The following is a 55169-nucleotide window of genomic DNA, read 5'->3' as shown; positions in this document are numbered from 1 at the left end:
CGTAGTTGGTTAATTTGGATTTCGAGCATCTTGCCTGTATTTGCCTGTTCTGCAATGAAGGTTACGCTCACGCCTTGCGTGTTCCTGACCATCTGCACCTCGATCTCACCCAATTCTTTTGGATTGAGCAACAGGCGCATCGAAGTGGCGCCGCCTTTCATCCTTACCTTCATCTGACTCATGATCTGTTGGATCACTTCAGAGGTCTGAACATTGACATCGGTAATGGAAAAGCTGCCTGCCTCTTTTACCACAGGAGCTTCCGTACCCGTAGCAGCAATCGTCAAGCCTTCAAGCTTAAGAACTGGTTCCTGCTCTTTTGCGGACGGGATTGGATCTTCACCTTCGGATTTTATTTGAACTGGTAACAGGTCATCTTGATCTGGCTGTATTTTCTGTGTTCCGACTGCCTGGATAGCTGGAAGATCAGGGAAAGCCGCTTCGGATGTATTTGCAGAATCCGGCTTAACATCCTTCAAACTCTTGTTCGTCTCTTCCAAAATCGCCCCTTGATCAGAGTCTGGATCCAGATTCGCCAGGGCCGCAGGAAAAACTTCCACTGATCCAACAGGATTGATGTTAGACTGCGGAACTTCCGGGGTGGATAGATCATCGGCAAACATTTGATTTGCCTGCGTTTGAGCGGCATCTGTTTGGTTGACCGCTGTAGGCGCTAGATTCTCAACCAGACTTGACGCGATGCCTGCCTGGGATGAAAGGCCGCTCACAGACTGCTGAGCAGTGATCGGCTGGAGAGTTGAAGCGCGCATGCCGTCAGAGTTAACGCTCTCCCCCTCCCCGTCTGTCACTTGGACAGACGCAGCTGTGACTGATACGGGGTGGGGTTGCAGCGCCGACAAAACAGCGGCAACTGAAGACGCGCTGACTTCCTGTTCCTGCTGAAGTTTTTTTTCTTCATCCTTCAAAAACTCATCAAATGGAACTGGCGCGGTGGTTTCAAGATCCCTGGGTTGGGATTTCACAGACAGCCCATCAGTTGAGGGAGTTTTAAATATCATTGGAAAGTTAATTGTCATGGTTACCTTGCCAGGGTCTTGAGAAGCATTAGCTTTTTAGAGATCGCCTGGCTGACTGCCTGATACTGGACACCAGCCTCAGACATATCTGTCATTTCAACATCGATATCCACATTATTCTCATCAGCGCTGAAACTGCCGCCCTGACGCAGTTTCAGAGCGAAGCCGGTCTCGGCAGCGGCTGTCTTGAGATGATCTTCATCAGTTATTTTTAGAGGCAGCAAATCGCCTTTATCGATCATGCGGTCCAGTGTCTCTTGAAAATTGACCGTCTCAGCTTTGTAGCCCGGCGTATCCACATTGGCAAGGTTACGGCTGATGGCCTGCTGGCGCAGGCTGAGTCCGTCCAATGCAACTTTAGCCGTCAGCGATGAAATGTCAGAAAAAAGGGAATCGCTCATGATTACGCCTGCCATTCATTGTTCGAATTGAAATAGCCCAATACCCGATTGACATACGTTTGAGTCTCCTGATACGGGGGGATCCCGTTGTATCGATCGACCGCGCCGGGTCCGGCGTTATAAGCCGCGACAGCCAGGCGGATATCGCCGTTGTAATGGTTAAGCAATTGACGGATATAGCGCACGCCCCCATCAATATTCTGGGCCGGGTCAAGCGGATTATCGACACCCAAACCATTGGCGGTGGCCGGCATAAGCTGCATCAGCCCAAGCGCGCCCGCCGATGAAACAGCATTCGGATTGAAATTTGATTCAGCCTTGACCACAGCCTGCACCAATGCGGGATTGACGTTATATTTTTGAGCAGCCTGATTGATCAGGCTGGAAAAATCTCCACTTACAGGCTGACTGGACGAGCCAGCCGACCCTGTCAATAACGACTGCGTGCCCGTTGTCGATCCAGTCGCGTCCATCTTTTTCATCAATTTGTCAAGCAGGCTTAGCATAAGGTTTTGCATGACAGATTGAATCTGACTCGTAAAAATTGAGTTATCCATATTTATTTAGGCTCCCTGTTGTTGATTGCGAAACGCCCGCGCGATATAAATATCATCCAGCGTCTGGGCTTCGATCTGGAGCTGTTCCGCCAGATAAATTTCATGACGGTTCCTTTTCAAGGTTTCCAGGGTTTCTTCAGCCTGCTTGGCTTTGACAGTTTCAGCGCGCTTGGCTTCAATTTCCCTGGTTTGTTTTTTCAGCTCAAGCAGAACCATGTCAATATGTTTACCAACCTGTAAAACATTCAGACGCAGCAGGCTCATTTTTACCAGGTCGATCTCGCCTGATAAAGCCGCGCTTAATTGATCCAGCAGGTTTGCCTGATGCCCCTGCAAGGAGGCCAGCAAAGCCTGGGTTTGCTGATGATTGGAAAGCAATTTGCCCAATTCAATTTCCAGCAATTCAACTTTTCCGTGACGAAGGTCCAGAACATTTTGTAGCGAGAATTTGGGTGACATGCGATTACCTCAATTTAAGCGGCGGAAGAATTCCGACTGATCTCAGCCATGGATTGCACAGTGGTTTCAAACGGACTTATATCAGAACGGTCTTGCTGGAGGAAACGAGTTAATTCAGGAGTTACACGCAGCGCCGTATCCACCTCGGGATCGGAACCTTTCACATACGCTCCAATGTTTACCAGGTCACGTACTTTTTCGAAGACAGCCAGGTTCTTGCGCGCAAATGACGCCAACTGCAAATGTTCTTTGGTTGTCAGCGCAGGCATGACGCGGCTGACACTGTTCAATACATCGATGGCTGGATAATGATTGCGCGCCGCCAATGCCCTGCTCAGGATGATATGTCCATCCAAAATACCGCGCACTGCATCGCAGATCGGCTCATTGAAATCATCTCCTTCAACCAGGACGGTAAAGAATCCGGTGATCGAACCGACTTCACCCCGCCCGGCGCGTTCGAGCAGGCGGGGCAGCATGGCAAACACGGAAGGGGTATAGCCTTTGCTGGCCGGCGGCTCGCCGATCGACAAACCGATCTCGCGTTGGGCCATGGCATAACGGGTGACTGAATCCATCATAAACATGACGTCCATGCCGCTGTCACGGAAATACTCGGCGATGGTCATTGCGACCGAGGCAGCTTTCAAGCGCATCAGCGCCGGTTGATCGGATGTGGAAACAATAATGACCGAGCGCGCCAATCCCTCGGGACCCAGGTCGCGTTCCAGGAATTCGCGTACTTCACGGCCGCGCTCGCCAATCAGAGCAATCACTGATATATCACTTTCCGAGTTGCGCGCGATCGAACCGAGCAGCGTGCTTTTTCCAACGCCACTGCCCGCAAAGATGCCCATACGCTGGCCTTTGCCGCAAGTCAGCATCCCATCAATGACCCGCACACCGGTCACAAGCGGCTCTTCAATTGCGGAACGCTGTAAAGGATGCGGAGGAGACTGGTTGGTGGATGTCAGGTTTATCCCTTTCAAGGGACCTTTACTGTCAATCGGTTCGCCCAATCCATTGAGTACACGCCCGATCAGCGGCATGCCAACTGGAGCCTTAAAGGAAGGTGATACTGACCGCACGGTACTGTCCGGCTGAATACCATCCATGCTGCCGAGCGGCATGAGCAACATGCGATTGTTTCGAAAACCAATGGCCTCCGCCATCAGAGGAGTCTTGTTGCGGGTTTGGATCTCGCAAATCTCGCCAACCTGACAATTCAGTCCCATGATCTCAACCGTCAATCCAACGACTTGCACAACCTTGCCTGTTACAGACAACGGGTTAAGATTGGCGATCGCTTTACTAAAACGGGTCAGGTCGGGGCTATGTGTTTCCATAATTTACTCGGCCAGGATGCTCGCTTCGTCAAACGCCTTCAACAAAGCTTCAAGTTGTGTTTCCACACGCCCATCCACGGTTCCCATGTTTCCTTTTACGTAACAACCACCGCGGGTGATATTCGCAGACGGGATGATTTTTGCCTGACCGCCTGAGATCAAAAGCTGCTGGTCAACCCATGCTGAATCCAGCATGCGCGCATCCTTGGGATTCAGGAAAATATTCAAGCCGCCCAATCCATGCGCGCTATCCATAATGCGGTTCAGGTTTGCCTGAAGAGCATGCGGATCCAATTCCATACCATCACCGAACAATTTTCTGGAAAGTTCCTTCAACATGGCGACCAATATCGGTTCACTCTGTGACATAAGGGTATTTTTCCATTGGTCCACTTCTGTGACCAAAGCGCGGACTGCTTTTATGGCATCATCCATCTCAAGGCGGGCATCCTTCAAACCCTGCTCGTATCCCTGTTTCTTTTGATCCTCAATTTCAGATTGCGCTTGCAGAATCACATTATCAGCCTCTGCTTGAGCGGAAAGAAGAATTTCCTCCGCTTGAAGACGCGCGCGCTCCAGAATGGCCGAGACCTCATGTTCTGTATTCGAGAGCCGCGGTTGGGAATTTTCTTCCGAAAGAACTTCAGGGATCTGCTGACTTACCTGTACTTCTTGTATTTCTTCGACCTCATCAGAATCGTCAGAGACAGATTCCTCAAAGTCCATAATATTCCAGACAGCGCTGCGCGCTACTTCAGGTTCAGATTGCCACTGGGTAATCCCAGGCTCCCAGACCGTGAATTTTTGATCCATCCCGACCGGCTGCAGTGCTGACCGCACTCCTTTTCCTTTATTGCCGGCGGAACTCTCTTCTTCATTTTGGAAAAGAGCAATCACCTTTTCCTTTTGAACTTCATTTGCAGGAGTCACCAGATCGGTGCTGAATTCAGGCGGATCCCAAGCCAGCGGTTTTTCATTCGATGAATTGAGGCGGGATCTATTGAATGACTTCATATTCATCTCCGCCGCCGCCCGCGATCACAATTTCGCCGGCTTCCTCCAATGAACGCACCGCATCCACGATCTTGCGTTGGGATGTGTAAACATTCTTGGCCAACTGGGGTCCGAGAATGTCGATCTCTTCCTTTAGGTTTTCGCGCGCTCTTTCTGATAGATTGGCATAGACTCTTTCTTTTAGATGTTCCGGCGCGCCCTTGAGAGCCAGTGCAAGATCTGATTTATTGACATCCCGCAGAATACGCTGCATGGCGCGATCATCCAGCTTGATGACATCATCAAAGGTGAACATATTGGCGCGAATTTCATCCACAAGTTTTGCGTTGGTTGTTTCAAGCGCTTCAAAGATGGATTTCTGCGCGCCGCGATCGACCTGATTGAGCATTTTCACCAAAAACGCCACGCCGCCGGTGGCCCGAAAATCAGCTTCATTGATCACGCTGGATAGTTTATTTTTAAGGCTTTTTTCAACCTGCTGAACGACCTGTGGAGAAACTCTGTCCATGGCGGCCAAACGCAGGGTCACCTCGATCTGATTCTCCTTGGTCATGCTGGTCAGAATATCAGCTGCAACTTTGGCTTCCAAATACGAAAGCACCAATGCAATCGTTTGCGGCATTTCCTCCTGGAGCAGGTTCGCCACTTCGATCGAATTCGCGTTCTTGAGCATCTCAAAAGAGGAGAGCTGCTGATGGATCGAAATGCGTTCGAGGATCTCCGTACCGCGGCGAGGCCCTACAGCGCGCGCCAACAATTGACGGCTGTATTCAACGCCGCCGCGCAGTTCAGAGCTGTCGGTATTGCTTAATTCAACCGCCTCTCTTAGTGCCTGGCGTCGAACTTCCGGAGCAACCGTGCCGGACTTCCCCAGTACCATAAGGACCTGTTCGATCTCGCCTTCGGTCAGGTATTGAAGTACCTTGGATGAAAGATCAACTCCCAGTCCAAGCAAGAGCGCAGAAGCTTTATCGAGCCCTGAGACCATTACTTTTTACCCTCATTCAGCCAGATCTGGATAATATCTGCCACAGTGGCGGGGTTCTCTTCGGTCAGCCTGGCAATGATGCGGGCATTTTGTTCATCTTCAGATGCCGAGGCCTTTTCTCTTCGGGAAGACACTTGCACAACCACATCTTCGATCTGCGCATCAGCGGCTTCTGCTTGAGCTTTCATGGCCGCGGCTTGCGCGCTGATGGCGGCAAGAGCTGAGGGTAAAGCACCGCTGGGCGGTGTGGATTGCAACAAGGGGTTAGCAGGCTGCTGCTCCAATGCAGGAGACGACTGCTGGGAATCCGCCAGCGCGGCCATTTGGGATACCGGCAGCATGACCGTCTTCCATGATTCCTTGGATGCGTTACGCAGATTGTTGATGTAGCGCAGCGCGATGAACAGCATGCCCAGCATCGCAAGTGATGCAGCCACTGCATACGCGATCTGGAGGTACAGTTCCTGCTGGGTTTGTTTTGCCAATTCCGCATTCAACGCGTCAATCGCGGTGCGGTCAAAGGCAAAAGATTCAACCACGATCTGATCACCACGGTCTATATCAATACCCGCAGCTACTTCAACTGCAGATTTGATGGAAGCCAGTTGATCCGCGTCTGTAATGCTGTCAACCGATACGGAGACTGAAAGGCGGCTGATCTTGCCGGGGGCGATGACTTCATGTGACTGGGTCTGGCTGACCTCATAGTTTAAAGTCTCTTCATTGCGTGAATATGAAGAAGCATCTGAACCGGTTGTGGTCGCCACCGGGGTGGGCAGGTTTGACGCGGCGCCTGGAACTCCGCCCGTTGTACCGCCGCTGGTCGAACTTTCACTGATGATCTGTGAACTGCGCAGGGCGATCTCGGTTGGCGCATATGAATTGGATGTCACTTCGCGCTGCGTCCAATCCATTTCAACGGTGGCCTGCACGATTGCGCGGTTGGGTCCGAGGATCTTATCCAGGATGGACTGCACCCGTGTTTTTACTTCATCTGCATATGCCAATTCAGCGGCGCGCTGGTCATCCTTGGGAGACATGCTTGTTTCGCCATCAGGGCTGATGCCATCCGCCAGCATATTGCCTTCGCTGTCCACCACGACCACATTTTCTGACTTAAGTCCTTCAACGCTGCTGGCGACTAGATGAGTAATTGCCCGCACTTGAGAGGCATCCAGTGTATAACCAAGATTAACCTGAATGGTAACTGAGGCAGTGCTCAGTGCCTGGGTGGAGGAAAGCAGAGCTTTCTCCGGGGTCACCAAATGGACCCGTACCGATTGAACCGCTTCGAGGCTGCCGATGGTGCGCTCCAGCTCGCCTTCAATGGCGCGCTGATAATTGATCTTTTGCGAAAACTCGGTCATGCCCAGCATGGATGTCCCGCTGAATAATTCATAGCCGACTGTGCTGGATTTTGGCAATCCTTCACGCGCCATGAGCAGGCGGGTTGTGTAGACCTGGTCACTGGGCACCTGGATCGTGCCGCTGTCTTTGAGTTGATAGGGAATGCTGTTCTCATCCAACTTCTGAACGATCTGAGCGGCGTCTGTTTCACTTAGCCCGGTATAGGCCGAGGAATAGCTGGGAGTGTTCGCCCAGTTAACCAATACCGGCGATAGGATCAATACCGCCAGAATTAATGTTACATAGGTGATCTGCCTTGACAGGCTTTGTTTTTTCCAAAAATCAAGGAATTGTTGTTGTAGAGTTGAAAACATGATTCAGGTCCCAAAAAAAGTTAGACTTGCATTCTCATGACTTCGCGATAGGCTTCCACCAGCTTGTCACGGATGCCGAGCGCCACATTGAAGTTCACATTGTTCTCTTCCATCCCGATCATGACGGCATGCAGGTCAACACTTTCGCCGCGCGCCATTTGTTCAACCAGGGCATCAGACTTTAGTTGAGAATCGTTCAGGGAAGTAAGCATATTCTCAAAGGATTTGGTGATCTCGCTGGTATTCGAACTCGCAGATGACTTCTGCGCGGGATTAATATCCGGGATTGACGGGATCGGGCTGGGAGTAATGGAGGATATCGCCATGATTACCTCCCGATCTCAAGCGCTTTGAGCGCCATGCGTTTCACCGCCTCGATCGAAGCCAGGTTGGCTTCATAGGAACGGGTCGCCGAAAGCATGTTGGTCATCTCAACCACAATGTCCACGTTCGGATATGTGACAAAGCCCTGCGCGTCCGCATCCGGGTGCGTGGGATCATAGACCCGCGGACCTGTCTGTGTATCGGTGGTTATTTCAGCCACCTTGACACCGCCCTGCAGGTTGCTCAACTGATTGCGGCGGGCGGCGACAAGCTTGGGCAGAAAAGCGTTCTTCTCCTCAGGCATGAAAACAGCATCCTGACGCTGATAGGCCCCGCCCGCCTCAGTGCGCGTGGTCTGCGCGTTTGCGATATTGTTCGAGATCAGGTCCAGACGCAAGCGCTGGGCTGTCAACCCGGATGAACCAATACGGAGTGCTTCCCAAAAACTCATAATATGCTCCTTGTCGCCTAGATAGTATCAAATTCGGCGGCATAAAGGAGTAAAGGCTGTGTGAAGTTAAAATAAATTTTATGTTAAAAAAACAAAGCGCCATTTCCCTTACGGGAAGGCACTTGTGCTTTATTTTGCAAGATCAGGCATTTTGTCAAAGCCGTTCGACATTCTCCTGAAAACTTATTTATGTTTTCTACTGAGCGGAAGCATGAGACGCTCCGCTCAGCATGACCAACGAATGTTAAGCCAGGATGTTCCCAAAAGAAGTGAAAGCGGGAACAGAACTGACTGTACTGTTGCGGGCAGCAATGCTCTGTTCAGTTGCAGCCCAAGCGCCACGAAGTTCAGCCAGAATGTGAGAGGCCGATGCGTAATCGCCTTTGCGGATGCAATCCATGCACCATTGGTATAGACTGTACAATCCATTGGATACTTCCGGATAGTCCAGATCAAGGCAGTCGCGCAGGGCACTGATCGTTGTAATGGCTTTATTGAAATCCTTGCGTTCGCAGGAGCGGATCGCCAGGTCGTACGCCATGATCACCAGATGAAGCGGACTGGCGCTGATCACTTCTTGCTGTTTGTATGAATTGGTATAAGCTGCTTGATACATGGTTTCTGATCCTCGTATTTTTTTCTTGCGTTTTGTTCTATGCAATTATTTTCGGCTGACTTTTCTCAATCTTGAATATTGCAACGTTAATTCAACATAAATTTTTTAGCCGGGATTTTTATTGGGACTGGAGTCGAGAAGCTCCGTACGATTTAAAAACAAAGGTAACGCAATACCTTCCTGCAGCCTGAAAGAGTGGTGAAGGGCAAGATGTTATTACGAATTAATTCAAAGACCTAGGCAGTCAGCTGCAATATATCGCCGGCATTCAATTTGGAGAATTCACTGGCCGGAATGGTCCTCAAGACTTTTTTGTTTTCGCGATCGACTACGAACACGGTCAGTTCATTCGTATCATCATTGACGCGGAAATGGACCGAAACATTGGAAGAACTGATCGATGTTGACTGTTCAGACTCATTTTCCAGCTGCTTTGGTGACACATCATGATCGGCAGAAGATTCCAGCGGAGCCTTGACCGGGGCTTTCGCCTGCGTCTTGACCTGCGCTTTGGGAAGCGTGCCAGACACGGCGGTTAAACTTACATTACTGATTGGGCTGATCGAATTTTCACTCATCACACACACTCCTTGCATCCTTGCATGGAACTACTACATATCGTTCCTTGGCGGGCAAACCTCATGCTTGCCGGCGCTTTATTTTATAGAAGCAACGCCTTATCCAGAGCTATCTGTTGTTGTGCCTGTAAACATACCAAGCCATTCTGCTGTTCTACCATAATCCGCGATCTGGGTCTGGAAACCCAGGTACTGGTTGTACAAAGTCTGTTTGCGGACCGTTAAATTTTCGTTGTACTTTGCAATCCGTTTGTCATAATTCTTACGCTGATCATCAATCGAGGTCAATGTATTGGCCAGTGAACCGCTGGAGCCCGCGAAACGAGAGACCAAAGTGTTGAGATCACCCATACCGGTATCTAATAACGCGGTTACATCAGACTTATGATTCTTGAGCGCGTCACTGAATTTGGTGCTGTCAAGAGTCAGTTTCATATCCTTATCGAAGGTGATGCCGATCTCAGATAAATTCTTAAAACTGCCGCTGTTGGTGATGTTGCGGTTTAATCGGTTGAGCATGTCAAATCTCAAACTACTGAAGCCAAGATCTCCGCTGAGCGGACCGCGCGTATAAGCGGTCTTGCCGTCAGCAGTTGTTGTTGGAGTGGACGTGAGTTTATCCTTTAGGTGAGTCAAGGCCGCGTTAAATTTATCCACCATCGACTTCATCAAACCAGCGGCTTTGTCAGATGTGGCGGAAATACTTAACCGCGCGCTCTTGCCCTCCGCATCTGATGACAGGGTAATGGTTGTTCCATCGATGACATCAGTTAGGCTACTGTTGGTCGCACGTGAAACGCTCATGCCATTGACAGTGAACAGGGCATTTTGGGCGGACTGCAGATCTGCGCCAAAGCCAAGTCCGGCGCCGTCGGTATAGAGCATGGTGTGGTTTTCACCGCTTTTCGAACCGGTCAAAACCAGTTTATTGGCCACGATCGAAGCTTTGAAATCACGTCCTTCAGGCTGGCTGGCGGCGTTAATGGCAGTCGTGATGGTGCGTAAAGTATCTGACGAGTTGATCGTGATCGAAGTACCAGCGGCGGTATAAGTTAGCGCTGTGCTGGCGGTTGTTCCTAAAGCGTTTAATGTCAGGTTCAGACCACGACCAGTATCATAACTGCCGGTAGACATGTTTTGCCAGTCACTGGTGTAGTTCGTGCCAGACTGGTTGCGGATCGAGACCGCTTTCCCATCCGCATCAACCAAACGGAATTGACGAACTCCGTTTGAATCGCGAGATTCTACGGTATAGCTGCCTGTACCCAACTCACGCTGGCCGCTGGCCGATGAAGTGTTGATCAAACCCGTGACTGAGTCATTCGCAGTAAAACCAACCGCACTTGTGCCAGTGCCTCCCAGCCAAAAGGTACCGCTCTTCCCCAAAGCGACATCCGGGCTGAACGCCGCAGCTGTGGATTTGGATTGGGCTTTTGCCAATTGAGTAACCGCGACATCGTAATCTGCGGCTGCGGCACTCTCAGATGAAGTGGCGCTAAGGACTGTTGTACCAGCCGTGCCAGGTGTAATGGAAACTTTGCTGACCGTGGTCAGTCCATAGGTTGCCTGAGTACTGATGAGCGCATGGATCGCAGATTGCAGCGCATCAAAATTTGTCTTTATATCCTTATAGACCCCACGGCGCACATCGATCTGGTCTTTCTGAGTCTGCACCCTGTTGAGCGGAGCACTCTCAGATTCAATAATCGTCTTGATCGCCGTCTGGAAGGAAGGCGCCAAGCTCTTTATTGAACTATCAATGGATGAGATCGTGTTAGCCATGTTTCACCTTGTTATCCTGCAAATTTATATGTTCTGAGAGCCATATCGGGGAGGCACCCAAGGCGCCTCCCCGAAACATACTTATCTGCGTGTTCGAGCCATTACCTCTTATCGGAAGAGGGCCAGCAGGCTTTGCGGGGCCGCATTCGCCTGAGCTAACATGGCTGTGGCCGTTTGCTGCAAGATCGTGTACTTGCTGGCATTGACCTGTTCTTCCGCCATGTTGGCGTTCATAATGCGGTTGTAAGCGCCTTCAACATTGACCTGAGCTGTGGAGATCGCTTCTTCCTTGAAGCTCAAGCGAGCCATCAATGAGCCGAGACCGGAAAGGGCGCTGGTCACTTTGTCGAGAGCATAGTTGGCTGTGGTCATGTACGCGCCAGCTTTGATGGTAGTGGAGACGTCCACTGAGAAATTGTTAGCCTGTTGGTACGTGAAGCGTTCTGTTTCACCAGCCGCCATGTTTGCAAAAGCGCCCATGGTGATGCTGACGCCGCGACCAGTTTGGAACGTGCCAGCCGCTGCTTTGTAGGAATACAAGCCAGAGATGGAACCCGCAGCATTGCGAGCGATTTGAGTAGCCGAGCCAGCAGCATCGTTCAACTCAAACTTGGCTTCGTTTTTCGCGATGTATTCAAAGTTCATGGATTGACCAGCTACCAAACCTGAGGGGTCAGTACCAAAGGTCAATGAAACACCGAGCGCTGCGGCAGCGCCGTTCACGAGGTTACCACCGGAGATATTGGCAGCTGTAACTGTCATGGAACCAGTTGTATTCCAGCTTGAGTCATCCAGATTGGTAACAATATAGCTTGTGGAAGTGGTGGATGTGGCAGCGGTGATCTTGACGTTGTAGCGTCCAGATGTGAGTTCCGCAGCGGCACCGACACTTGTGCCCAAGGCGTTGACGCCAGAGAGCAGGCTGCTCGTTGTATCCAATGTGGCTTTGCCTTGCGTGGTCGAAACAGCCTTGTCCAGGATCTCAAAGGAATAGTCACCGGTAGTCAATTCGGACATGCTGCCCAGTTGGCTGGATGTCGTTCCACCGCTAAATGAGTCGCTTACGTCTACAAAGGTAGCTGTATCAGCTGAGACGACATCAGAAAGATTTAAGGTAGTCGGGTCAAGTTTGTTCGGGAGAGACCAGGTTGTGGTTTCGCCTTCATCCACACCAGTTTGGAAAACTTTGTTACCGCTGGTGTTATCGAGCAGTTTGACGCCGTTCCACTTGGTCTGATCGACCAGGTCCTGGATCTGCTGGGCATAAGCGGAGAGCTGATCCTGGATCGCGGCGCGTTCTGAAGTGCCGAGGGTATCGGAAGCAGCTTGTTCAGCCTTGCTGCGCATCGACACGATGATGTCTGTCATCTTGCTCAAGCCGCCTTCGGCGACGGAGAGCATGTTCTTGGCATCGCTGATATTGTCGAGGGAGACCTTCAGGCCTTCCGAGCGGGCGAGCATTTTGGTGGCGATGGTCAGACCAGCGGGGTCATCCTGGGCGCTGTTGATGCGCTTGCCGGTGGAAAGGCGGGTCTGGTGCAATGCCAATTTCGCATTGATATTTTGAAGAGAATTAAGGGCGTTAAGAGCGCCGATATTACTTGCAATTCGAGTTACATCTACGTTAGCCATGTCAAACCTCCATGTTTGAATGATAGTTTAAGGGGATCCTTCCCCTTATTGAATTTGATCCAATTACGATTGAGTTCCTGAGAACTTTCTTGCGGACATTTTTGTTCGAGGAAAATATTGGGTTGCTTTTTCGATATTTGACCTCCAGCGGACTTGATTTGGATATTCAGTTTTTATTCTTACATATAGTTTCGGCAGGAGCCCCTTTTACTTGAGCCAACTGGGGATGAATCGGCATAAAAATCACATTAATTGCATAATTGAAAGAAGTGTGTTTTTTTGCCTGAAGGGCGTACATTTTCGACAAAACAATCAGAAAACAGCCTTCCATCCAGCCATCTGAGGGTTTATTTTTTATGCTTGTGTGTTTTAGCGCCGTAAGGCAGGCGTGCAACCTGTTTGAGTAATGCCTTCACTCTTTCATCCTGCGGGGCCAGTGCTTGAGCCTGCGCCAATCGTTGACGCGCAGCGACCTGATCTCCCTTTTGCACCAGTACCTGGACAAGTTCAAGAAGTACATTTAAATTTCCCGGCTCACACCTCACGCCCGCCTCCCATAAAAGTACAGCTTTTTCGAAATCTTTCTTTTCCAGCAGATGATCCGCCATTTTCTTAATCAGGAAGACCCCCATCCGGTCGGGCAATTCTCCACCCAGAGTACCGGCAAGCTGCACTACTGGAAGACCTATCTTAAGCGCTTCTTCCCAACGCTCCTGTCCGATCATCGCTTCCGTCATAAATCCAAGGAATGTTAAATCGTGAGGCGCCATCTCCAATAACAAGCGGCAGGTCTTCTCCGCCATTGCAAAATTCTTTATCCGTAAGAAGTAAAAAGTCATGCCGAACAGGCTGGTATAGCTGTTGGGGGCGATCTGCCAGGCTTGTCCCAGAACCTGCCAGGCATTTGATGGATCATTTAAATTTAAATAACAAACTGCCAGATCTATATAAAGGGTAAGCCTTTGAGGAAGTATTTGAATCTTCTTTTGGATCCATATTTTAATTTCCTCCTGATCGCCCCGTTCTTCTATCGCTTTAAACTGAGCTTCAATATCCAAAAAATTGGCGATCTCAACCCTGAACATCACGTCATGCGGGGGGGAAAACTCTAAAGGAGATGGACGTCGAGCACAAGCCATGGCGGCCATTTTTTCCAGTAAGCTTGCTGATACTGGCAATTCCATTTGGATATCGCGGTTAATCTCAGACTCATTAATAAGTGTCGCGAGGTTTTTTAGAATGGTTGTATCCTGGAAAGTTGCCAGATGATTTATTACATCAAAACGAGTTCGCGGCCAGGTACCGCCAGTGTCGCCCCGCCTGCGGCGAAATTTCAGTTCAATCTCATTTTCAGATCGGCAAAAATAATGGTTCAGCTGAATTTTTTCAATATGGTTTGGAAAATCCTGGTTATCAACCCGTAGAAAGCCCTCATTTACACACCAGAAATTATCTTTATAGGTAAAGTCGTGCGGCGAATATGGCATCCAGGTCCGGTCTGGTCGGATAATACATTTAGTCAAGGTATTTCCATGAAAAGTTTCATGGGTTCGTAGTGTGTAACCAGATATCTGGCCGGCAGCGGGACGTTCACGGTGACCACTGGACCCAAAAAAAAGGGAACTGACGGCCAGCCCGCCATACTGTTCATATTCTCTCAGCAGCTCTTTCAAATCCAAGCAGTTTTTCGGAACCAGAAATTCATCCGTATCGATGAAGCCCATCCAGCGGGTATACATTCCAAAGGTCTGCAGGCAGTGATCGTAGGCATATAACTGCACTCCCCTGCCAGGTATATCCATCACCACGACCCACTCACGTTCAATATATTCCTTGAGCGTCTCACGCAAACTAACCTGACTTTCATTATCATAGATGTAAAAACGATCGACTCCCATAAGAATATGGTAATCCAGCCATTCCGACAGGTAATCATTCTCATCTTTGCAGATCAGGCATAAACTTAGATAATCCATTTTTAAACCTTGATTTCGCTTATTTAATTAATGATCGATAACATTTGCCTGCCTGGACAGGTTCATTACAATCTCGTTCCGCGGAGCAAGTTCCTGGGCACGGGTCAGGTACTTGAGAGTGCCTGACCTATCGCCGGCAAGCAGCATGGCTTGAATAAGTTCAAGCAACGCGTTCAGGTCATCAGGCTGGCATTTCACCCCGCTTTCCCAGAGGCTTACGGCTCCTTGATAATCCTTCTTTTCCAAAAGATAATCTGCCATTTTCTTGACCAGAAACACACCCATCCGATCCGGCAATTCCCCCACTTGTGCAGAAAGTTCCACAACCGGCGTGCCGATCCGAATGGCTTCCTCAAATCGTTCCTGCCCAAGCAGGCTGTGTGTCAGCATTCCCAATGCAACCATATCGTGAGGCGCTAATTCCAACAAAAGACGGCAGGTGCTCTCGGCCATAGTAAAATTTTTTACTCTGAGAAAATAAAAAGCCATGCCGCCTAAAATAACATAATTATTTGGGGAGATTTGCCATGCCCGGCTTAACATCTGCCAGGCAGCAGCAGGCTCGCCTAGATCAAGCAGGCAACTTGACAGATCGGAATAAAGAATAATGATCTGCGGTACCATTTGCAGACGAAGCATCATGAGGCGTTTTGCCTCATGCAAATCCTTTTTGTCGAGGGCTGTTTGAATTTGATCCCTTAGAACCGCCATATTGGAGAATTCGGCCCGAAAATTCTCTGCTGTAACCGGCAGCGCTATTTCCAGCTCGGATGCATAACGGAATCGAGTCAGTGCAGACATATTTTCGAGCAGGCGAGCGCGCCTGGGGTCAGTTAAAAGAACAGAAGAGTCGAGATTTGCTTTCTGAAAGTGCTGATCTAATTTTTGGAGGATGCTAAGTTCTTCGTAAGTGGCTAGAAAATTTATCACATCAAACCGTCTGCGCGGCCAGGCGGCGTTCATTGCCCCGCGCCCGCGCCGTACTTTTAGATCAATTTCATCTTCAGAGCGGCAATAATAGTGATTAAGTTGAATCTTTTCTGTCTTGATCGGAAAACGCTGTCCATCAACACGCAGAAAACCTTCATTCACACAATATGCGTCTTTCTTATAAATAAAATCATGCGGGGAATTCGGCATCAATGTTTGCGCCGGCTGGACAATGCTTTTTACGAACTCATATTCTTTGAAGGCCTCATGAACACAGCTTGTATAAGAAGCGATCTGCCCGGCGGCAGGGCGGGATTGATTCCCATTGGACCCAAAAAATACAGAGCTTACTGCCAACCCGCCAAATCCCTCATACTCCTTGAGCAATTCCTTCAGGTCGAATGTGGTTTTTGGTACGAGAAATTCATCCGTGTCGATGAATCCCATCCAAAAAGTATTCCCCCCAAAATTCTGCAGGCAATGATCGTAGGCGGACAACTGCATCGCTCTTCCAGTAATGTCCACCACTACGACCCAACTGCGATCGATATAATCCTTAAGACTCTCACGCAGGCTCACCCGGCTTTCGTTATCATAAATATAAAAACGATCAACACCCATCAGAATGTGATAATCCAGCCATTCTGGCAGGTAATCGTTCTCATCCTTGCAGATCAGACATAAACTTAGATAGTCCATACAGCACCACAGATTAAATAAACGAGCTTCCCAGACAAAGACACGCTTCAGTTAATTCCCAAACAAATCTCGAGTAGACAATGTAATTACACATGTCAATATCCACCGTATCTTATCAGAGACGAAAGATAACAATCGTAAAACACAAGTAAAAAATAATAGGCGTTATCTTTACGATCTTTTTATTACATATGAATGCATTGGTTGTTATGATGTGCCAGCATATCGAATTTGCAGAGAGCGCATTATGAGCAAAAGAAGCTTAAAGTTAAAGCATGACAAAAAAACACCCCTTCGAATACAGAACACAGTCGGTCACCGATCCGCGCCTCAAATCAAACCGCGCCTGGTACAAGGGGGGTACGCGGCCATAAAAGAGTGCCGCATCGGTATGATGATGTATAACGTCAATGACCTGATCGGCGGACGGGGACTGGATCTATACGGAGAAGCAAAATGGTCTGATGTTGAATTATTAGGGCAGGTACTGCATGCCGGTGATGTAGTAGTGGATGCAGGCGCCAATATCGGCAATCACACCGTGTTTTACGCAAAAAAAGTATCGCCAGGCGGAATAGTTTATGCATTGGAGCCTCAAAGGTTTACCTTTGAGATTTTATGTGCAAATCTGGCGCTAAACGGTTTAGTGAACGTGATTCCCATGCAGGTGGGAGCTGGTGAAACAAATGGAAATCTTTCAGTCCCATTGCTCAATCCAACTGTAGTTCAAAACTTTGGAGCTGTCAGTCTAGAGAATCACTCAAGCGGCGATATTATAAAAATAATAACATTGGACTCTTTGGAATTAAAGCGCTGCAATTTAATAAAGATCGATGTTGAGGGTATGGAGTTAAAAGTGTTACAGGGGGCAGAAAATACGATCAAAACTCACAGGCCTTTCCTTTTTGTCGAGAACAACAACATAAAAGGATCACCTGAAACTGTCCAAAAACTATACGATTTGGGTTACAACTGTTGGTGGAAAATAGCACACCATTACAATCAGAATAACCACTTTCACAACCCAGATAATATATGGGCTAATCTTGTTCCAGATTCCAATATGGTCTGTGTGCCGCAAGAAAATAGTATAAAAGTTAATGGACTTGAACCCGTTGTAAAATCCGGCGATACCTGGGTTGAAGCGCTAAGGCGCCAGGGCTTGATCGCCTGATCTTTTTAACTTTCCATCCCTCTCCACAAAAGCAGCACAAGCTCAACACAGTGAACTTTTCGATCCATTTTATCCGGGCTTTGGGGCGTTCGCGATACCTGAACTGATTTTATGTCATTGTGTGCCATTACGACTTAAGTAGCCCAGCCTGTTTACTACCTGTACCCAGGTGTCAGAGACACTGACCACAGGCTCAAAACCATTAACATTTAGTGCAGATTCTTTTGGAACACAAATCATATTCGCCTCAGGAACAATATTTTCCCAGACATTTTCTGCATTATGAAAGAAATTATTTGGATTGTAATAGGGAGCAATATGCCACCAACAATTGTAGCCAAGATCAAACAAGGCTTGCACCAACTCCGGGTCGCCATTACGATCATTATTTTCAACAAACAGCAACGGGCGGCAATCCCTGATGGTTTTCTCAGCTCCTTTTAAAACCTTGAGCTCCATTCCTTCCACATCGATCTTGATCAAGTTACAGCGTTTTAATCCCAGTGTGTCCAGCGGCTGCACTTTTACAAAATCTCCAGCAGCGTGGCCTTCAATTTTTAGAGCCGCAAAATTTTGTGCTATAGCAGGATTTAATACTGGTACTACTATTTCGCCAGACAGGTCGCTCGCGCCGTTCTGCAGAGGAACAACATTAAGAAGACCATTCAAGGCAAGGTTGGCGCACAGGAATTCAAAAGTGATCCGCTGCGGCTCAAAGGCATAAACCAACCCGCCTGGGGAAACTTTTTGGGAAAAGAAAACCGTATGCGTACCGATATTCGCGCCAACATCTACGACCACATCACCGCTTTTTAATATTTGTCCCAAACAATCAAGTTCCGCCTCGCACCATTCACCGTAAATATCCATCCCGCGCCCTACAAACAAGTCATTTAAGTTGTACATGAAAAGCCCATGGCGGCATTGCTTTATTGCAACATAATTATTTACCAACAGTCGTGAGTGGAGTGTTTTTTGTGGCTGGATGATTGGTTTTATGTTGTGTTTGAAATTACGTTTGCTCATCGGTTTCTCTTTGATTTCAATCTGATCATTCAGGACATTACTTCGCAGTATAACAACGTATGAATAATTAATTGATAAAAATGATGTAAAAAGGAGACGCTTCTCATGAAATTTATGCCGCGTTTATGCTTTTCCGAAATACTGACATGAATTATCGGTTTGTCGAATCTTTATTGATATAATCCTTTTTCAAGAAGGAGTCAGCCCATGTTAAACAACCTGTCAAACAGTCAGAAAAATGCGCTTCAAATTATTTTTGTGTTTGCATTATTGGCAGGCGCTTTTATCCTGTTGAACTATTTGGGCGCAACAAAGACCAGCAAGACCAGCAGCATGGTTCGATTTGAAGTCGAAGCGTCCGGCGGTTTTGCGCTGATCACCTTGAAGAGCGGGGATGAATATATTTTCAAATCGACCACCGTGACAGCGCCCTGGTCGAAAAGCATAAAGATCAAAAGCGGCGTGACAGTCTATCTCACGGCGTCAAACCCGACCGCGACCGGGGAAATCACCTGCAATATTATCCTGGACGGGACTCCCTGGAAAACAGAATCGATCAGCACGCCCAAGGACGGAGTGGCTTGTGCCGGGATCGTTCCATTTTTTTTTTTGGGCGCGGGGGGGCCCTTTTTTTTTTCCCCTGGTGTTTTCCCGGGGTTCCCTTTTGTTTTCTCTCCCCTGAAGCCTTAATCCATACTGAACCTGATAAATTCCGCGCTCATTCCTGGCGTTATTTTGGAATATTAAGAGACCTTTCCTGCCGACGAACCATGTCAGCAGAAAAGGTCTCTTTTTTATTTTCAGTTAAGCGGTCTACTTCTTCAAGATATCCACTTTCGGGGTCTGAAGTTGGGGCGTCTTTAAACTGGATTGAACGCCTTCGTGCAGGGCAAGGTGGATCGTCAATGGACCGATGGTAGTAACCAGCGGCACGATCAAGCGCGGAAACTCAAGCGTGGATATGGTTGCGCCCTTGCCGATGATCAGGGAAGGCGTGGAAATATTCGATTCATAGCCCGCCGCAGCCAGTTTCATGCTGGCCTGCCCGGTAATGACATTGCCAAGTTCCGCGATCCCGCTCTGGGCGAGGCGGTCCAAAGAGTCGAATTTACTACCCATCAAGACCGAAGCCAGTCCCACGGCCACGTCTTTTGACATGCTATAAAAAACGGTACCATCTACAGCGCCGATCAGCGAAATGATCACGGTCACATCATCCGTTTGATATGATCCAGCGTCAAGGCGCAGGTCCCCGCGCTGAACGGATTGATGCGTCTCAAAGCTCAAGATATCATGGGCTGCATCAACAAAGGGATTTAAAAATTTAACATTCATGATTTTCTCCAGTTCACCGTACTGACGAATGACATCAGGAACCCTTTTGGGAATTTGGGTCGTTGATCAGTGATATTAATGCGTCCGGGATGGCCGGCTCGCCCGGGTTCTTCTCCCTTAATGCGATGTGAACCGTTAATGTGCCGTATTGAGTGACCAAAGGCACCACAATACGCGGGAAGCCTAGCGTGGAGATCTCGATGCCATTCCCATTCACAACCGTTGGGGTGGAAATATTCGACACATACCCGGCCTCTGAAAATCTGATCGTCGCACGTCCGCTGATCACGTTTCCCAGTTCGGCTACACCGCTCTGTGCAAGAGAGGAAAGTTCAGTGATCTCCTGCCCCAGCATCTTTGAAACCAGGTTCAGACAGGTGGGAGTGTGCATCCCGTACATCACAACACCATAGACATCCCCCACCAGATTGATCAACACGGTAATATCATCGGAAGTGAGCGAGGATTTTTGCAGAGAGATCTCTCCGCGGGAAACATTCGCTTCCACTTCCGCCTTCAACACATCCACCGCAGCTTGAATAAACGGGTTTAACAGTTTTGCATCCACTTATTTTCTACCTCCAGGAGTCAGCATAAAGCCTGACCGAATTTCAACCAAGATTGATTAATTCCTTTGCCTTGGTTAATTGCTCAGCTACTTGCTCAACGTGATGGAACAGATCTTCCCAGGTCATGCCCAGGCGCTTCAGGGCGCTTTCCTCAAGGGGGTAGCGCAGCCCATCGACCCCGATTCCAACTCCCAGGATCATCATGGACACATCCGCAACGTGTATGGTGGCCGCCAGAAGTTGATGGTTCTGCGCCATTTGTGGTTCGTGATGATGGGCGATCGCTGTCACCAGGCTTTCGGGAAGCTGCCAGCGGCGGGCGATCTCCGCTCCCAGCATGGCATGATCAACTCCAAAGTTATCACGTTCCATTTCCAAAAAGGAATGCTGCCCCCATTCTATTCGATTAACATCGGTCTCGCGCAAAAGTTTTTCAAACACCAGCTTGCCGACATCACATAGCAGACCGGCAAAATACGCCTCATCATCGATCTTCAGCCGGAATCGTTTCGAGATCAGCTTCGCGCCGATGGCAGTGCCAAGCGCATGACGCCAGAGTTCGCCGCCCGGCAGGATATACCCGGGCAGGGGTTTGTTCAGGTGGTCGGACAGGGAATAGTTCATAATCAATTCCTGCACGATATCCAGTCCCAGAACAACGATGGCCTGCTGCACGGTCGCGATGCGGCTTTCCATTCCATAAAACGCGGAATTGGCCCAGCGCAGCACATGCGTGGTTAGAACCTGATCCGTCCCAATGACACTTGCCAGATTGGCAGCGCTTGAGTCCGGCGAGCGGATAAGCGCAAGCGCCTTCAGGGCCGCCTGGGGCATGGGAGGCAGCTTGCCAGCCTCTGCAATAAGCTGATCAACTGAATATTTCATCATTCATCCATCATAGTTTCTTATAGAAAGAAATGCCAAAATTTTGCAGGCCGAATTTCGCGGCTCCTGAGAGGATCTCCGTGCCGCCCACGAACAAGACACCACCGGGACGCAGCGCCGCGCTGAATTTTGCATAAAGAACATCTTTTGTTTCGGTCGTAAAATAAATGACAACATTCCGGCAAACGATCAGATCAAAACCAGCGTCAAAGCGGTCCGTGATTAAATTCTGTTCCTGAAAGCGGATGTTCTTTTGTAAACTTTCGCTGGCATGATACGGAGCGGCGGCGCTGATGTATTTCTTGCGCTGGGCCGGGGTCAGATTGCGGATGTCCTCTTGTGTGTACGGTCCGCGCGCCCTGGCTTTGACCAGCGCACCGCGATCAAGGTCCGTAGCCAGGATCGAATATTTTTGATTTGGAAATGCCTCTTCCATCAGGATCGCCAGAGTGTAGGGTTCTGTCCCGATCGAGCAGCCGGCACTCCATATTTTCAATTCCCTGGAGAGAGGGTTTTCCCTGGCGTTTTTAATCAGATGAGGAATAATGTCCTGACGCACCAGGTCCCAGCGGGCGGGGTCGCGGAAAAATTCAGTAACATTGATCGTCAGATAATTTCGAAAACGTTCAAGCTCAGTTGTGTCAGTTGTCAGTAACTGAAAATAATCCTTCCAGGTATCCGCATGAACGCGCACCAGCCATGAATCCAGGCGACGTTTCATCTGCTCGTCTTTATAATGATCGAGATCTATATTAAACGAGCGTTTGATCGAAGCTTTGACCTGAGTATAATCACTTGCATCCATATTTTTTAATCCTGCTTAGTATAAAAGTTAATTAATGACCATGTCTCGGATCGCAGCCTCAATGGCTTTGGCGATCTGCGGACGCGGCAAAATTTCACTGGCCGCGCCAGCCTCGACCACACTGCGCGGCATCCCCCAAACCACACAAGTGCTCTCATGTTCGGCAATGACATGTCCGCCGGCGCTATGCAGAATTTTCGCGCCAAGAGTGCCGTCACTGCCCATTCCCGTCAGGATCACAGCGACCACATTCTTTCCGAAGCGCTGGATGACAGAGTTTAATGTCACATCCACGGAAGGACGTACCCCGTGCACAGTTGGTTTTTGATTCAACACGACCTGTTCGTTGTCATCCAGGATCATGTGAAAACCGCCGGGCGCGAGCAATATCTGCCCGACCATAAGTTGATCGCCCGGCTCGGCTTCCTTGACCTTGAGCGGGGAAATCGAATTAAGACGTTCAGCCAGCGAGCGTGTAAATCCGCTTGGCATATGCTGTACAATCATAACTGGTGAAGATAAATTTGCGGGTAAAGCGGGGATAATTTCATTTAAAGCACCCGGTCCGCCTGTGGATGACCCGATCAGGATCACGGGTGTGTTCTTGCGATAAGGGCGTACAGGCTTTTCTGGTTTACTGGATTTGGGTGAATCTGAAGGTAGTTTTCGTGATGCGATCGCGGTCGTTGATTTGACCTTCGCTTTGGCAGCCTGCTTTATTTTGACGGCAATATCGCCCATCTCAGAGCGAATATCGAGACGGTTGTCCGGCTTGGCAATGAAATCGACTGCGCCAAGCATAAGCGCCTGGATCGTTTCAGCAGCACCTTCCTTGGTTAAACTACTGAACATGATGACCGGGCGCGGAAAATTCTTCATGATCTCGCGCAGAGTCGACAATCCGTCCAGATGCGGCATTTCCACATCCAGTGTGATCACATCCGGCTTCATTTGCGGAATGAGCAGGAGAGCTTCCTTGCCATTACTTGCCGTGCCGACAACCTGTAGATCAGGATCCGCGTTGAGCTGCTGGGTAATGGCAAAGCGCATAAACGCGGAATCATCCACCACCATCACCCGCACCGGGTTTGGCGATTTTGTAATTTCCTGAGACACTACCTTGTCTGCCATAATTTGATTATGCCAGAAGTTTTGTAATTGCTTTCATCACACGTTCATGTTCGAAGGGTTTTACAATGAAATCGCGCGCGCCTGATTTGACGGCTTCCAGCACAACCGATTCCTGACCCAGCGCAGTCAGCATGATCACACGCGCCTTGGCATCAAAACCGATAATTTCTTTAAGCGCCGCCAACCCGTCCATTTCCGGCATGGTCACATCCATCAAGACAACATCCGGACGGGTCTCTTTATAAGTGTTCACGGCGACCAGACCGTTCTCAGCCTGCAAGACTTCATAACCGTCTGATACGAGCATCTTGGTCAACCGTACTCGCAGAAATTCAGCATCATCCACAACCAAAATCTTTGCCATAATTTACTCCTCTTGGGGTTCTAGATATCTCGTTCTTTTTCGCCGATGACCCTGACAGTCACGCGGCTATCGGCAACATAAACATGAACAGTGCGCCCGGTATGTCCGCCCACTTCCTCAGCAGTGATCTTTAAATTCAAGCGTTGTAAAGTCTTACGGGCAGTTTCCATGTTGCGTGTCCCGATATCAAAAGCATTTGCCATCCCTGGCGCGATTAACATATTGGCTCCTCCAACGATACGAATGATCAGCCTGTTCTTGTTCGCGCCTTCCTTAACCACAGCCTCAAGCAATCCTACAATTCCAGTGTCAACATATTTTTGAGAGACGGGATCATTCGATGAGACTCCATTCGCCGCCCCAGGAAGTACGGCATGAAGTAGTCCGGAAACCCGCGTACTCGGATCAACCATTGAAATTCCCAGGCATGAGCCCAGTCCATAGGCTACCAGCACATCATCCGGGTTCCGGCTGATGGCGCGTTCACCTAATCCCAGGCTTATCGGATCTTTCTTCATATTTAAGAATTCTTCTTAAGCAAATTTTGGAGCGCGTTCATGTCCGGGATGACCCAGAAATTCGCCTCAACACTGCGGACACCATCCATAAAATTGGCCTGCATCAACAAGATCTGGTCGCTGATGCCGCCGGATGTCGCGACAACGATATCGAGGATCGCCCCAACCATATCAACCATCACAGCCGGGGGGGTGGGTTTGATGCTGGCTCCCACCAGCTTCGCAAGGGAATTCAGGAAGAATGTACCGCACATGTTCCCCAATTCACCGAGCGCGGACCTTTCGATCGAGCCTAGATGCTGCGTGGTTCCCTGGGGAATATCCATTAATAGGTCCACCAATTCCATGGCTTTTTGATAAGGCATGATCATCATGATCTGCCCAACCATATCGCCTTCAAAGCGCAAATAGATGCCGACCGCATCGTCTTCCGGCCCGCCGACAAGTTCCGGTATTGTCAACAAGGGCACAAGCCGCAGTGCCGGGTTACTGACCTCGATCTTACGACCGATCATGCCCGAAAATCCGTGCGCCGCATTCTTAATGCCTTCACTGGCGATGGTTTTCAGTATTTCCAACAAGTCCTGATCAAACGGGGCGATATCGTTCATAGTCGAGCACCTTTCCTTTTTAAATTCCAGCCAGCTTGAATAAACCAAAAACATCAACGATCAAAGCGACCTGGCCCTCGCTAAGAATGGCCGCGCTTGAGATTCCAGGAATGTCGCCAATGAATCCGCCCAGGGGTTTCACAACAACGTCCTCTTCCCCGACCAGAGAGTCGACGATCAAGCCAACCCGTTGTTTGCCCGATTGCACGACCACGGCAAAAATATTCCTGCCCTGGTCGTCACCCTGTTGGGAGTGGAAAATATCCGAAAGGTTGATCAGGGAGAGCACACTCTGCCGCAACACTGTGACGGGTTTTTGGGATATATATTTTATTTCACGTTGCTCAAGGCGCAGGGTTTCCGTGATCATCACCAGGGGAATCGCAAATGTGGCATCAGCGACCTTGACCAGCAAAGCGGGCACAATGGCAAGTGTGAGCGGCAGAACGATCTTGAACTGCGTACCACGGCCGATCTGGGTCTCCACTTGAATGGAACCATTTACGCGCTGAATATTCGTGCTGACAATATCAAGACCGACGCCGCGTCCGGAAATATCAGTGACTTTTTGGGCGGTCGAAAGACCCGCCATAAACATCAGGTCAATGGACTGGTCCTCGGTTAAAGCGGCCGCTTCCTCGGCAGTGATCAGGCCTTTTTGCACGGCGCTCTTGCGGAGCTTTTCTCCATCAATGCCGCCGCCGTCATCTTCAACGGTCAGGATGATGCGCCCCTGTTCGTGGCGGGCGGTCAAGGTGATTGTGCCCCGCTCCGGTTTTCCGGCAGCGCGGCGCTCTTCTGGAGATTCGATACCGTGGTCAACAGAGTTACGGACAAGGTGGATCAACGGGTCGTTGATCTCTTCGATCATCGAACGATCCATTTCAGTCTCTTCGCCGTGGATGACCACATCAATGGGCTTGCCGATCTTCTGCGACATATCGCGCACCATGCGCGGGAACTTTCCGAAGGAACTCGAGATCGGCAGCATGCGGATGTGCATGACCTCTTCCTGAAGCTGGTCGGTGATGCGCCCCAAATGCGTGATCGTCTCAGCGATCTGATCGTCATTGCTGTTATTGCGCGCAACACGGCTGTGGATTTTCTTTAAATGGTTCCGATCGGTGATCAATTCGCCGACCAGGTTCATCAGGTTATCCAGACGCTCCACGTTCGCGCGAATGGTCATATCAGCGCTGCGCCTGCCAAAGGGCGTGGAAGCGCGCCTATCATTCGATGAAACGGCGGGCACAGCAGCGGTCGGGGTCTTAACAGGCAGGGCGGGGGTATTTTCCACTTTCTCTGGAACCTTTGGCGGTTCTGGCTGGTCGGGCAGGGCCTGCTGGGGAGGCTCTATCACAACGGATCCATTCGCGATAACGATCACGCCGTCAATGGAAGCCTCATCCACATCAGAGATCCTGGCCAAGGCAGATCTGACCATTTCAACAGACCAGGATGTATTGACAACAGCTGTAAAGACACTGACAGAGGCGGATGTCTCAATCTGCGCCTGACTTGGCTCCATCGACTGAATGTCCCCCATATCCTGCAGCGCCATCATTAATTGAAAAGCGCGCGCCGCAGAAGAGATGCTGCTCGGATCGATTCTGGCATGGATCTGAAGCGGCCTGCACTCCAAATCCGGCGCGCTGGTAATGAGCGCGTCGATCTTATCTTGAACGTTATGGGGGCTACTCTGCGAATCAGAAATTCCAGCACCGGCAATGATCGCATCGATCTGGGTTTCGATCTTTTGCCTTGCAAGAACATTCTCCTCCAACAAAGCATCTGAAATGGTATTTTCTTGAGCTTTCTGCAGGTTTTCGTTTTTTACGTTTTCTATAAAATCTTTAAGCGCCGTCACCATTTCATCAATATTCACATCGCAAGTTTGCGATGTGACCACTTCATCCCGAAGCAGGCGCAAATGATCAACAGCTTCCAGACAAAGATCAAATAATTGTTTCGATATCGGGATGCTGTTTTTGCGGACCCCATCCAGTATATTTTCAAGCGTATGGGTGAGATTTGTCATGCGCTTGTGTCCGATCATGCCGGACATACCTTTGATGGTATGGGCGGATCGAAACACAGTTTGAATAAGTTCGGAATCAGGTTCTTCCCGCTCCAGGCGGATCAGAATATCATCCAAAACTTGCAAATGTTCATCCACCTCAGCTAGAAAAACCGGCAACTCTTCTTCACTGATGTCAAAAATGATTTCCATAGACTATTCCGATATCCTCAATTTTCCTGCTGACAAAAGATAGCACACAACCCCGTCTTATGCAGTAAATCATCCGTAAAGAGAAACCAAAAAACGGGTAAATTTATTTATGGCTAAAGTACATATCCACGAACCACCAACACCCCCCTCCAAAAAATGTCATTTTTTATCCCTCCGCATGACCCAGTCTTGTTCCACCACTGTCGATATAAATTGAGCGCATTCCTTAAAATAAAAAACCAAGTGCCCCTTTATATAAGGGCGCACCTGGTTTTATCGTTTTATTCTATTCGAAAGTTCAGGGAGTATCTTCACTTTTTTCCTGTTTTTCATTTTCTTTTTCAGTTTCAGACAACAGCAGTTTTCGCAGCTGTTCAAATGTCTCAGATTCAGTTTCTTTTGCCATCAATTCTTGAATCTTGACTTGATCCTGGACTGCCTGGTAAATTTCCTGTCTTAATATGATGGTTTCGCGCGGAGCGTTAATCCCGATCTTAACCCGGTCGCCCTCGATCGCAAGCACGGTTACAACGATCGTATCCCCAATCAATAGACTCTCATCCACTTTGCGTGATATTACCAGCATGTTCACACACTCCACGTACCAGGATATTCAGGATATTTGGCGCTGGAAGGTGTTTCGCTGGGACGGGAGTTATTGCATGTAATCAAAAAGTGTGAGCGCTGAAATAGCCCGCTGGCTGACCTCTAAAACGGCTTGGAAGGTGGTTTGCTGGTTTGTCAGCAGGGCGATCCCTTCCGCCATATTGGTGTCTTCTTTTTGAGAAAGCAAATTTTTGGTTTCGATCTTGACCGTTTCCAGGAAATTCGACGCCGAATCGACCTGACGCATTCGCGCACCATTCGATGTGCGATATTGATTCACAATGTCCGATGAAGATTTTACCCTAGTCAATGCTTCCTGCAAAGTAGGCATGGCGGGAGGAAGAACGGCAGGAGGAGTTGGCACCGCAGGTACGGGGGCGGGAAGATGGATATTGTTCTGGGTCAAGGCATTGCTGGCTACAATCAGATCTTCGATGAACTGCTGAATAGCCTGATCACCGCGAACATTCATGGGAACAGTTTGATCTGGCCCCAAGGTGCGCTGCATGATGCCTGTATCTCCACGATAGTTCAGGACTTTGGGAATAAATGTGTTTCCCTGATAATCTGTATAAGGCAACTCATTCACCGGGTCTGCAGCTACATAGTCTGTCAAGTCAAATGGTTTCTGATCAATTTGATATCCAGAAAAAATGAATTGACCGTTCACAGAAGAATTGCCGAGTTCAACCGCCTTATCGATCAGTCCCAGCATTTCAGTTCTTAATGCAGTATATCTCTCGCTTCCAGACAGAGAATCATTAAGCCCGCGCAAGATAATGTTCGACGCCTGCACTCCGATCTCTTCCAATTGATTTAGGGCGTAATCGGTGGTGTTCATCCAGTTATTTGTGCTTGCGGCTGTATCAGCGTAGGCTTCAAGCGTCCGCAAATTGGAACGCAGACTGAGGCTGGCTGAAGCATGAACTGGATCTTCAGAAGCGGTCTGAAACTGCTTCTGGGTTGCAACCCTTTCTCTCAGTTTGCTTATCTTTTCCTGACCGTCCGCCATATTTTGGATGGCGTTGTTCATCATCATCAGATTAGTAATTCTCATGCCTGCTCCTCATCATCCTAACGACCGGTCAATCCCATTCGATTAATGACCAGGTCCAGCAGTTCATCCATCGTGGTCAACATGCGGGCGGCCGCCTGATATGCCTTCTGAGTTTTCGCCATGTTCGCAGCTTCTTCATCCAGATTTACGCCTGCAACCGATTCGCGCTGGTCGCTCAAGGCTTTGGCCACCAATCCATGCTGGTAGGTATTATCAATGGCGCGCTGGGTGCTCACTGCCAGGCTTGTTATCTGAGTGTTGTAATATTCATTCAAAGTGACATCTCCATTAAAAGGAGATGCTGCTATTTTGGAATTTTTTAATGCGACCATTTCCAAAGCGACCGTATTATTTCCAGGTTCAAACTGGTTTTTGGATGTAACGACCCCGGCGGCATCCAGCAAAGTGTTAACTGCGATGGTGCCCGCCTCGGAACCTGCTGTAACTGTAAAAAAATCCTTGCCGGCGACATCGTTCATATCGAAGCCGGATCGGTGAATAGTATTTACCTGTGATGTCAACTCACTTGCCAGGGAATTTAGTCCGGTTAATTGACCCACCAAAATTTTATCGCGGGCTTCCAGCGTCCCCTTTAGTGAGCCGCTGGTTGGGATCATCTGTTGGCCATCACTCCAGTAAACATCTGACATGCCAACGTTAGGTGCCGTGGTGTTTGTCTGGGTGTGGAGTTTAAAGGCATCATGCCCTACAACCAAAACATGCCCGCCAATGGAAACCACCATTTCACCATTCTTTTGCTCGGTTGAAACTGCGCCGGTCAAATTGGCGAGTTGATCAAGCGCCATGTCGCGTTTGTCCATCAAGTCATTGGGTTGTTCCCCCACCGATAATACATGCGAAATCTCGGCATTCAGCTTGGCAACCTGATCGGCGAGGGAATTGACCTCGTCCACCTGACTGGAAACGGACAAATTCTGATCGTTGCGCAACAGGTTGATCTGCTCCGCCCGACGGTTAAAAGCAGTTGCCAGCGAACTGGCATCATCCAAAAGAACGCTGCGTAAGCTGTTATTTGTCGGGTCACTCGAAAGTGACTGCCAGCCTTTCCAGAACTGGTCCAACTTTGGAAGCAAGCCATCCTCGGAGGTTTCCGCGAGCGTCGCTTCCAACTGATTGAGGATTTCACTTTGGGATTCCCAGTTTTTTGCCTCGGCTGAGATGGTCCGAAAACGTCCGTCAAAAAACGCCAGGTTGAAGCGTTCAACCCGCGCGATGGTAACACTGCCGCCTCTTTGCCCGGCACGGTTAATGAACTCTGAACCGCCTAAAGTTGTGGGCACTGCCGCAGTCAGGATCGCGGACTGGCGGCGATACCCAGGCGTACTAGCATTGGCGACATTGTGCTGGATAATCTCCATCACCTGAGACTGGGTCAGGACTGCCTGTAGTGATGTTGAGATCGAGGAAAGAGATGGCATCGGTAAATTCCTTAAGCGCGAAACTCAACACCCAGACCCGTTGCTGGTTCCTGGTGTGTCCCGCTCATTGGAGATCGGTAGCCTGATTCTGGCTGGAACATACTGATCAAAAATGATTGCGTGGCCTTAAGCCAATCCAACTTGGTGACGGCAATGGCCTGGCTGGCGTGGTTTATTTCACGCGCCTGGCCGGCCAGGCTGTAAATTCCTTCTGACAGGTTCTTAATGCGATTCGCATCCTCTGCTTTAAAAAATGGCAAAAGAGCCTGGATGGAGGTATTTTCCAGATGGACGCCCAGAGAAATGGAAAATTCCTGGATCACCTGACGGCATTTATCTTCCATTAAACCCATCTTATCGAGCAAAACTTCCTTGTCTTCCACAAGTTGAGGCACCAGCTCGGGCTCATTTAATAGTGCTGCACGTTCTTTTTTGGATAATTCGATTAATTCCTGTAATAACCTGAATTGTTGAACAAGTACCTGTTCCAGTTCGAATCTATTTATGATGAATTTATCGGCTACCATAGCAGAAATCCTTTGAGTTTATATTATTTCGGCTGGAGGGTCGCCAATAGCTTTCTGGCGAGCTCGCTGACCTTAATTGTGTAATCTCCGCTCGCAATTTGATCCTTGAGCATAACAAGGCGTTCGGAGTCAGTTTCTTCGACATTTCCAAGTGCTGTTCGGGCTTTGGCTAACAAGCGCGCATTATCTGACATTTCCACCCGATCCTGCCCGGAGCGAACAGAGGCAGCCTCGTTGAGATCTTCCTTCTTCTCGACCGGATTGGCAACTTCTGCGGGTTTGGCAGAAAGGGGCAGCATATTGTTGTTTTCAATTTTCATAGGTAGTTTCTCCTGCTAGGTATATAAACTCATATTACCATTATCGGCAGTTTTTCTGAAAACATTATGCCTTGCGGATGTTGATCGCCTGGGAGATCATCGTGTCAGTTTGCTGGAAGGCCTTGATGGACATACTGAAAGAACGCTGCAGGGTGATAATGTGGGTCATTTCCTGCGCCAGGTCCACATTAGACTGTTCGACGCGATAGCCGCTAATCGTTCCAAAATTCTCGGACCCGGCCGCGCCTGCCACAGCCGCGCCAGAAGCGTCTGATTCCAGCCAAATATTTTCGCCGTAACTGGTGACACCGCTTGGATTGGGAAAACGAGTCAGCTGAACGGTGCCAACCGCCACACTGGCGCCTGTTTCATCAAAAGCGGTCACATTTCCCTCAGAACTGATGTTGATGTTTGACATTCCTTCGGTGATCGTGCCGTCCCAGACCAGGGGGTAACCGCTGGCCGTTACCAGGTTAAGCTCTGCATCCACACCGAACTGCCCGTCGCGGGTATACCCAATTGTCCCATCCGGCAAAGTTACGCTAAAAAAACCTTCGCCTTGAATTGCCCAATCGAGCGAATTGGTGGAATCACGCAAATTGCCCTGCGCGGTCAGGATCTGAGTATTTTTCAGGAGCGAGCCCTCATTAAGCTGCTGGTTAAGCATCTCTTGAAAGTTGGACCGGCTGGCTTTGTACCCTGCCGTATTGACATTGGCCAGATTATTGCTGGTCACATCCAGATCCGACATGCGGCTGAGGATATCCTGGCGGGAAATATTAAGTGTGTGAAAAAGGGAAGATGACATATTAACTCCTTATCCTAGCCGATCCGTCCCAGGGAAGCGATGGTTCGACCCAAAAGCTCATCCTGGTTTCTAACAATATTTTGGGCCGCCTCATACGAACGGGCAACTTCCACCAATTGTGTCATTAACTGCGATGGATTGGCGTTTGATCCTTCGAGGTAGCCTTGCACCACCCGCGGCGCGTCCTGACTGGTGGATGCGGCCGGCCCGGTGAATAAATTACCTTCGGTGTGCTGCAGGTCTGTATCCGGGTTGGCGAAAACGCCGATCCCCAGCTGGGCGACGGCGGTCCCGTTGACGCTCAAGGCGCCGTCAGGGCCGACCGAGATATCGCCGTCCGGCAGTTGGATGGCTTGACCGGCATCATCCAGCACTTGAAAGCCTTCTATTGTGACCAGGGTATTATCGGCGTCCCGCAGGAAGCGCCCATCGCGGGTGTAGCGGTTTCCATCGGGGGTTTTTACACGGAAATAGCCATTGCCTTCCAGTGCAAAGTCAAGCGGATTACCGGTATCCAGTAAAGCGCCCTGTTCAAAATCTATATATTCGGCTCCGATCTGGGTACCCAGTCCCAACGTACCGATGTAATCGACCGATTGATTTAATGAGTTCTCTGATGTATAGACAGACTGGTTCTGCATGAAATCTTCGACCGTGGTAAGCACCTGCTTAAAGCCGGGCGTTTGCAGGTTCGCGATATTATGGCTGAGGACTTGCTGACGGGCAGCGTTCATCACCATGGCAGAGACTGCCGAATACAGGCCTTTTATCATCTTAATCCGCCTCCATAAACTTTATTTTTTTGTTGGACATTCAACACCAGCTGGACTTCTTCACGAGTGATGCTGAATTGACGGGCGATATCCACATCGGACATATTGGCTTCGGACATCGCGCCGATCAATCGGTTTCGATCCATGACTGCGGCGGTTGAATCAACTGTCGGCGCCTGATTGACGCGCGATTGGGTAACATTCAGCAGGGTTTTGAAATCCGACTGCCCCATCACACCCGATGAAGGCGGAATGGAAGCTGTCTGCGCTGGATTGGTAACCAGGCTGCGCATCTCGTCCACCACCGGCATCATACGCTTGGCTTGCGCCTGACGGTTCTGCGCCAGAGCTGTCTCGCGCGCCAACTGAAGGACATATAATGAATCTTCGAGGGATACTTTGGGAATATTAGTCATTGGCCATCATCGCTTTCAAGGAAAGGATCACACGGGCGTGCAACTGGCAGACCCGCGACTCGGTTATATCCAACACTTTTCCTATTTCTTTAAATGTTAATCCGTCGTTGTAATACAGAGACAAGACCACTTGTTCACGTTCTGACAAATTGTGAATGGCATCGGACATTTCTTCGATCAAGCTTTCTTTTTCAAATACTTCCGAAGGATTGGTTTGCTTTTCATCACTGAAACGTTCATATATGGAGCCATCCTGATTCTGATCACCGCCGTCCATCATCATGTCCAATGAAACCAGGATCCGATTGGAGTCGGCCAGTCCTTGTTGAACCTCTTCGACATTGATCCCAAGATGAGCGGCAATTTCCTCTTCAGTGGGTTCATGGGAATTCTGGGACCACAAGGTTGAAACAGATTTCTGGATCATACGGGATCGTTTTCGGGCTGTTCGCGGCATCCAATCCGCAGTGCGCAGGTAATCCAAAATTTTCCCGCGAATACGCAAGCTCGCGTAGGTGCTAAAACGCGTATTAAATTTCGGATCAAAGCGATCGACCGCTTCTATCAAACCCATCAAGCCCTGATGAGCCAGGTCTTCGTAATCGCTTCCTCTTTCCTGGGTAATTCCCATACGCGCCAAAAGGTAGTGAACCAAAGGCACAGACTGCAGCACCAGTTTTTCCCTAAGTTCTGGTGAACGGTTTGCGAAAAATTCTTCGAACGTATCCGCTGTTTCCATTTGCATGATCATGATTTACTGCACCTCTGCCAGGCTTGGAAGTTCAACTTCTTCATTGGTTTCAAATCCTTCGATATTTTCGAATTGTTCCTGGCTTTGTCGTCCTTCGTATTTTTCCTCTGCCATTTCCGTTCCGGCAGCTTGTTCCAGCTTTTCCTGTTCAAGACGTTCTTTTTCTTTCTTCTCTTTTTCTTCTTTCTCAGTGATATTCGCGCTCAACACATCCATGGAGATCTGACGTGAAATCATTAAAAGCAGACTACCAACCACCAGCATGGAAACGGTTGTGCGGAAAAAAATATCGATCAACTTTGTGCCTGTGAGTACAGAAACACTGACCACTGTCAAAAACAATAAAATTAAAATAATAACTGAAAATGTATAGGTGAACTCAACAAGTACAGGTAGAAAAAAAGTGTCAGCCACCTTTTCTTTCTTTTTCTGTTTAGCCGGTTTTACGCGAACCGGTTTAGTACGCACCGGCTTGGCGGTAACTGGTTTGGCAGGCGCCGGCTGTTCGGGAATTTTTTCAATTTCTGCCATGACTCAATTCCCTTTATTTATTCCATTCTCTTCCAAACAAGGCCGATACCAGGCGAGCGGGATCGACTACTTCGAGGTGGCGGGAGGCTTCCTTGCCGGTTGTATAGAAACCAAGCGGAACCTGATTCTTTCTGACGAAATTATAGACACTGCCAAAAGTATGCGTCTCATCCAACTTCGTAATGATCAATCCATCCAGGCTGAAGATCCCAAGTGAAGCAGAAGCTTGAATCAGGTCTGTCTCTTTGGTAGTTGCCGGCGCGACCAGATAGGTGCAGCGTTTTGGAATTTCCGCAAGCAATTTTCCCAACTCAGTCATCTGGTTTTCATTACATGGGTTATAGCTTGGCGTATCAACCAAGAATAGATCATTCGGCTGTGGATCTCCCAGAATTTCCTTCATATCTTCCGGGGTGTAAACCAGCTCAAGTTTAAATCCCATGGCATCCGTGTAAGCGCGCGCTTCAGCAATGGATCCCATTTTGACCGTGTCTGCGCAAACCCAGATCACATTTTTTTTCAAGTTTTGGCTAAAGAAAAGCGCCAGTTTTGCAATTGTGCTAGTCTTGCCGCTGCCGCTCGCACCCACCAGACAAATTACATTATTGGAAACATATTTTCCCGCGCCCTGCTGGACACGCAACTCTGCGCCAAGGAGTTGCGCGATATATTTCTTAGCGGTTTCAGGGTCGTCAAGAATAGTTGGGCTGATCGTTTCCAGCACGACACCAACCAAGCCATCGATCAATACAGGATCCACACCCTGAATGGTTAATTGTTGATGGATATGCTTCAAGGAGGAAGGCAAGTGCTTTGCAACTGTCTGTATGTTTTTTGCTGCTTTTTGCGGCGTCGTTTTCTCTGCCGCAGGGATCTCATCTTTAACCGGGTCCAAATTAAGCTTTAGTTTGGCAGGACGCTTGACAGGCTTTTCGGCCATGAGTTTTTCCGGTCCTACCACCCATTCAATTTCAGGCCTTTCCTCGATAAATTCAACCCCGATCTTGTTTTCTGACGGGATCATGACAGGCAACGGCGGAACAGCCGCCTTTGGGGCGGATTTCTGTGGAAGCGGATGTGCGCTGGCCGCGACAATCTCCACATTTTTTTTCTTCCACGGATTCCACACAGGGCCAAACGGTATCTCACGCATGGAAACCACGATCGCATCGGGACCCAATTCTTCCTGTACCAGCTGCAATGTCTTTATTGTCGTATCGGATTTAAATGTTTTTGTGATCATATTAACCTCTAATCCATTTTAACAATGCCGTGGGCTTTTACTTTCAAGCCTCTGCCCACTTCGGAAAAAGCCATAAAAATCAAATTGGGCAATGATTGTTCAACCAGACGCCGAAGCGCCAGGCGCAGTTCACGCGGACAAATCAATATGGGGATATGCCCCAATTGCGCCAGAGATTCCATTTGTTCACCGATCTTCACAAGGATCCGCTGGGCTAACGTCGCGTCCAGCTGGAACCCTGGGCTGCCCTCGGAAGACACCAGAGAAGAACGCAGTGTGGCTTCCAGCTGCGGAGCGAGTGTAAACACATGCAGAGTATTGTTCTCATCTTTGTATTGACTGGAGATCGTGTTTGCCATGCTTTGGCGCACGGCCTCCGCCAAAATCTGCGGATCACGGGTCATACTGGCGTTATTCGCCAAAACTTCCAGGATCCCGCTCAGGTCGCGAATGGGGACGCGTTCCCGCAGGAGGTTGCGCAACACAGCCTGGACTTCTCCAAGGTTGAGCATCTCAGGCACAACCCCGTCCACAGAAGCCGGGTTCCTTTGCCGCAATTGGTTAAGCATTTCCTGCACAAGCTGGCGGCTCAACAGGTCAGATGAATGACTTCGAACGATCTCTGTCAGGTGCGTACATAAAACAGAGAGCGGAGTCACTACTGTGTAGCCTTTCAGTTCCGCCTGATTTTGTTCGGAGGTACTGATCCAGATGGCGGGTAATCCGAAAGCGGGTTCAGAGGTGGGCGTGCCTTGAAGCGGTTCTTCAATGTCCGAACCGGGGATGGCGAGCAGACGGTCAAGCATGATCTCATTGAAAGCCACTTCCTGCCCGCGGATTTTTATGCGGTATGACTGTGGCGGCAGGCGCAGGTTATCGCGAATTCGAACGACGGGAAGAATTAATCCCATTTCATTCATGATCTGACGGCGGATGGCGGTAATGCGGCGCAGCAGGCTGTCCTGACTGTCTTCATCAATGATCGGGATCAAGCTGTAGCCAATTTCCAATTCGATCGGATCCACCACGACCATTTCCAGCATTTGCTCAGGGGTTTCCGGCTCAGAGGGACGGGTGGGCAGGGCAGCGGTCTCTTCAACTGCGGTGGCGGCGGCTTGCTCCTTATTAACGAGAAAGGCACCAACGCCGAGTCCAAAACTTACCAGTCCAAAGGGAAGCGGAGGCAAACCAGGCACGAGCATCATCATGGCAACGACCGCCGCGCCGACTGCCAGAACATTGAAATTCGATATTTGAGAGGAGACTTCCGTTCCCAGGGATGATTCAGAAGTTGAACGGGTCACGATCAAACCAGAAGCGGCGGAAACCAGCAAGGAAGGCACTTGAACGGCCAATCCTGCACCAATGGTCAACAGAACATAAGTTTGCAAGGCTGTCACCAGCGGCATTCCGCGCTGCAAGACACCAATGACAAAGCCGCCAACGATATTAACCACCATAATGATGATGGCCGCAATCGCATCACCCTTGACGAATTTACTGGCACCATCCATCGCGCCGTAAAAATCTGCTTCTGATTCAATGAACTTGCGGCGCTGGCGCGCACCCTGCTCATCGATCAGTCCCGCGTTGAGGTCGGCGTCGATCGCCATCTGTTTACCAGGCATGGCATCCAACGTAAAACGCGCAGCAACTTCGGCGACGCGTCCCGCACCGCTGTTAATCACAGTAAATTGAATGATCATCAAAATGAGGAAGATAACCACACCGACCACGTAATTCCCGCCAACGATCAGGTTGCCAAATGTGGTGATGATCTTCCCCGCATCCCCGCTCAACAGGATCAAGCGGCTGACTGAAACATTTATGCCGAGACGAAACAACGTGATCAACAGCAACACAGTCGGGAAAACGGAAAACTCCATCGGTTGTTTGATGAACATTGTCATCAGGACGATGCCGATCGAAACTGCAATACTGAGGGCGACCGCCAGATCGATCAGGAAAGCCGGCAATGGGATCAGCAGCATGCCAACCAGGATCACCAAGCTGAGCGCCATGACAATATCTTTTGAGCGCAGCAGGCTTTGCAGCGCAGCGATAATCGGGCTTCTCGGTGCAGTTGTTGTGATAGTCATTTTCTATTTCCAGTTAAATAGGTTGCGGTTCAGGTGTTCGCGGGCTAAGCGGGGCTTTTCCGCGAATTTTGTAAACATAGGCAAGGATCTCAGCCATTGCCAGATATAGATCCGAGGATATCTCCTGGCCAATATCGATCGTTTTAAAAATAGCGCGCGCCACAGGAATATTCTGGACGACAGGGATGTGGTTTTCTTTTGCCAGTTTAACGATCCGTTCAGCCACTCGATAAGGTCCTTTGGCCAATACCTTGGGAGCCCGCATGCCTTCATGATATTCGATCGCGATCGCGAGGTGGGTTGGGTTGGTCACGACAACAGTGGCCTTGGCGACATTTTGCATCATGTGTCCGCGCGCCATCTGGCGCTGCATACTGCGGATGCGGCTTTTCAATAACGGATCTCCTTCCGAGCGTTTGTGTTCCTGTTTAATTTCCTCTTTACTCATCTTCAAGTTTTTGTAAAGATCCCAGCGCTGGTAGGCGTAATCAGCAGCCGCGAGGATCAGGTACATGCCGCCCACCCGCAGGGCGAGTGAAATGCACATCTCGGCAAACTTGCTCACAGCATTTGGCAGATCAAACTGGTTAAATGCGATCATTTCAACAAAGCTGGAGCGCAGGAAACCGTAGGCGATCCACGAAACCCAGCCCAACTTAAGTAAGGATCGAAGCACCTCAAAAAGACCGTGCGATGAAAAAATCCGTTTAAACCCTTCAAGCGGGTTCAGGCGTTTGAAGTCAAAGCCGATCTTTTTGCCTGCCCATAAAAATTGGGTCTGCGCCAGAGTGACCACCACACCGGTCAGCATCAGACCGACGACGATAAAGCTAAAGGATGGCAAGAGTTGCAGCGCAAAGGAAATAGCAGTTCCTCTGAGCCATTCAACGGTGACATTTGCCCCTGGAAGTTCCACGATCAGGTTCGTCACAAGTCCCTGAAAAGCCAGCGCCATGTTTTTGCCCGGTCCCCGCAACAGGAGCGCGCTCATTACAATAATGAATGCTGAAATCAATTCCTGGCTGCGTACCACCTGGCCTTCATCGCGGGCTTCTTGAAGGCGATGACTGGTTGGGGCCTCAGTTTTATTATCTGTATCTGCCATGTCGTTTGATTACTCCACAAATAAAAGCATGTTTTCTATCATGGACTTGAATAAAGTTGTCAGATTCGGAAGAATAACGGCAAAGGTCATCCCCATGGCGATCATTGCCACAACCACCTTGACTGGCAGACCCAAAAAGTAGACTTGCACCTGAGGCGCCACTCGCGCCATTAGACCCAGGCCAAGATCGGTTAAAACCAGAGCCGCCATGACAGGCAAAGCCAAATGAACACCAGTGGCAATAAATATTGAAGTTGTTTTCATGATCATTTCCATTCCATTGAATGGAAGACTGCCATTCAATGGAACGGCAGTAAACGTATTGTGCAGAGCGATCAAAACCAGGTGATGGCCATCGATCAAAAGGAAAATCATGGAAGCCGTCATAACAAAAATCTGGTCAAACGCCGAGCCGGCCTCGCCCAAAGCCGGGTTGAAAATTCGGCTGGATTCAAAACCGCTGCCCATCCCCATGGCTGATCCGGCCATTTGAATAGCTCCAAAAGCAAGATCTGCGGAAAAACCAACCAATGTGCCGATGATGATCTCCCTGCCAATGGCCAACCCATAAGACAGAGATCCGATCGTTACCGCATCTGGCGGGAGTGGCTGCCAGGGGAACAGCACCATGGCGAGCGCAAACCCGAGCCCGATCCGAACCTGGGTCGGAATATTCTGCCCCCCGAATACCGGCACATGAATAATAATTGCCATAATACGGGTAAAAGCCAGGAAGAATAATTGTGCCTGAGGGACGGAGATTGTCATAAAATTTATTTTTCCAAACACAGCGTATCTAAAAAAATGATACCTGATTCCCCCTTTTGTGTCTGTAAATGTGATGTGAAGCCAGACTAAATATGGCGTAAAAAATTTCAACCCAAATTCGGCTTATTTTCGTTCAACCTGCCCAGCAATTGACCCCTAAATTTTTAGGGGATAAATGAAAATTCCTAAAAGCTCAAAGAACCTTCAGGAATGGAATCATTCTGTTTATTGATCTTCCTCGATGAATATATCCGATCAAAATGTTTATGCTGCTATTCCAGAAGCCTCCAGATCAATTGGTTAATTCGCCAGAACGCCCAAAGCAGCCTAAAATACGCGCCGCCATCAGGTCAGGATTCAAGGGTTTTACCAAAAAGCCGCTGGCGCCCATCTTTGCCGCTTTTTGAACGATCTCCGGAAAACCCATGGATGAGATGAAAAATACTTTGGTCCTTTTTAGAAGAACTTCAGCATTCAGTTGACTGATCAGATCCAATCCATTCTGACCGGGCAAATAAGTATCCACCAGAAGCACATCCGGGAGATGCTGGATCAACTGCTGACGAAGAGCGGCCGGCTGATTGCAGATGATCGGGTTCATGCCGTGGCGGATCAAAGCCAACTTAATCAGCTGGCATTGCAAAATATTAGGTTCGAGCACAAGGATTGAAAGGGTTTCTCGCTTCATATTGGCTATCCAGTTTTTGAAAGGTCGGGGAATTTCCCGGAGTTCTTCATCTTTAATTTAAGTTTTTCCACTTCAGCCGCGTCGATCTTTAGAATATTAAGTGATTCGGGATGGATCTCGAAGCTTAATAGCGCCGACTCTGTAAATTGATAATCCTGGGCCAGGGAATTCGCCACATTAACAATGGCGGGCAGCTGTTGATTGGTCCTGGCAAAAGAAGGTGCGTGATGACAACGGATCGCATCCACCAGCACGACAGGAAAATTCCAGTGCTCGGCGATCAAGCCGCCGACCCGGGCATGGTCGATGCCCATCATTTTTCCTCCACCTGCCAGAGCGGAATTTTATACTTTTGTACAGCGTCAACGATCGTGTTGTAATCGCTCAAGACCACCTGGTCCAACAGCAGCTTGCCGATGTCATGCAGCAGACCAGAAACATAAGCTTCTTCCGGATTGGGGTAGCGCAGGACTTGCGCAAGCCATTCTGACGCCACTCCCACCACGAGGGAATGATGCCATAGTTCACCTGCCCCCTGCCGATACCCGCTCAGGCTGCGTTTCATCATGCCGGTTGCAGAAGAAGTTAGCAGGATCGTTTTTAGGCGTCCCAGACCAATGAGCATGATCGCTTCATTAAGTGTCGTGCACGTGCGGGAATATCCAAGCGAAACGGAGTTTGACATTTGCAGGACCAGGGCAGTCAAGGCCTGGTCCAGACCGATCAGCCCGACCAGACCGTCAATGCTAATATCCCGTTTTTCAACCTCATTCAAGATACGGGATACATTGGCAGGCATGGGCCTGAGACTGGAGATCGACTGAATGATGCTTTCAACCCGTTGTGACAGCATGGATGGATATCTTAATGAACCAGATTAGGCAGGCTTGTGAACAGAGCGTGGGTAAATGTCATTGCCTGTTGCAGCATCCATGAACCAAGCAGAACCAACACCAGCACGATGCCGATCAATTTCGGAATGAAGATCAGCGTGGATTCGTTGATCTGGGTCGCGGCCTGCACCAGACTCACCAGACTACCGATAATCAAACTGATCAACAAAATCGGACCAGCCAAAATAAGTGCGATCATGATCGCGTTTTGACCCAGAGTAAGCACATAAGCTTCAGTCATCCAAACCTCATCAATTTCCAGTAAAACTCAAGACCAGGCTGCGAACGATCAAATACCAGCCGTCCACCATGATGAACAACAGGACTTTGAATGGCAGCGAGACAAGCGAAGGCGGCAGCATCATCATACCCATCGAAAGCAGGATGCTGGAAACAACCAGGTCGATCACAAGGAAGGGAATGTAGATCACAAACCCCATGGTAAACGCGGTGCGGAGTTCACTGATAATGAACGCCGGGAACAAGGAAACGGTGGGGATATCATCGATCGTAACAGGTTGGGGTTCATTCCCCAGTTCCAGGAATAATTGAATATCCTTTTCACGGGTTTGATTGAACATGAACTCGCGGATCGGTTTTTGGCCTTCCTTCAGCGCAGTGGCTTGATCCATTTGTTCATCCAGGAACGGCTGGATCGCATTTTCATTTACCTGCTTATAAACCGGTGCCATAATGAAGAATGTGAGTATCAGGGAAAGCCCGATCACAACCTGATTGGGGGGAATGGAGGGAGTCCCAATGGCGTTTCGCAGCATGGACAGTACAATGACAATGCGAGTAAATGAGGTTGCAAGGATCAGCACGGATGGCGCCAGAGATAGCACGGTCATGAGCACCAGCAACTGCACGCCGGAGGTGACCTGCTTGGGTTGCGGAGACTGTCCATCCACAGTCAATGAAACTCCAGGCGCTGCTGAACATCCGCTTAGCAGGATGCCAACAACAAGAACGATAAAAATAAGAACAAGAGTTTTCTTAAATGGCCTGGAAATGACCTTCGAGAGCTTTGAACCGGCTTTGGGAAACGTTCTTTCAACCATGGCTGATCTTTATTCCTTTCCCTTTATGCTCTCAGTGGACAAATTAAGACTAAAAGATTGGAGCAATGAACCAAATTCAAAACCTGATTGAACCGGGGCATCTTCCACTGGAACAGGATTCATGCTATGTTCAATGGAAGAGATCAGGGAGACGCTTTGGTCGGTGGCCCCGATCAATAATTTTTGGTCGCCGATCACTACCAGATGGAGAGCCTGCTTTGGAGATAATCTAACCGTTTCGAGAACGCGCATCTGGCGGGACGGTTTTCCGCCTGTCCCAACTTGCTGCCAGCGTCGAAAGATCATGGAACTGCCGACGATCAACAGCAACACCACCAGCAATTTTACAAAGGCGCTCGCAAAATACAATGGCGTTGACCCGAGCGGATCAGCAGATGTGGTTGAGCTGCCGCCCAAAGCCAAAAGCAGGCCGGTGATTAAGAGGCTGAAAGCCAGCAAAAAAACGGTCAGCTTTTGTTTATTACTGCTGGTCTGATACCACTTCTTGATCAAGGTCACTAATGCGGACATCAGGAGGTCGCCTTCTCACTGGTTGTCGAGATCATCTCAATGATGCGGACACCGAATTTGTCGTCGACGACCACAACTTCTCCGCGTGCCACCATGCGGTCATTCACAAAGACGTCCACGGGATCTCCCGCGAGCCGGTCCAATTCCACAACGGATCCATTCTTTAATTCCAGGATTCGGGCAAGCTGCATGCGGGTACGTCCCAACTCCACTGTGACGCGCAGCGTAACATCCATCAACAGCTCGATATTTGTCGAATTGAATTTTTCCGATTTACCGCCCGGCTTTTGAGCCGCGCTATCAGCACTTCTACCAACGGGCATATCTGTAATAATATCGTTTAGATTTTCCATTTGATTTTCACCTTATCTATAACTCGCCTGGGTATCGTCATGTTCACGGTAAACCCCATTGATCTGAATCCCCATGCGTTTGCGGGATTTTCCAACACTGGCATAGAATTGTTTTTTATTTGCCACCTGCACGACCAGGGGATTTTCGACGCTCTGATCGAGTTCGATCACATCTCCGATCGACAGTCCCATCAGGTCCTTCAAGGTGAGATCAGCGTTTCCCAAGATCACCTTTATTGGAATGACCGCCTTCATCATGGTCTGGATGGCTACCTGACGGGCGACAGGGTCCATCTGGTGTTCCTTGCGCCCCGCGATCCAGATATGCGGATTAAGCACATCGGCGATCGGCTTGAGCGTATTAAAGGGGATGAAGAAACTCATCGTGCCGGTAACGCCCTGGATATTAATTTCAATGGCGATCAGCAAAACGCGTTCATTGCCCATCATCATCTGCACCCAATGCTGATTGATCGTGCTGTCTTCCAAAGACGGCTCAAGGGAAGCGACCTTGCTCCACGCGCTTTTCACATCCCCCAGCATGTGTTCCACCAATCCGCGCAGCAGGGACTGATCGATTTCGGTCAACGAGCGCTCTGTAAAACGGCCTTCGATCTTTCCGCCAAGGCGCTGCTCCAGGATCAAATAACTGATATTGTGACTCAAGGTCAGCACCATGTGACCGGGCAGGGGTGCCAGCGAGATCAAGTGGAATAAAGTTTGTTCAGCAAAATCATTGATGAAATCGTGAAAGCGGCCCTGCTCCATAAGCGCCAGGCGCGGGCGAACATTGGTTCTTAGAAAAGTTGGCAGGGATGTCGTCAGGCGTTCACTCAGGTCTTCATGCACCAACTCAACCGCGCGCATTTGATCCTTTGAAAACCTGGCAGGCGACCAGAAGTTGTAGGTCTGGATCTTCTTTTCGCCGCCAGCATCAGGTTTGGCAGCTTCGCCCGGCTGATTAAGCATATCAGCCAGGTTGAGGCTATCCTCACCATGTTTCTGGTCTATATTGATAGCGCCTGATAATAAGGCATCAATTTCGGATTGAGCTAACATAGATTACTGGACCACGAATTCCGTAAAATAGATCGACAGGATGTGAAGATCAACAAGTTTTTCAGAAAGGGTTTCCAAAATCTCCGTTCGCAGCTTTTCCTTGCCATCCGCCGTATACAGGTCCTCATAAGTTTTGGTTGACAGGAGCGTGATGACAGTGTCATCCATAATGGGCAGCCGCGAGTTAAGTTTCTCTTCAAATGCCGTTTCATACGCTATTTTTTCCTCTTCCGGCAGCGACTCGTATTCAGGGTTATCCGGAGCAACCTCAACGACCACTGTCACGCGTATATATCTCCGCCCGCCTGGATCAACCAGATTGATGATCTTGGTGGACATGGGAACCATGATGCCTTCCCCCGGAATAAAGTCGTGCGTTTCCGCCGCGGTTGTCGTTGTTTCTTCGCTTGCCGCCGCCTCAGAAACCTGCGGTACCGGGGTGGTGAACGCGGCATCATACTGATATTGCAGGCGGAAAGGCTTCGGAAGTTCATCAGGGGCAAAAATAATATACGCCATGAAGATCGACAGAAAAGCAGTCAATAAAAGAATTACCTGGGTGATCACATTGAGGATTTTTAGGATTTTATCTAACATGGGACTCCGTTTCTGGAACAACCTGCTATTGGACTTTACGGCTGAATGACCGGGGAATTAATATCTATGATATTACTGTCCACTTTATACATGATGACAATTTCCACGCGGGCGTTCAGTCCTTTATGCTGTTCGGTGTCATTGGGAAATACCGGCGCGTATTCGCCCTGGCCTGAAATGATCATTCTCTCTGGCGCGACCCCGGCGTTCATCAAATATTTTGCGACCGACGCGGCGCGCGCCAAAGACAGTTCCCAATTGGTTGGATAGAGTGGATTGGTGGAGGGCGTATCGTTGGTATGCCCAACCACCTTGATCTTGTTATCGATGGGAAGCATCATCTCAGCAATGGTGTCGAGCACGATCAAAGCCTCTGGCGGCAGTTCTGCTTGACCATCTGCAAAAATCAGGCGCTCGCTGAGGGAGATCAACACGCCCTCGATATTGGTTTGCACGCTGACCTGGTTACCGAGGTTTTGAGAAGAAAGCATGGAAGTTAATTGCCCGGCAACTTCCTCCGACTGGGTGGGGCCTTCGGGAATGCCTGGAACAACGATCGGCTTGGATGTTCCATCTTCGCTCGTACCGCCAGCTTGGTTGATCTGACTATCAACCACCTGAGACGGCCCACCGAGTGAGAAGGCAGACCGCATACTGGTGGCCAGGAGTTTGTATTTCTCGACATTGACCTGACTCATCGAGTAAAGAACGACAAACAGAACCATCAACAGGGTGATGAAGTCCGCATAGCTCACCAGCCAGCGTTCGTCGTGATGCTCTTCGTGTTCTTCCGGACGGTGTGCCATGGTTAAGCCTTTGCCCTCTCGGCATTACCTGCCGGAACCTTCTTGTCACCCGCCTCTTCTTCGCCTTTGGCTTCAGATGGAGGCAGGTAAGCATTTAATTTATCACGCACAATACGCGGATTCTCGCCAGCCTGGATGGCAAGAATGCCCTCCATTTGCATATAGCGGTCGCGGGCTTCTTCTTCATCCTTTATCTTTAATTTTCCGGCAATGGGCAAATAGATCAGGTTCGCAGTCAGCAAACCCCATAATGTTGCAAGAAACGCGGAGGCGATCGCCTCGCCAAGCGCGCCGGGATTGTCCAACTGTTTCAACACGCTGATCAGGCCCATCACCGTTCCGATAATACCGAACGTCGGAGCAAATGCGCCAGCCGCAGTGAAGAAGCCCATCGCATGCTTGTGGCGGGCGCGCATTTGAGCGACTGTGGTTTCCAGGATCGCAGATACCTGTTCGGGGTCGATACCATCCACCACCATCGAAATCCCCTTTTGAAGGAATTTGTCTTCGATCTTCTTGCTGTCGTCTTCAAGAGCCAGCAGACCTTCCCGACGGGCTTTATCTGCCAGCTTACTCAAAAGATCAATGGTCCCTTTTGAATCAAATTTTCTAACGGTAAAAGCCTGGGCAATGAACTTGGGTAATTTTAAAACAAGAGATAACGGGGAGGTGATGATGGTCGCACCCAGTGAACCACCAAAGATCAAGATGATCGCTGCCGGAGCAGCGAATAATTCTGCCGGGGAACCGCCATCCAGAATTAACGCGACAACGATGACAGTAAGTGCCAGCACCAGACCTGAGATGGTCGCAATATCCATAAATTACTCCTGATTTCCTGTTTTGGATTTAAATTATTTCTTCAAAATAATGTACCTGATCACTCTTCTGAAGTTTTTGAGATGAAGGGAGCCAGGGTTTTTCGACGATATTCGATGAAACGCTCCGCAATTTCTTGCGGGGAGTCTTTAACGATGAATTTTTTATTGCTTATCAGCGTAACAACCGTGTCGGGCGTCGCCTCCACGGTTTGGATCAATTCAGGATTGACATAAAATTTCACGCCGTTTGTTCTGATCAGAAAAATCACGATTATTTTCCTTCCTGCCTGACAACATGGAATCAAGGTCTCAAACAGGCAGTCATTCCATGCGTAACTTTAGCATATCGCCGTAAGTTTTCGTGTAAATTGGCCGTGAAAGGAATATAAAGATTGGCTAAAAACTTGCACCGATTTAACTGCGTAAAATGACCCCACCGAACCACGGTGGAGTTATTTTATCGCCCGGTCAGACCGATGCGCTGCTATTTTCCCCCAATGCTTAATATTTACTCCCATTGAATTTGGGAGGAGTTTACCCGAGGTCTACGCGTCTCTTGAGATCGTTTGGACTGAGATCGACTGCGACACAGTTTGTCTATAGTAAAACTCCAAAGTAGCCAGCGGACGCTGGGTAACGATCGGGCCTGTGGTTTTACCCCAGATCAGTTTATTGCCCGCGTCGAACCAGTCATTGCCATCGCCGCCGGCGAAGATCAGGTCGCCGATGGGAGTCTGGTTGGCTACAAACGCCTCATTATTCTGCACCTGTGTGGAGAATAGCCCGGTTTCAGGAGAGAATTCCTTCGAATCTGAACCAATTCCCTTGACATGCTGCGCCCCTTTGAAGATATCGACCTGTTCGATGAACCCGGCATCCTTGGCCTTGAAGGTCACGCGCGTGCCGTCCATCAACATAAAGGTCGTAAAGTCGTCACTGGCTTTAAGTCCTTGAAATCGCCATCGCTGTTCCCGCCCACATCACTAACATCCACATGCGGGTCGCCCCAGATGGTGGTACTCTTATTGGTCCATTTGTCCAGGATCGTAAATGTGGAACCATCCGCGAACTTAAAAAGATAACGGTCGGATTCGGCATAGTTTTGATCGTGAACCACCAAACCTTCCAGCGGCGTATTCGATCGATACCGCAATTCCAACTTGATCTCGACACTCTGACTGGCTGTTACAGTGAATCCCTCTTCAGGAATATCCGCTTTGGGCGTATTCGCGTTTTGGAGATCCTGCAATTTGCCGTGCAGGTCGGATAGTTTTATATCTATATTTTCGATCGGCGGCAGGGGGCCGGCATCCGGGTTGGCGTCAGAAGGCGCCGAGCCGCTGATAAGCACTTGATCTTCTTCAAAATAGTCCAATGCAGATTTTTCATCCACCTGTTTTCCACGGCGGCGCAATTCCGCGTTATTTTCAATTTCCATTAACCGGCGGGCTACCATTAAATTGGATAGATCTGTTGACGCAATATCGCTCATACCTGCCTCCTAGGCACAATCATTCGATATCCTAGAGTCGGCTTAATCGGTAAAATCTTGAGGGGTTGACAGGCATCAGTTTTTTTGACAGAGCTTCCACCCATATCTCCAGCCATCCTGCTTGTTTAAAAAAAGAACGCCAATACCTGATGAGGTATTGGCGTAGATCAGCGGACAAAGTTGAACTTAAAGGATGCCCTGATTCCTGCGTGTCTGAAGAATAAAGCTGTTAATATTCTCTTCAGTTTGGAACTGACTTCCAGGCGCGACAGAGAAACCGGGCGCCCAGAAATCACCCGAGACATTTAGTCTTTTATAACGCGGGTAATCTTCAAGGATTTTCTGGGATGTTATCTGGCGCGTAGCGCGCATGAACTGAGCGGGATTTGTCGTGAGAGGGACCGTGATCACCCATTGCAAATATCCGGCCGGATCATGACCGAACCCAAACGCCAGCCATAGGATATACAAATCTGTTTTATCCAGCGCGGCAGATCTTCGGTAATATCACCTGTCAGATAATGATCGCTGAAACGGGGGATCAACAAACAGGCATACGTCAGCTCATAGGAAATTTGCTGGGCGGATTCAAACTCAATAACATCGCCGTCCCCCATATCTGTCGAAGGGCTCTGTTCTACAAAGTTTGTCTGAGGGACAGGGGCGGGCGCTGACGGCCGAGAAACCGTTTGTGTTTCTCTTTGGTCGAGCTGAACTTGTTCCGTTTCAGTGGTTACATATTCGAAAGTGTTCACAAATACCTCGGCGGACAACATAGAGGAGGAAAAGCCAGTTTTTTGGCGGATTTATTTCAGGAATATACCATATTTCTGATCACGGCCTTGGGTGTAGTCAACCAAAGGCTTGGGACATTAATCCTTGTCAAAATATTACCATGGCCTACCATGCCCAAGTATAGTCACTACTGGAATATTTCCCATAAAAAATAAGTGAAATTTAGAACACAATTTCGAGTCCGGTTTCAAGCTTTGGTTAAACATTCTCATGAATGCTACGCGAATATCATAGGGCAGGTACGCTTACGACTCGGCGCAGATCTCCTTCATGATCAAATTGGAACTTTTTACAAACTCAAAATATATATTCCGCCACACATGCGGCTGGATCCCGAGCTGTAAAATGTGATCCCAATTACCGTCCTCTGTTGCGATCACAGCCTTCAAGACCACTCCCAACTTTCCCTTTCGAAAGACCAATGCTTCATTAATTTCTGGTGTAAGCGGGAGACTCTCAACCACTTGAAGCATGGGGACATCCATAATGGCATCCAAAACAGAGAGAAGCCCGATCAGGAAATAGGATTCTGCATGTTTGACGCCCAGTGTCGTGCCAAGCATTTCGCATATTTTTGCCCGTTGAAAGCAACAGCGGTCAGTTCGTGCGGTTTGTCGTCCGCTGTCGCCATCACAAGCAGCAGCATCCAACTGCGGAGCTGCTGCAAACCGATCAAGGCAATGGCTTGTTGAATAGACTTGACCTGATCGGCGAGGGAATAATAACCCGAGTTCACCAGTCGCAATAATTTATAACTGAGACCAACATCCTGCGAAATGATCGGGTCCAGCAAATGAAAACTGGTCTGGGCATCCATGGTTGCCGCCAGGGAACGCATCAAGCTCAAACGCGATACATCCAGTTTCTTCTTCTTATATTGTATCGTCTCGGGTTTATAAAAAAATAGCCTTGAAAGAAATCAAACCCCAATTGCAGGCATGGGAAAAAATCCTGCGGTGTTTCCACCTTTTCCGCCAGCAGCAGGATGTCGCGTTGTTTAATGGAACGTACCATGTCCGCGAGATCGGTCCTGTTGACAGCCAGCATGTCGATCTTGATCAGGTCAACCAGACCCTGGTCCAGGATCGGGGCGATCTGTTCCAGGGAATCACATCATCCAAGGCGATCAGGAAATTCTTCCTTTTGAATTTACGAAGCGCCTGAAAAAGTTCATTATCCAGAGCGATATCTTCCAACACTTCCAGGACGACCCGCCTCGGATCAAAGTTCTCGATCCGCATGCCCGTCAACAAGCTGATCAGATCATCTTTTACAAGAAAATCTCTGGTGAAATTTATAAAGGCAAGCTGCGGCCCCACAACCGCATCCAGCCCCATTTCAAAAAGCGTATTGGCGAAGACCCGGGATGTGGCAGCATTGCCATCCTTGAACATCGCCTGCGTGTCGTCAAGGAAAAGCCCGGTATAACAATTCATACCCAATGGTTTCCTTGTGACTGTTTAAGATCGGTTGTCTGCCTACAAGTAATTCGGACACTTTGATTTCCCCTCTTAACCGGATGGAACAAAGGGATTTACGAAGATTTTTTATTTCTTCCAGCGATCAAACAAAGCTCATATTGTGAGCGAACGCTGACAGTTGATTCAACTGGAATGAGTCTACAGTTGACCCGTTCAAAATGTAATAAAAAAGCCGTTAATTTCTTACCGGCCTGTCCTGCGGCCCCGGCCTAAGCTGCGCCCGCAGGACGGCTCGTGAAAAGCGGAACTTCGATTGCGCGGAAATCCAAACAAAGTCGCCCGGGAAAATTCACACAATATTAATGAGTTCTTACCTTTATTTTTATTATGGAAAACCGCCCTTATTTATACAATGGTGATGGGTTGATAACCCGGATTCTCGGCGTAATCGATCCATCTGTAATTGCATTGTTGTTCGATCCTAGCATCCCGAGCCCTGGCGATCGGCTCGGGAATAATAAAAAGGAGATTGCCATGAATGACCATGAAAAACTCGAAATGTATATCGCAAACTGCAAATGCTGCATGCTGGCCCAGGCGATGAAAACCTGCCCAATCTGCCGCTTAATATTGGGTTGGCTGAGAAGGTGGAACTGATCGCACCGGCGATCCAGTTGACCTTAGCGATGTTTAATGAAAGGACCGCAATGTTTGCGATGGCTGAATAAAAAATGCTCCTGGTTGGGAGAAGGTCATGAAGTGGATTGACAACCTTAGAATGAGTATTAAATTGCTGGGGGCCTTTGGCACCATCCTTGTTATCATCATCATTGCTGGCGTGGGGTACGCCTCAATGAACAGCATCAACGACGGCATGACAACCATGTACGCAGACCGTCTCCTGCCGATCGAACAATTGGGCAATATGGAAGCGGATATGTTCACGATCAGGGAAGTGTTTACAGGGCTTTGCTGATCCAAAAGAGGCGGCAAAAAGCAAAGCGGAAATAGCAAGGCTCGAGAAAAACATCGATGAAAATTTCAAGGCGTATCAATTATCTGGGATCACCGATGAGGAAAAAGCGGAACGATCGCTGTCTTTGCATCCGCTTTCGAGGAATATCGCAACGCGGGGCGGAGGCGATCACCTTAAGCAAAACGGGCCATCGCAATGCGGCTCTTGCCAGCATGGTCGAAGGCGGACGCACGCCAAACGCACTCGCGACATTTTCCGAATCGATTCACAGGCTCCCGCAGATCAACAAAAGTCGCCGAGGAAACACACCAACAAGGCAATCAAACATTCACGGACTCCCGCAACATCCTGTCGTTGACCACGATCGCGGGGTCTTGATCTCTCTGGGCTCTGTGGCGGTCATCACGTTCAGCATTACCGTCCCACTTGCGATCGTGGTCAGGATCTCGCGCGAGATGGCTTCGGAGATCTGGTCGCGACATGAGTGATGCGGAAAAAGATAAAGGTGCGCAAACGCAGGGATGAGATCGGGACGATCGGCAAGGCTTTCGATGAGTTGATCGGCTACATGCAGGGCATGGGACTCGCCGCGGCCGCCATCGCCGAGAACGACCTTACCACCCACGTCATACCGAGGTCGGATAAGGATGAACTCGGCAATTCCTTCGCGAATGATCGCCCGCCTGCGCGATGCGGTGGGGCTTATCAACGAGAGCGCCAATGATGTCACCGTGGTCTGCCGCGCATTTGGCGGTCACCTCCGAACAATCGGGTCAGGCGGCCAATCAGATCGCCGCCACCATTCAGCAGGTAGCGCGGCACGCCGCAGCAAACCGAGAGCGTTAACTGACTCCGGCTCGTGAACAAATGGGACGCGCCATTGACGGCGTCGCCAGGGGCGCGCAGAACAGGCCAAAGCTATTAAGCAGGGCTTCAGGATCGCCGCCCGTATCAATTCGGCCATTGAGCAGGTCGCGGAAATGCGCAGGCGGTCACCCGCGACTCGGCCAATCAGCGAAGTACTCCCGCGACGGCGCCAAGACCGTCAAGGAAACGATTTCAGGAATGGAAGCGATCCGCAGCAAGGTTGGGTTTTCCGCCACCAAGGTTGAAGAAATGGGAGTCCGCTCTGAAGAGATCGGCGCCATCCTGGAAACCATTGAAGATATTGCCAGCCAGACCAATCTGCTCGCCCTGAACGCCGCCATTGAAGCCGCGCGGGCCGGGGAACAGGGCAAGGGCTTCGCGGTCGTGGCGGATGAGGTCCGAAAACTGGCGGAGCGCTCCAGCCTCGCCACCAAAGAGATCTCGGCCATCATTAATAACATCCAGAAGACCGTCAACGAAGCGGTCAGCGCCATGAAGGCTTCGGAGAATGAAGTGGAAGCCGGTATGAAGCATGCGAATTCGGCGGGTAAAGTGCTCAATGACATTCTCGGATCCGCTGAAGCTGTATACAAGCAGGCGGAAAACGCCGGTCAGGCCGCGGCGAAAGTCCGCACGGCGGCGACCGAACTTGTACAGGCTGTTGATTCTGTCTCAGCGGTCATTGAAGAAAATACTGCGGCAACCAAAGAGATGGCCGGTAATTCGTCAGAATTGATCCAGGCGATTGAGAATATCGCAAGTGTCGGGGAGGAGAATAGCGCGGCAATCGAGGAAGTATCCGCCTCGACCGAGGAAGTATCCGATCAAGTACAGCAAGTCTCCGCATCCGCCACATCCATGAAGGATGGCGCACCGCAGGAGATCGTCGCTCAATTCCAGCTAAATACCGCTCAATAGTACACAAGGCGATCATTTTCTATGACTACAGACAAATTGAACATTCCGATCCGCCGCTCGTTCCTGGGAAAACTCCTGCTCTTCATGCTGCTCATCGGCATCCTGCCCGTTTTGATCAACGCGGTAGTCAGCTATATTCTGGCACAAAATGCATTGAATACCGCAACCAGGGAAACACAAAAAATAATTGAAGCGGATCAGTCCACCTATCTGTTGAGTTGGGCCAACGAACGGACCCAGGATATAGGGACTCTGGCAGGCATCGCCAGGATATCATCAATGGATCCCGTCACTGCCAATGAAGCGATCAAGCAGTATTTTCGCTACTGGGGAATGTATGAGACCATCTTTCTGGCAGGACCTGATGGAAAAACGATCGCGACCTCAGACGATAAACCTCTCGACGTATCCGACCGTTTATACTTTAGCGAAGCGTTAAGTGGCAGCGTCACTTTATCAGAGCCGCTGCTATCCAAGGCAAGCGGGCATTTGGTCATTGTGTTTGCTTCACCGGTTCGTTCAAAAAGCGGGGATATTGTCGGCGTCATCGGTGAAACAGTCCCGCTGGACACGCTCGCTCAACTCCTTGACAAGAACCGCAGCGGTCTAACTTCTGAAAGTTATCTTGTCAATCAACAGGGATATTTTGTCACCGCCCCGCGTTTTGTTAATGAGATGAAGACAGCCGGATTGATCACAGACCGCGCAGAACTGGAATATCAACTTCAAACCACTGCAAGTAAAGAATTGCAAGCGGGCAAGTCAGGGCAGGGCATTTATACGAACTATCTCGGAGAAGAAGTGATCGGGCAATACACCTGGCTGCCAGACATAAAGCTGGGGTTGATCTCCGAGAAACAAACCTCCGAAGCCAATGCTGCCACCACTCAACTCGCGATATTCAGCGTGATCATGATCGTCGTATCGATCGTACTTGTCTCATTAATCGCCTTCATCTTCTCACGCGGCATCACAAAACCGGTCAAATTAATGGTTGACATATCCAACCACCTTGCAATGGGCGATATTGATCAAAAACTCGAATACAAAAGCCAGGATGAGTTCGGCCTGTTGGCAGACTCGATCCGCGAGATAGTCGGTTACCAAAAAGAAATGTCAAGCGCGGCGAATGCCATCTCGACAGGCATCCTTACATACGATGTCCGTCCAAAATCTGACAAGGATGAACTGGGGAATGCATTTTCCAAAATGATCGCGGGCCTGCGCGAGACCATTGGACTGGTAGCGCAAAGCGCTTCAGCCATTACATCTGCCGCCTCCCAACTGACCACCGCCGCTGAACAATCCGGCGAAGCCACCAGCCAGATCGCCACCACCATTCAACAGGTCGCGCTCGGCACCGCCCAGCAGACCGAAGGCGTCACCAAGACCTCCGCCTCCGTCGAGCAGATGGGTCGCGCCATTGACGGCGTCGCCAAGGGCGCTCAGGAACAGGCCAAAGCCATCTCCCAGGCTTCGCAGATCACCTCCCGCATCAACGCCGCCATCGAACAGGTCGCTGCCAATGCACAGGCTGTCACCCGTGACTCTGCTCAAGCCGCCACCTACTCCCGCGACGGTGCCAAGACCGTCAAGGAAACCATCACTGGCATGGAAGCCATCCGCTCCAAGGTCGGTCTCTCCGCCACCAAGGTCGAAGAGATGGGAACCCGCTCCGAGGAGATCGGAGCCATCGTCGAAACCATCGAAGATATTGCCTCTCAAACCAATCTGCTGGCGCTCAACGCCGCCATCGAAGCCGCCCGCGCAGGTGAACAGGGCAAGGGTTTCGCGGTCGTGGCCGATGAGGGCCCGCAAACTGGCGAACGCTCCAGCCTCGCCACAAAAGAGATCGCAGCCCCATCAAGGGCATCCAGAAGACCGTCAGTGAAGCCGTGACCGCCATGCAAGCCTCCGCTCAGGAAGTCGAGCTGGTGTGACACGCGCTCATTCGGCTGGCGAGGTGCTCGATAACATCCTCGACGCGGCTGAATCCGTTTACAAGCAGGCGGAAGAGGCGGGCAACACCGCCGCTAAGGTCGGCGCTGCCGCCGCTGAACTGGTCGAAGCGGTTGACGCGGTCTCCGCCGTGATCGAAGAGAACACCGCCGCCACCGAAGAGATGGCTGCCAATTCCACAGAACTGACCCAGGCCATCGAGAACATCGCCAGTGTCAGTGAAGAGAACAGCGCATCCGTCGAGGAAGTCTCAGCTTCCACCGAGGAAGTCTCCGCCCAGGTGGAAGAGGTTTCCGCCTCCGCCACTTCCCTGATGGAGATGGCTCAGAA

The 55169-nt window shown here is 49.6% G+C and carries 67 protein-coding genes and 2 pseudogenes (1 of these 69 running past the window's edge); 10 read left to right on the top strand and 59 right to left on the bottom strand.

From position 1 onward, the window contains the following. From IPL17_RS25345 to IPL17_RS25270, 16 genes are all read right to left on the bottom strand, one after another. Positions 1–1037: the 5' portion of a flagellar hook-length control protein FliK gene (locus IPL17_RS25345; protein WP_345309877.1), read on the bottom strand. Its footprint begins 211 nt before the window's first position; only the first 1037 of its 1248 coding nucleotides appear in the window; the start codon lies at positions 1035–1037; its stop codon lies off the left edge, out of view. A 2-nt stretch (positions 1038–1039) separates the two neighbouring features. Then, positions 1040–1438, bottom strand: coding sequence for a flagellar basal body rod protein FlgB (gene flgB / locus IPL17_RS25340; RefSeq protein ID WP_345309876.1), 399 nt, complete (start codon positions 1436–1438; stop codon positions 1040–1042). 2 nt (positions 1439–1440) lie between these two features. Further along, positions 1441–1995 carry a lytic transglycosylase domain-containing protein gene (locus IPL17_RS25335; protein WP_345309875.1) on the bottom strand — a complete coding sequence of 185 codons (555 nt, stop codon included), beginning with the start codon at positions 1993–1995 and terminating at the stop codon, positions 1441–1443. A 6-nt stretch (positions 1996–2001) separates the two neighbouring features. Beyond that, positions 2002–2454 (bottom strand): hypothetical protein, encoded by a 453-nt coding sequence (locus tag IPL17_RS25330; RefSeq protein ID WP_345309874.1) that lies wholly within the window; start codon positions 2452–2454, stop codon positions 2002–2004. 14 nt (positions 2455–2468) lie between these two features. Then, positions 2469–3800: a FliI/YscN family ATPase gene (locus IPL17_RS25325; RefSeq protein WP_345309873.1), complete on the bottom strand. Its 1332-nt coding sequence runs from the start codon at positions 3798–3800 to the stop codon at positions 2469–2471. Positions 3801–3803: 3 nt separating this feature from the next. Further along, positions 3804–4814, bottom strand: coding sequence for a FliH/SctL family protein (locus IPL17_RS25320; RefSeq protein ID WP_345309872.1), 1011 nt, complete (start codon positions 4812–4814; stop codon positions 3804–3806). Further along, a complete protein-coding gene (gene fliG / locus IPL17_RS25315) occupies positions 4798–5802 on the bottom strand; it encodes a flagellar motor switch protein FliG (RefSeq protein ID WP_345309871.1) in 1005 nt (334 codons plus the stop codon). Before fliG ends, IPL17_RS25320 begins: the two co-directional genes overlap by 17 nt. Then, a complete protein-coding gene (fliF, locus tag IPL17_RS25310) occupies positions 5802–7523 on the bottom strand; it encodes a flagellar basal-body MS-ring/collar protein FliF (protein WP_345309870.1) in 1722 nt (573 codons plus the stop codon). The genes fliG and fliF overlap by 1 nt, the downstream gene beginning before the upstream one ends. Before the next feature lie 20 nt (positions 7524–7543). Beyond that, the gene (gene fliE / locus IPL17_RS25305; RefSeq protein ID WP_345309869.1) at positions 7544–7849 is read right to left on the bottom strand and encodes a flagellar hook-basal body complex protein FliE; all 306 of its coding nucleotides are present in this window, start codon (positions 7847–7849) and stop codon (positions 7544–7546) included. Positions 7850–7851: 2 nt separating this feature from the next. Next, positions 7852–8298: a flagellar basal body rod protein FlgC gene (gene flgC, locus IPL17_RS25300; RefSeq protein ID WP_345309868.1), complete on the bottom strand. Its 447-nt coding sequence runs from the start codon at positions 8296–8298 to the stop codon at positions 7852–7854. A gap of 244 nt (positions 8299–8542) precedes the next feature. Beyond that, entirely contained in the window at positions 8543–8914 is a 372-nt protein-coding gene (locus tag IPL17_RS25295; RefSeq protein ID WP_345309867.1) for a flagellar export chaperone FliS, read from the bottom strand. A 236-nt stretch (positions 8915–9150) separates the two neighbouring features. Then, positions 9151–9492 carry a flagellar protein FlaG gene (locus IPL17_RS25290; protein ID WP_345309866.1) on the bottom strand — a complete coding sequence of 114 codons (342 nt, stop codon included), beginning with the start codon at positions 9490–9492 and terminating at the stop codon, positions 9151–9153. A gap of 99 nt (positions 9493–9591) precedes the next feature. Continuing rightward, positions 9592–11274, bottom strand: coding sequence for a flagellar filament capping protein FliD (gene fliD / locus IPL17_RS25285; RefSeq protein ID WP_345309865.1), 1683 nt, complete (start codon positions 11272–11274; stop codon positions 9592–9594). A gap of 108 nt (positions 11275–11382) precedes the next feature. After that, positions 11383–12906: a flagellin gene (locus IPL17_RS25280; protein WP_345309864.1), complete on the bottom strand. Its 1524-nt coding sequence runs from the start codon at positions 12904–12906 to the stop codon at positions 11383–11385. 347 nt (positions 12907–13253) lie between these two features. After that, complete coding sequence (locus tag IPL17_RS25275; protein ID WP_345309863.1) at positions 13254–14882, bottom strand: glycosyltransferase family 92 protein; 1629 nt, start codon at positions 14880–14882, stop codon at positions 13254–13256. A gap of 27 nt (positions 14883–14909) precedes the next feature. Next, the gene (locus tag IPL17_RS25270) at positions 14910–16511 is read right to left on the bottom strand and encodes a glycosyltransferase family 92 protein (protein ID WP_345309862.1); all 1602 of its coding nucleotides are present in this window, start codon (positions 16509–16511) and stop codon (positions 14910–14912) included. 247 nt (positions 16512–16758) lie between these two features. Here IPL17_RS25270 and IPL17_RS25265 point away from each other — a divergent pair, with 247 nt between their 5' ends. Further along, positions 16759–17685 carry an FkbM family methyltransferase gene (locus IPL17_RS25265; RefSeq protein ID WP_345309861.1) on the top strand — a complete coding sequence of 309 codons (927 nt, stop codon included), beginning with the start codon at positions 16759–16761 and terminating at the stop codon, positions 17683–17685. 114 nt (positions 17686–17799) lie between these two features. On the opposite strand, the gene IPL17_RS25260 is transcribed toward IPL17_RS25265, so the two are convergent. After that, entirely contained in the window at positions 17800–18711 is a 912-nt protein-coding gene (locus IPL17_RS25260) for an FkbM family methyltransferase (RefSeq protein ID WP_345309860.1), read from the bottom strand. Between the two features lie 207 nt (positions 18712–18918). Here IPL17_RS25260 and IPL17_RS25255 point away from each other — a divergent pair, with 207 nt between their 5' ends. After that, positions 18919–19401, top strand: a complete 483-nt coding sequence (locus tag IPL17_RS25255) for a hypothetical protein (protein ID WP_345309859.1) — start codon at positions 18919–18921, stop codon at positions 19399–19401. A gap of 123 nt (positions 19402–19524) precedes the next feature. Here IPL17_RS25255 and IPL17_RS25250 read toward each other — a convergent pair whose 3' ends face one another. From IPL17_RS25250 to IPL17_RS25045, 42 genes and pseudogenes are all read right to left on the bottom strand, one after another. Continuing rightward, positions 19525–20046: a chemotaxis protein CheX gene (locus IPL17_RS25250; RefSeq protein WP_345309858.1), complete on the bottom strand. Its 522-nt coding sequence runs from the start codon at positions 20044–20046 to the stop codon at positions 19525–19527. 34 nt (positions 20047–20080) lie between these two features. Continuing rightward, positions 20081–20614: a chemotaxis protein CheX gene (locus IPL17_RS25245; protein ID WP_345309857.1), complete on the bottom strand. Its 534-nt coding sequence runs from the start codon at positions 20612–20614 to the stop codon at positions 20081–20083. A gap of 43 nt (positions 20615–20657) precedes the next feature. Further along, on the bottom strand, positions 20658–21500 hold the full coding sequence (locus IPL17_RS25240; protein WP_345309856.1) for an HDOD domain-containing protein: 843 nt from the start codon (positions 21498–21500) through the stop codon (positions 20658–20660). A 10-nt stretch (positions 21501–21510) separates the two neighbouring features. Beyond that, the gene (locus IPL17_RS25235; protein ID WP_345309855.1) at positions 21511–22305 is read right to left on the bottom strand and encodes a protein-glutamate O-methyltransferase CheR; all 795 of its coding nucleotides are present in this window, start codon (positions 22303–22305) and stop codon (positions 21511–21513) included. A 27-nt stretch (positions 22306–22332) separates the two neighbouring features. Further along, positions 22333–23436: a chemotaxis response regulator protein-glutamate methylesterase gene (locus IPL17_RS25230; RefSeq protein WP_345309854.1), complete on the bottom strand. Its 1104-nt coding sequence runs from the start codon at positions 23434–23436 to the stop codon at positions 22333–22335. 7 nt (positions 23437–23443) lie between these two features. Beyond that, a complete protein-coding gene (locus tag IPL17_RS25225) occupies positions 23444–23803 on the bottom strand; it encodes a response regulator (RefSeq protein WP_345309949.1) in 360 nt (119 codons plus the stop codon). A 17-nt stretch (positions 23804–23820) separates the two neighbouring features. Beyond that, positions 23821–24318 (bottom strand): chemotaxis protein CheD, encoded by a 498-nt coding sequence (locus IPL17_RS25220; protein ID WP_345309853.1) that lies wholly within the window; start codon positions 24316–24318, stop codon positions 23821–23823. A gap of 2 nt (positions 24319–24320) precedes the next feature. Then, on the bottom strand, positions 24321–24929 hold the full coding sequence (locus IPL17_RS25215; RefSeq protein WP_345309852.1) for a chemotaxis protein CheC: 609 nt from the start codon (positions 24927–24929) through the stop codon (positions 24321–24323). A gap of 19 nt (positions 24930–24948) precedes the next feature. After that, a complete protein-coding gene (locus tag IPL17_RS25210) occupies positions 24949–27159 on the bottom strand; it encodes a chemotaxis protein CheA (protein WP_345309851.1) in 2211 nt (736 codons plus the stop codon). Between the two features lie 298 nt (positions 27160–27457). After that, positions 27458–27745 carry a carbon storage regulator CsrA gene (gene csrA, locus IPL17_RS25205; protein ID WP_345309850.1) on the bottom strand — a complete coding sequence of 96 codons (288 nt, stop codon included), beginning with the start codon at positions 27743–27745 and terminating at the stop codon, positions 27458–27460. A gap of 69 nt (positions 27746–27814) precedes the next feature. Continuing rightward, positions 27815–28822, bottom strand: coding sequence for a hypothetical protein (locus tag IPL17_RS25200; RefSeq protein ID WP_345309849.1), 1008 nt, complete (start codon positions 28820–28822; stop codon positions 27815–27817). Between the two features lie 17 nt (positions 28823–28839). Next, on the bottom strand, positions 28840–30261 hold the full coding sequence (flgK, locus tag IPL17_RS25195; protein ID WP_345309848.1) for a flagellar hook-associated protein FlgK: 1422 nt from the start codon (positions 30259–30261) through the stop codon (positions 28840–28842). 11 nt (positions 30262–30272) lie between these two features. Further along, positions 30273–30788, bottom strand: coding sequence for a flagellar protein FlgN (locus tag IPL17_RS25190; RefSeq protein ID WP_345309847.1), 516 nt, complete (start codon positions 30786–30788; stop codon positions 30273–30275). 23 nt (positions 30789–30811) lie between these two features. Then, positions 30812–31108 carry a flagellar biosynthesis anti-sigma factor FlgM gene (flgM, locus tag IPL17_RS25185; protein ID WP_345309846.1) on the bottom strand — a complete coding sequence of 99 codons (297 nt, stop codon included), beginning with the start codon at positions 31106–31108 and terminating at the stop codon, positions 30812–30814. 64 nt (positions 31109–31172) lie between these two features. Continuing rightward, positions 31173–31916: a flagellar hook basal-body protein gene (locus tag IPL17_RS25180; RefSeq protein ID WP_345309845.1), complete on the bottom strand. Its 744-nt coding sequence runs from the start codon at positions 31914–31916 to the stop codon at positions 31173–31175. A gap of 14 nt (positions 31917–31930) precedes the next feature. Continuing rightward, positions 31931–32689 (bottom strand): flagellar hook-basal body protein, encoded by a 759-nt coding sequence (locus IPL17_RS25175; protein ID WP_345309844.1) that lies wholly within the window; start codon positions 32687–32689, stop codon positions 31931–31933. Continuing rightward, positions 32686–33105 carry a hypothetical protein gene (locus IPL17_RS25170; RefSeq protein WP_345309843.1) on the bottom strand — a complete coding sequence of 140 codons (420 nt, stop codon included), beginning with the start codon at positions 33103–33105 and terminating at the stop codon, positions 32686–32688. Before IPL17_RS25170 ends, IPL17_RS25175 begins: the two co-directional genes overlap by 4 nt. Beyond that, positions 33098–33856 (bottom strand): FliA/WhiG family RNA polymerase sigma factor, encoded by a 759-nt coding sequence (locus tag IPL17_RS25165; RefSeq protein WP_345309842.1) that lies wholly within the window; start codon positions 33854–33856, stop codon positions 33098–33100. Before IPL17_RS25165 ends, IPL17_RS25170 begins: the two co-directional genes overlap by 8 nt. A gap of 3 nt (positions 33857–33859) precedes the next feature. Continuing rightward, positions 33860–34387 carry a hypothetical protein gene (locus IPL17_RS25160; protein WP_345309841.1) on the bottom strand — a complete coding sequence of 176 codons (528 nt, stop codon included), beginning with the start codon at positions 34385–34387 and terminating at the stop codon, positions 33860–33862. A gap of 13 nt (positions 34388–34400) precedes the next feature. Then, complete coding sequence (locus tag IPL17_RS25155) at positions 34401–35630, bottom strand: hypothetical protein (RefSeq protein WP_345309840.1); 1230 nt, start codon at positions 35628–35630, stop codon at positions 34401–34403. 8 nt (positions 35631–35638) lie between these two features. Next, positions 35639–37729, bottom strand: coding sequence for a flagellar biosynthesis protein FlhA (flhA, locus tag IPL17_RS25150; RefSeq protein WP_345309839.1), 2091 nt, complete (start codon positions 37727–37729; stop codon positions 35639–35641). A gap of 13 nt (positions 37730–37742) precedes the next feature. Further along, the gene (flhB, locus tag IPL17_RS25145) at positions 37743–38834 is read right to left on the bottom strand and encodes a flagellar biosynthesis protein FlhB (RefSeq protein WP_345309838.1); all 1092 of its coding nucleotides are present in this window, start codon (positions 38832–38834) and stop codon (positions 37743–37745) included. A 9-nt stretch (positions 38835–38843) separates the two neighbouring features. Next, a complete protein-coding gene (fliR, locus tag IPL17_RS25140) occupies positions 38844–39602 on the bottom strand; it encodes a flagellar biosynthetic protein FliR (protein ID WP_345309837.1) in 759 nt (252 codons plus the stop codon). 292 nt (positions 39603–39894) lie between these two features. Then, the gene (locus tag IPL17_RS25135; protein ID WP_345309836.1) at positions 39895–40290 is read right to left on the bottom strand and encodes a response regulator; all 396 of its coding nucleotides are present in this window, start codon (positions 40288–40290) and stop codon (positions 39895–39897) included. A 5-nt stretch (positions 40291–40295) separates the two neighbouring features. Continuing rightward, a pseudogene (locus IPL17_RS25130) lies at positions 40296–41089 on the bottom strand (HDOD domain-containing protein). A gap of 65 nt (positions 41090–41154) precedes the next feature. Then, the gene (fliQ, locus tag IPL17_RS25125) at positions 41155–41424 is read right to left on the bottom strand and encodes a flagellar biosynthesis protein FliQ (RefSeq protein WP_345309835.1); all 270 of its coding nucleotides are present in this window, start codon (positions 41422–41424) and stop codon (positions 41155–41157) included. 10 nt (positions 41425–41434) lie between these two features. Then, on the bottom strand, positions 41435–42244 hold the full coding sequence (gene fliP, locus IPL17_RS25120; protein ID WP_345309834.1) for a flagellar type III secretion system pore protein FliP: 810 nt from the start codon (positions 42242–42244) through the stop codon (positions 41435–41437). A gap of 9 nt (positions 42245–42253) precedes the next feature. Then, positions 42254–42775 (bottom strand): flagellar biosynthetic protein FliO, encoded by a 522-nt coding sequence (gene fliO, locus IPL17_RS25115; protein WP_345309833.1) that lies wholly within the window; start codon positions 42773–42775, stop codon positions 42254–42256. After that, entirely contained in the window at positions 42775–43128 is a 354-nt protein-coding gene (gene fliN, locus IPL17_RS25110; RefSeq protein WP_345309832.1) for a flagellar motor switch protein FliN, read from the bottom strand. The genes fliO and fliN overlap by 1 nt, the downstream gene beginning before the upstream one ends. 12 nt (positions 43129–43140) lie before the next feature. After that, a complete protein-coding gene (locus IPL17_RS25105; RefSeq protein ID WP_345309831.1) occupies positions 43141–44187 on the bottom strand; it encodes a FliM/FliN family flagellar motor switch protein in 1047 nt (348 codons plus the stop codon). Positions 44188–44190: 3 nt separating this feature from the next. Then, positions 44191–44784 (bottom strand): flagellar basal body-associated FliL family protein, encoded by a 594-nt coding sequence (locus IPL17_RS25100; protein ID WP_345309830.1) that lies wholly within the window; start codon positions 44782–44784, stop codon positions 44191–44193. Positions 44785–44819: 35 nt separating this feature from the next. Beyond that, positions 44820–45590 (bottom strand): flagellar motor protein MotB, encoded by a 771-nt coding sequence (locus IPL17_RS25095; protein ID WP_345309829.1) that lies wholly within the window; start codon positions 45588–45590, stop codon positions 44820–44822. Positions 45591–45592: 2 nt separating this feature from the next. Beyond that, positions 45593–46411 (bottom strand): motility protein A, encoded by an 819-nt coding sequence (locus IPL17_RS25090; protein ID WP_345309828.1) that lies wholly within the window; start codon positions 46409–46411, stop codon positions 45593–45595. A gap of 59 nt (positions 46412–46470) precedes the next feature. After that, on the bottom strand, positions 46471–46680 hold the full coding sequence (locus tag IPL17_RS25085; protein WP_345309801.1) for a flagellar FlbD family protein: 210 nt from the start codon (positions 46678–46680) through the stop codon (positions 46471–46473). 276 nt (positions 46681–46956) lie between these two features. After that, entirely contained in the window at positions 46957–47322 is a 366-nt protein-coding gene (locus IPL17_RS25080) for a hypothetical protein (protein ID WP_345309827.1), read from the bottom strand. Next, the gene (locus tag IPL17_RS25075; protein WP_345309826.1) at positions 47322–47903 is read right to left on the bottom strand and encodes a DUF1521 domain-containing protein; all 582 of its coding nucleotides are present in this window, start codon (positions 47901–47903) and stop codon (positions 47322–47324) included. The genes IPL17_RS25080 and IPL17_RS25075 overlap by 1 nt, the downstream gene beginning before the upstream one ends. 186 nt (positions 47904–48089) lie before the next feature. Further along, on the bottom strand, positions 48090–48314 hold the full coding sequence (locus IPL17_RS25070; RefSeq protein ID WP_345309825.1) for a transposase: 225 nt from the start codon (positions 48312–48314) through the stop codon (positions 48090–48092). Continuing rightward, positions 48311–48658 carry a hypothetical protein gene (locus IPL17_RS25065; protein ID WP_345309824.1) on the bottom strand — a complete coding sequence of 116 codons (348 nt, stop codon included), beginning with the start codon at positions 48656–48658 and terminating at the stop codon, positions 48311–48313. Before IPL17_RS25065 ends, IPL17_RS25070 begins: the two co-directional genes overlap by 4 nt. Before the next feature lie 285 nt (positions 48659–48943). After that, a complete protein-coding gene (locus IPL17_RS25060) occupies positions 48944–49261 on the bottom strand; it encodes a hypothetical protein (protein ID WP_345309823.1) in 318 nt (105 codons plus the stop codon). After that, on the bottom strand, positions 49213–49536 hold the full coding sequence (locus tag IPL17_RS25055; protein WP_345309948.1) for an HDOD domain-containing protein: 324 nt from the start codon (positions 49534–49536) through the stop codon (positions 49213–49215). Before IPL17_RS25055 ends, IPL17_RS25060 begins: the two co-directional genes overlap by 49 nt. A gap of 5 nt (positions 49537–49541) precedes the next feature. Continuing rightward, positions 49542–49745: a hypothetical protein gene (locus IPL17_RS25050; protein ID WP_345309822.1), complete on the bottom strand. Its 204-nt coding sequence runs from the start codon at positions 49743–49745 to the stop codon at positions 49542–49544. An 11-nt stretch (positions 49746–49756) separates the two neighbouring features. Next, positions 49757–50134 (bottom strand): hypothetical protein, encoded by a 378-nt coding sequence (locus IPL17_RS25045; RefSeq protein ID WP_345309821.1) that lies wholly within the window; start codon positions 50132–50134, stop codon positions 49757–49759. 563 nt (positions 50135–50697) lie between these two features. Here IPL17_RS25045 and IPL17_RS25040 point away from each other — a divergent pair. From IPL17_RS25040 to IPL17_RS25005, 8 genes and pseudogenes are all read left to right on the top strand, one after another. Further along, entirely contained in the window at positions 50698–50847 is a 150-nt protein-coding gene (locus IPL17_RS25040; protein ID WP_345309820.1) for a hypothetical protein, read from the top strand. A 26-nt stretch (positions 50848–50873) separates the two neighbouring features. Next, a complete protein-coding gene (locus IPL17_RS25035; protein WP_345309819.1) occupies positions 50874–51095 on the top strand; it encodes an MCP four helix bundle domain-containing protein in 222 nt (73 codons plus the stop codon). 56 nt (positions 51096–51151) lie between these two features. After that, on the top strand, positions 51152–51583 hold the full coding sequence (locus tag IPL17_RS25030; protein ID WP_345309818.1) for a hypothetical protein: 432 nt from the start codon (positions 51152–51154) through the stop codon (positions 51581–51583). Continuing rightward, positions 51583–51819, top strand: coding sequence for a HAMP domain-containing protein (locus tag IPL17_RS25025; protein ID WP_345309817.1), 237 nt, complete (start codon positions 51583–51585; stop codon positions 51817–51819). The genes IPL17_RS25030 and IPL17_RS25025 overlap by 1 nt, the downstream gene beginning before the upstream one ends. Further along, positions 51816–51941, top strand: coding sequence for a hypothetical protein (locus IPL17_RS25020; protein ID WP_345309816.1), 126 nt, complete (start codon positions 51816–51818; stop codon positions 51939–51941). Before IPL17_RS25025 ends, IPL17_RS25020 begins: the two co-directional genes overlap by 4 nt. 21 nt (positions 51942–51962) lie before the next feature. Further along, positions 51963–52880 carry a methyl-accepting chemotaxis protein gene (locus tag IPL17_RS25015; RefSeq protein ID WP_345309815.1) on the top strand — a complete coding sequence of 306 codons (918 nt, stop codon included), beginning with the start codon at positions 51963–51965 and terminating at the stop codon, positions 52878–52880. 21 nt (positions 52881–52901) lie between these two features. Then, a complete protein-coding gene (locus IPL17_RS25010) occupies positions 52902–54779 on the top strand; it encodes a methyl-accepting chemotaxis protein (RefSeq protein ID WP_345309814.1) in 1878 nt (625 codons plus the stop codon). A 37-nt stretch (positions 54780–54816) separates the two neighbouring features. After that, positions 54817–55169: pseudogene (locus tag IPL17_RS25005) on the top strand (methyl-accepting chemotaxis protein); the annotation flags it as partial.

It is taken from the genome of Candidatus Villigracilis saccharophilus, from assembly GCF_016711665.1.
This window is presented reverse-complemented; position numbering and strand designations above follow the sequence as displayed.

Bases quoted from the DNA above. Each gene is read 5' to 3' on its own strand.
- flgB (WP_345309876.1), bottom strand. From the start codon at position 1,438: ATGAGCGATTCCCTTTTTTCTGACATTTCATCGCTGACGGCTAAAGTT.
- IPL17_RS25335 (WP_345309875.1), bottom strand. From the start codon at position 1,995: ATGGATAACTCAATTTTTACGAGTCAGATTCAATCTGTCATGCAAAAC.
- IPL17_RS25330 (WP_345309874.1), bottom strand. From the start codon at position 2,454: ATGTCACCCAAATTCTCGCTACAAAATGTTCTGGACCTTCGTCACGGA.
- IPL17_RS25325 (WP_345309873.1), bottom strand. From the start codon at position 3,800: ATGGAAACACATAGCCCCGACCTGACCCGTTTTAGTAAAGCGATCGCC.
- IPL17_RS25320 (WP_345309872.1), bottom strand. From the start codon at position 4,814: ATGAAGTCATTCAATAGATCCCGCCTCAATTCATCGAATGAAAAACCG.
- fliG (WP_345309871.1), bottom strand. From the start codon at position 5,802: ATGGTCTCAGGGCTCGATAAAGCTTCTGCGCTCTTGCTTGGACTGGGA.
- fliF (WP_345309870.1), bottom strand. From the start codon at position 7,523: ATGTTTTCAACTCTACAACAACAATTCCTTGATTTTTGGAAAAAACAA.
- fliE (WP_345309869.1), bottom strand. From the start codon at position 7,849: ATGGCGATATCCTCCATTACTCCCAGCCCGATCCCGTCAATCCCGGAT.
- flgC (WP_345309868.1), bottom strand. From the start codon at position 8,298: ATGAGTTTTTGGGAAGCACTCCGTATTGGTTCATCCGGGTTGACAGCC.
- IPL17_RS25295 (WP_345309867.1), bottom strand. From the start codon at position 8,914: ATGTATCAAGCAGCTTATACCAATTCATACAAACAGCAAGAAGTGATC.
- IPL17_RS25290 (WP_345309866.1), bottom strand. From the start codon at position 9,492: ATGAGTGAAAATTCGATCAGCCCAATCAGTAATGTAAGTTTAACCGCC.
- fliD (WP_345309865.1), bottom strand. From the start codon at position 11,274: ATGGCTAACACGATCTCATCCATTGATAGTTCAATAAAGAGCTTGGCG.
- IPL17_RS25280 (WP_345309864.1), bottom strand. From the start codon at position 12,906: ATGGCTAACGTAGATGTAACTCGAATTGCAAGTAATATCGGCGCTCTT.
- IPL17_RS25275 (WP_345309863.1), bottom strand. From the start codon at position 14,882: ATGGATTATCTAAGTTTATGCCTGATCTGCAAAGATGAGAATGATTAC.
- IPL17_RS25270 (WP_345309862.1), bottom strand. From the start codon at position 16,511: ATGGACTATCTAAGTTTATGTCTGATCTGCAAGGATGAGAACGATTAC.
- IPL17_RS25265 (WP_345309861.1), top strand. From the start codon at position 16,759: ATGAGCAAAAGAAGCTTAAAGTTAAAGCATGACAAAAAAACACCCCTT.
- IPL17_RS25260 (WP_345309860.1), bottom strand. From the start codon at position 18,711: ATGAGCAAACGTAATTTCAAACACAACATAAAACCAATCATCCAGCCA.
- IPL17_RS25255 (WP_345309859.1), top strand. From the start codon at position 18,919: ATGTTAAACAACCTGTCAAACAGTCAGAAAAATGCGCTTCAAATTATT.
- IPL17_RS25250 (WP_345309858.1), bottom strand. From the start codon at position 20,046: ATGAATGTTAAATTTTTAAATCCCTTTGTTGATGCAGCCCATGATATC.
- IPL17_RS25240 (WP_345309856.1), bottom strand. From the start codon at position 21,500: ATGAAATATTCAGTTGATCAGCTTATTGCAGAGGCTGGCAAGCTGCCT.
- IPL17_RS25235 (WP_345309855.1), bottom strand. From the start codon at position 22,305: ATGGATGCAAGTGATTATACTCAGGTCAAAGCTTCGATCAAACGCTCG.
- IPL17_RS25230 (WP_345309854.1), bottom strand. From the start codon at position 23,436: ATGGCAGACAAGGTAGTGTCTCAGGAAATTACAAAATCGCCAAACCCG.
- IPL17_RS25220 (WP_345309853.1), bottom strand. From the start codon at position 24,318: ATGAAGAAAGATCCGATAAGCCTGGGATTAGGTGAACGCGCCATCAGC.
- IPL17_RS25215 (WP_345309852.1), bottom strand. From the start codon at position 24,929: ATGAACGATATCGCCCCGTTTGATCAGGACTTGTTGGAAATACTGAAA.
- IPL17_RS25210 (WP_345309851.1), bottom strand. From the start codon at position 27,159: ATGGAAATCATTTTTGACATCAGTGAAGAAGAGTTGCCGGTTTTTCTA.
- csrA (WP_345309850.1), bottom strand. From the start codon at position 27,745: ATGCTGGTAATATCACGCAAAGTGGATGAGAGTCTATTGATTGGGGAT.
- IPL17_RS25200 (WP_345309849.1), bottom strand. From the start codon at position 28,822: ATGAGAATTACTAATCTGATGATGATGAACAACGCCATCCAAAATATG.
- flgK (WP_345309848.1), bottom strand. From the start codon at position 30,261: ATGCCATCTCTTTCCTCGATCTCAACATCACTACAGGCAGTCCTGACC.
- IPL17_RS25190 (WP_345309847.1), bottom strand. From the start codon at position 30,788: ATGGTAGCCGATAAATTCATCATAAATAGATTCGAACTGGAACAGGTA.
- flgM (WP_345309846.1), bottom strand. From the start codon at position 31,108: ATGAAAATTGAAAACAACAATATGCTGCCCCTTTCTGCCAAACCCGCA.
- IPL17_RS25180 (WP_345309845.1), bottom strand. From the start codon at position 31,916: ATGTCATCTTCCCTTTTTCACACACTTAATATTTCCCGCCAGGATATC.
- IPL17_RS25175 (WP_345309844.1), bottom strand. From the start codon at position 32,689: ATGATAAAAGGCCTGTATTCGGCAGTCTCTGCCATGGTGATGAACGCT.
- IPL17_RS25170 (WP_345309843.1), bottom strand. From the start codon at position 33,105: ATGACTAATATTCCCAAAGTATCCCTCGAAGATTCATTATATGTCCTT.
- IPL17_RS25165 (WP_345309842.1), bottom strand. From the start codon at position 33,856: ATGATCATGCAAATGGAAACAGCGGATACGTTCGAAGAATTTTTCGCA.
- IPL17_RS25160 (WP_345309841.1), bottom strand. From the start codon at position 34,387: ATGGCAGAAATTGAAAAAATTCCCGAACAGCCGGCGCCTGCCAAACCA.
- IPL17_RS25155 (WP_345309840.1), bottom strand. From the start codon at position 35,630: ATGATCACAAAAACATTTAAATCCGATACGACAATAAAGACATTGCAG.
- flhA (WP_345309839.1), bottom strand. From the start codon at position 37,729: ATGACTATCACAACAACTGCACCGAGAAGCCCGATTATCGCTGCGCTG.
- flhB (WP_345309838.1), bottom strand. From the start codon at position 38,834: ATGGCAGATACAGATAATAAAACTGAGGCCCCAACCAGTCATCGCCTT.
- fliR (WP_345309837.1), bottom strand. From the start codon at position 39,602: ATGACAATCTCCGTCCCTCAGGCACAATTATTCTTCCTGGCTTTTACC.
- IPL17_RS25135 (WP_345309836.1), bottom strand. From the start codon at position 40,290: ATGAAGCGAGAAACCCTTTCAATCCTTGTGCTCGAACCTAATATTTTG.
- fliQ (WP_345309835.1), bottom strand. From the start codon at position 41,424: ATGACTGAAGCTTATGTGCTTACTCTGGGTCAAAACGCGATCATGATC.
- fliP (WP_345309834.1), bottom strand. From the start codon at position 42,244: ATGGTTGAAAGAACGTTTCCCAAAGCCGGTTCAAAGCTCTCGAAGGTC.
- fliO (WP_345309833.1), bottom strand. From the start codon at position 42,775: ATGTCCGCATTAGTGACCTTGATCAAGAAGTGGTATCAGACCAGCAGT.
- fliN (WP_345309832.1), bottom strand. From the start codon at position 43,128: ATGGAAAATCTAAACGATATTATTACAGATATGCCCGTTGGTAGAAGT.
- IPL17_RS25105 (WP_345309831.1), bottom strand. From the start codon at position 44,187: ATGTTAGCTCAATCCGAAATTGATGCCTTATTATCAGGCGCTATCAAT.
- IPL17_RS25100 (WP_345309830.1), bottom strand. From the start codon at position 44,784: ATGTTAGATAAAATCCTAAAAATCCTCAATGTGATCACCCAGGTAATT.
- IPL17_RS25095 (WP_345309829.1), bottom strand. From the start codon at position 45,590: ATGGCACACCGTCCGGAAGAACACGAAGAGCATCACGACGAACGCTGG.
- IPL17_RS25090 (WP_345309828.1), bottom strand. From the start codon at position 46,411: ATGGATATTGCGACCATCTCAGGTCTGGTGCTGGCACTTACTGTCATC.
- IPL17_RS25080 (WP_345309827.1), bottom strand. From the start codon at position 47,322: ATGGACGGCACGCGCGTGACCTTCAAGGCCAAGGATGCCGGGTTCATC.
- IPL17_RS25075 (WP_345309826.1), bottom strand. From the start codon at position 47,903: ATGAGCGATATTGCGTCAACAGATCTATCCAATTTAATGGTAGCCCGC.
- IPL17_RS25060 (WP_345309823.1), bottom strand. From the start codon at position 49,261: ATGCTTGGCACGACACTGGGCGTCAAACATGCAGAATCCTATTTCCTG.
- IPL17_RS25055 (WP_345309948.1), bottom strand. From the start codon at position 49,536: ATGCGTTCCCTGGCGGCAACCATGGATGCCCAGACCAGTTTTCATTTG.
- IPL17_RS25050 (WP_345309822.1), bottom strand. From the start codon at position 49,745: ATGCTGGCTGTCAACAGGACCGATCTCGCGGACATGGTACGTTCCATT.
- IPL17_RS25045 (WP_345309821.1), bottom strand. From the start codon at position 50,134: ATGAATTGTTATACCGGGCTTTTCCTTGACGACACGCAGGCGATGTTC.
- IPL17_RS25040 (WP_345309820.1), top strand. From the start codon at position 50,698: ATGCTGCATGCTGGCCCAGGCGATGAAAACCTGCCCAATCTGCCGCTT.
- IPL17_RS25035 (WP_345309819.1), top strand. From the start codon at position 50,874: ATGAAGTGGATTGACAACCTTAGAATGAGTATTAAATTGCTGGGGGCC.
- IPL17_RS25030 (WP_345309818.1), top strand. From the start codon at position 51,152: ATGAAAATTTCAAGGCGTATCAATTATCTGGGATCACCGATGAGGAAA.
- IPL17_RS25025 (WP_345309817.1), top strand. From the start codon at position 51,583: ATGCGGAAAAAGATAAAGGTGCGCAAACGCAGGGATGAGATCGGGACG.
- IPL17_RS25020 (WP_345309816.1), top strand. From the start codon at position 51,816: ATGATGTCACCGTGGTCTGCCGCGCATTTGGCGGTCACCTCCGAACAA.
- IPL17_RS25015 (WP_345309815.1), top strand. From the start codon at position 51,963: ATGGGACGCGCCATTGACGGCGTCGCCAGGGGCGCGCAGAACAGGCCA.
- IPL17_RS25010 (WP_345309814.1), top strand. From the start codon at position 52,902: ATGACTACAGACAAATTGAACATTCCGATCCGCCGCTCGTTCCTGGGA.